The 53,345-nt window shown below is 61.6% G+C and carries 69 protein-coding genes (1 of these 69 running past the window's edge); 6 read left to right on the top strand and 63 right to left on the bottom strand.

The genetic code is table 11. From position 1 onward, the window contains the following. Together ACIPL0_RS28295 and ACIPL0_RS28290 are read right to left on the bottom strand one after the other, a co-directional pair. A protein-coding gene (locus ACIPL0_RS28295) for a hypothetical protein (protein WP_400731709.1) crosses the window boundary here: on the bottom strand, positions 1–378 show its 5' end (the start). It extends 2,718 nt beyond the left edge of the window; only the first 378 of its 3,096 coding nucleotides appear in the window; the start codon lies at positions 376–378; the stop codon falls past the left edge of the window. Continuing rightward, a complete protein-coding gene (locus ACIPL0_RS28290; protein WP_400731708.1) occupies positions 371–2,695 on the bottom strand; it encodes an LPD1 domain-containing protein in 2,325 nt (774 codons plus the stop codon). Before ACIPL0_RS28290 ends, ACIPL0_RS28295 begins: the two co-directional genes overlap by 8 nt. A gap of 129 nt (positions 2,696–2,824) precedes the next feature. Between ACIPL0_RS28290 and ACIPL0_RS28285 the strand changes: the two genes are divergently transcribed. Beyond that, positions 2,825–3,193 carry a hypothetical protein gene (locus ACIPL0_RS28285; protein WP_400601725.1) on the top strand — a complete coding sequence of 123 codons (369 nt, stop codon included), beginning with the start codon at positions 2,825–2,827 and terminating at the stop codon, positions 3,191–3,193. Positions 3,194–3,237: 44 nt separating this feature from the next. On the opposite strand, the gene ACIPL0_RS28280 is transcribed toward ACIPL0_RS28285, so the two are convergent. Both ACIPL0_RS28280 and ACIPL0_RS28275 read right to left on the bottom strand, forming a co-directional pair. After that, on the bottom strand, positions 3,238–3,462 hold the full coding sequence (locus ACIPL0_RS28280) for a hypothetical protein (RefSeq protein WP_400731706.1): 225 nt from the start codon (positions 3,460–3,462) through the stop codon (positions 3,238–3,240). 12 nt (positions 3,463–3,474) lie between these two features. Continuing rightward, positions 3,475–3,879 carry a hypothetical protein gene (locus ACIPL0_RS28275; RefSeq protein WP_400731705.1) on the bottom strand — a complete coding sequence of 135 codons (405 nt, stop codon included), beginning with the start codon at positions 3,877–3,879 and terminating at the stop codon, positions 3,475–3,477. 302 nt (positions 3,880–4,181) lie between these two features. Here ACIPL0_RS28275 and ACIPL0_RS28270 point away from each other — a divergent pair, with 302 nt between their 5' ends. Both ACIPL0_RS28270 and ACIPL0_RS28265 read left to right on the top strand, forming a co-directional pair. Beyond that, positions 4,182–4,847 (top strand): P-loop NTPase, encoded by a 666-nt coding sequence (locus tag ACIPL0_RS28270; RefSeq protein ID WP_400731703.1) that lies wholly within the window; start codon positions 4,182–4,184, stop codon positions 4,845–4,847. Further along, complete coding sequence (locus tag ACIPL0_RS28265; protein WP_400731701.1) at positions 4,835–5,209, top strand: hypothetical protein; 375 nt, start codon at positions 4,835–4,837, stop codon at positions 5,207–5,209. The genes ACIPL0_RS28270 and ACIPL0_RS28265 overlap by 13 nt, the downstream gene beginning before the upstream one ends. A gap of 203 nt (positions 5,210–5,412) precedes the next feature. On the opposite strand, the gene ACIPL0_RS28260 is transcribed toward ACIPL0_RS28265, so the two are convergent. The 4 genes from ACIPL0_RS28260 to ACIPL0_RS28245 all read right to left on the bottom strand — a co-directional run bounded on the left by ACIPL0_RS28260 (position 5,413) and on the right by ACIPL0_RS28245 (position 10,711). Next, positions 5,413–5,871: a thermonuclease family protein gene (locus ACIPL0_RS28260; protein ID WP_400731700.1), complete on the bottom strand. Its 459-nt coding sequence runs from the start codon at positions 5,869–5,871 to the stop codon at positions 5,413–5,415. 14 nt (positions 5,872–5,885) lie between these two features. Next, entirely contained in the window at positions 5,886–9,806 is a 3,921-nt protein-coding gene (locus ACIPL0_RS28255) for a hypothetical protein (protein ID WP_400731699.1), read from the bottom strand. A 144-nt stretch (positions 9,807–9,950) separates the two neighbouring features. Then, positions 9,951–10,247 (bottom strand): hypothetical protein, encoded by a 297-nt coding sequence (locus tag ACIPL0_RS28250; protein ID WP_400731698.1) that lies wholly within the window; start codon positions 10,245–10,247, stop codon positions 9,951–9,953. 239 nt (positions 10,248–10,486) lie between these two features. Further along, entirely contained in the window at positions 10,487–10,711 is a 225-nt protein-coding gene (locus tag ACIPL0_RS28245; RefSeq protein ID WP_400731697.1) for a hypothetical protein, read from the bottom strand. Positions 10,712–10,822: 111 nt separating this feature from the next. On the opposite strand from ACIPL0_RS28245, the gene ACIPL0_RS28240 reads away from it, so the two are divergent. Beyond that, a complete protein-coding gene (locus ACIPL0_RS28240; protein WP_400601707.1) occupies positions 10,823–11,269 on the top strand; it encodes a hypothetical protein in 447 nt (148 codons plus the stop codon). A gap of 105 nt (positions 11,270–11,374) precedes the next feature. On the opposite strand, the gene ACIPL0_RS28235 is transcribed toward ACIPL0_RS28240, so the two are convergent. The 11 genes from ACIPL0_RS28235 to ACIPL0_RS28185 all read right to left on the bottom strand — a co-directional run bounded on the left by ACIPL0_RS28235 (position 11,375) and on the right by ACIPL0_RS28185 (position 18,540). Next, positions 11,375–11,776 (bottom strand): ASCH domain-containing protein, encoded by a 402-nt coding sequence (locus tag ACIPL0_RS28235; RefSeq protein ID WP_400731696.1) that lies wholly within the window; start codon positions 11,774–11,776, stop codon positions 11,375–11,377. Then, positions 11,773–12,012: a hypothetical protein gene (locus tag ACIPL0_RS28230; RefSeq protein ID WP_400731694.1), complete on the bottom strand. Its 240-nt coding sequence runs from the start codon at positions 12,010–12,012 to the stop codon at positions 11,773–11,775. The genes ACIPL0_RS28235 and ACIPL0_RS28230 overlap by 4 nt, the downstream gene beginning before the upstream one ends. Continuing rightward, the gene (locus tag ACIPL0_RS28225) at positions 12,009–13,757 is read right to left on the bottom strand and encodes an SNF2-related protein (RefSeq protein WP_400731693.1); all 1,749 of its coding nucleotides are present in this window, start codon (positions 13,755–13,757) and stop codon (positions 12,009–12,011) included. The genes ACIPL0_RS28230 and ACIPL0_RS28225 overlap by 4 nt, the downstream gene beginning before the upstream one ends. Beyond that, a complete protein-coding gene (locus ACIPL0_RS28220) occupies positions 13,754–14,131 on the bottom strand; it encodes a hypothetical protein (protein ID WP_400731691.1) in 378 nt (125 codons plus the stop codon). Before ACIPL0_RS28220 ends, ACIPL0_RS28225 begins: the two co-directional genes overlap by 4 nt. Then, positions 14,124–14,438 carry a hypothetical protein gene (locus tag ACIPL0_RS28215; protein ID WP_400731689.1) on the bottom strand — a complete coding sequence of 105 codons (315 nt, stop codon included), beginning with the start codon at positions 14,436–14,438 and terminating at the stop codon, positions 14,124–14,126. Before ACIPL0_RS28215 ends, ACIPL0_RS28220 begins: the two co-directional genes overlap by 8 nt. A gap of 9 nt (positions 14,439–14,447) precedes the next feature. Then, complete coding sequence (locus tag ACIPL0_RS28210) at positions 14,448–14,738, bottom strand: hypothetical protein (RefSeq protein WP_400731687.1); 291 nt, start codon at positions 14,736–14,738, stop codon at positions 14,448–14,450. 128 nt (positions 14,739–14,866) lie between these two features. Then, positions 14,867–15,337, bottom strand: a complete 471-nt coding sequence (locus ACIPL0_RS28205; RefSeq protein WP_400731686.1) for a hypothetical protein — start codon at positions 15,335–15,337, stop codon at positions 14,867–14,869. After that, entirely contained in the window at positions 15,334–16,206 is an 873-nt protein-coding gene (locus ACIPL0_RS28200) for a hypothetical protein (protein WP_400731685.1), read from the bottom strand. Before ACIPL0_RS28200 ends, ACIPL0_RS28205 begins: the two co-directional genes overlap by 4 nt. Next, complete coding sequence (locus ACIPL0_RS28195; protein WP_400731683.1) at positions 16,203–16,619, bottom strand: hypothetical protein; 417 nt, start codon at positions 16,617–16,619, stop codon at positions 16,203–16,205. Before ACIPL0_RS28195 ends, ACIPL0_RS28200 begins: the two co-directional genes overlap by 4 nt. Continuing rightward, the gene (locus ACIPL0_RS28190) at positions 16,616–17,206 is read right to left on the bottom strand and encodes a hypothetical protein (RefSeq protein WP_400731682.1); all 591 of its coding nucleotides are present in this window, start codon (positions 17,204–17,206) and stop codon (positions 16,616–16,618) included. The genes ACIPL0_RS28195 and ACIPL0_RS28190 overlap by 4 nt, the downstream gene beginning before the upstream one ends. 89 nt (positions 17,207–17,295) lie before the next feature. Beyond that, entirely contained in the window at positions 17,296–18,540 is a 1,245-nt protein-coding gene (locus ACIPL0_RS28185) for a hypothetical protein (RefSeq protein WP_400731681.1), read from the bottom strand. Positions 18,541–19,853: 1,313 nt separating this feature from the next. On the opposite strand from ACIPL0_RS28185, the gene ACIPL0_RS28180 reads away from it, so the two are divergent. Then, positions 19,854–20,426 (top strand): helix-turn-helix domain-containing protein, encoded by a 573-nt coding sequence (locus tag ACIPL0_RS28180; RefSeq protein ID WP_400731679.1) that lies wholly within the window; start codon positions 19,854–19,856, stop codon positions 20,424–20,426. 57 nt (positions 20,427–20,483) lie between these two features. On the opposite strand, the gene ACIPL0_RS28175 is transcribed toward ACIPL0_RS28180, so the two are convergent. The 42 genes from ACIPL0_RS28175 to ACIPL0_RS27970 form a co-directional block, all read right to left on the bottom strand. Further along, a complete protein-coding gene (locus ACIPL0_RS28175; RefSeq protein WP_400731678.1) occupies positions 20,484–21,005 on the bottom strand; it encodes a hypothetical protein in 522 nt (173 codons plus the stop codon). Continuing rightward, complete coding sequence (locus ACIPL0_RS28170) at positions 20,995–21,894, bottom strand: hypothetical protein (protein WP_400731676.1); 900 nt, start codon at positions 21,892–21,894, stop codon at positions 20,995–20,997. Before ACIPL0_RS28170 ends, ACIPL0_RS28175 begins: the two co-directional genes overlap by 11 nt. Next, a complete protein-coding gene (locus ACIPL0_RS28165) occupies positions 21,875–22,639 on the bottom strand; it encodes a hypothetical protein (RefSeq protein WP_400731675.1) in 765 nt (254 codons plus the stop codon). Before ACIPL0_RS28165 ends, ACIPL0_RS28170 begins: the two co-directional genes overlap by 20 nt. Positions 22,640–22,698: 59 nt before the next feature. Next, positions 22,699–23,253, bottom strand: a complete 555-nt coding sequence (locus ACIPL0_RS28160) for a hypothetical protein (RefSeq protein WP_400731674.1) — start codon at positions 23,251–23,253, stop codon at positions 22,699–22,701. A gap of 50 nt (positions 23,254–23,303) precedes the next feature. After that, positions 23,304–25,730 carry a hypothetical protein gene (locus ACIPL0_RS28155; protein WP_400731673.1) on the bottom strand — a complete coding sequence of 809 codons (2,427 nt, stop codon included), beginning with the start codon at positions 25,728–25,730 and terminating at the stop codon, positions 23,304–23,306. Positions 25,731–25,783: 53 nt separating this feature from the next. Further along, entirely contained in the window at positions 25,784–26,605 is an 822-nt protein-coding gene (locus tag ACIPL0_RS28150; RefSeq protein WP_400731672.1) for a hypothetical protein, read from the bottom strand. Continuing rightward, entirely contained in the window at positions 26,605–27,876 is a 1,272-nt protein-coding gene (locus ACIPL0_RS28145; protein WP_400731670.1) for a hypothetical protein, read from the bottom strand. Before ACIPL0_RS28145 ends, ACIPL0_RS28150 begins: the two co-directional genes overlap by 1 nt. A 103-nt stretch (positions 27,877–27,979) precedes the next feature. Continuing rightward, entirely contained in the window at positions 27,980–28,297 is a 318-nt protein-coding gene (locus tag ACIPL0_RS28140) for a hypothetical protein (RefSeq protein WP_400731669.1), read from the bottom strand. Between the two features lie 71 nt (positions 28,298–28,368). Further along, entirely contained in the window at positions 28,369–31,050 is a 2,682-nt protein-coding gene (locus tag ACIPL0_RS28135; RefSeq protein WP_400731667.1) for a glycoside hydrolase family 19 protein, read from the bottom strand. Between the two features lie 3 nt (positions 31,051–31,053). Beyond that, positions 31,054–31,968, bottom strand: coding sequence for a hypothetical protein (locus tag ACIPL0_RS28130; RefSeq protein WP_400601656.1), 915 nt, complete (start codon positions 31,966–31,968; stop codon positions 31,054–31,056). Further along, positions 31,961–33,601, bottom strand: a complete 1,641-nt coding sequence (locus ACIPL0_RS28125; protein ID WP_400731666.1) for a hypothetical protein — start codon at positions 33,599–33,601, stop codon at positions 31,961–31,963. The genes ACIPL0_RS28130 and ACIPL0_RS28125 overlap by 8 nt, the downstream gene beginning before the upstream one ends. Before the next feature lie 81 nt (positions 33,602–33,682). Then, on the bottom strand, positions 33,683–33,955 hold the full coding sequence (locus tag ACIPL0_RS28120; RefSeq protein WP_400731664.1) for a hypothetical protein: 273 nt from the start codon (positions 33,953–33,955) through the stop codon (positions 33,683–33,685). Between the two features lie 90 nt (positions 33,956–34,045). After that, complete coding sequence (locus ACIPL0_RS28115) at positions 34,046–34,591, bottom strand: hypothetical protein (protein WP_400731663.1); 546 nt, start codon at positions 34,589–34,591, stop codon at positions 34,046–34,048. A gap of 4 nt (positions 34,592–34,595) precedes the next feature. Beyond that, on the bottom strand, positions 34,596–35,717 hold the full coding sequence (locus ACIPL0_RS28110; protein ID WP_400731661.1) for a hypothetical protein: 1,122 nt from the start codon (positions 35,715–35,717) through the stop codon (positions 34,596–34,598). Further along, on the bottom strand, positions 35,717–36,013 hold the full coding sequence (locus ACIPL0_RS28105; RefSeq protein WP_400731660.1) for a hypothetical protein: 297 nt from the start codon (positions 36,011–36,013) through the stop codon (positions 35,717–35,719). The genes ACIPL0_RS28110 and ACIPL0_RS28105 overlap by 1 nt, the downstream gene beginning before the upstream one ends. Then, positions 36,010–36,444 (bottom strand): hypothetical protein, encoded by a 435-nt coding sequence (locus ACIPL0_RS28100; protein ID WP_400731659.1) that lies wholly within the window; start codon positions 36,442–36,444, stop codon positions 36,010–36,012. Before ACIPL0_RS28100 ends, ACIPL0_RS28105 begins: the two co-directional genes overlap by 4 nt. Before the next feature lie 128 nt (positions 36,445–36,572). Then, positions 36,573–37,379 carry a hypothetical protein gene (locus tag ACIPL0_RS28095; RefSeq protein WP_400731658.1) on the bottom strand — a complete coding sequence of 269 codons (807 nt, stop codon included), beginning with the start codon at positions 37,377–37,379 and terminating at the stop codon, positions 36,573–36,575. After that, positions 37,376–37,765 (bottom strand): hypothetical protein, encoded by a 390-nt coding sequence (locus ACIPL0_RS28090; protein WP_400731657.1) that lies wholly within the window; start codon positions 37,763–37,765, stop codon positions 37,376–37,378. Before ACIPL0_RS28090 ends, ACIPL0_RS28095 begins: the two co-directional genes overlap by 4 nt. Positions 37,766–37,887: 122 nt before the next feature. Further along, positions 37,888–39,438, bottom strand: a complete 1,551-nt coding sequence (locus tag ACIPL0_RS28085; RefSeq protein ID WP_400731656.1) for a hypothetical protein — start codon at positions 39,436–39,438, stop codon at positions 37,888–37,890. Between the two features lie 54 nt (positions 39,439–39,492). Then, a complete protein-coding gene (locus ACIPL0_RS28080; RefSeq protein WP_400731655.1) occupies positions 39,493–40,131 on the bottom strand; it encodes a hypothetical protein in 639 nt (212 codons plus the stop codon). Continuing rightward, positions 40,128–40,721, bottom strand: a complete 594-nt coding sequence (locus ACIPL0_RS28075; RefSeq protein ID WP_400731654.1) for a hypothetical protein — start codon at positions 40,719–40,721, stop codon at positions 40,128–40,130. Before ACIPL0_RS28075 ends, ACIPL0_RS28080 begins: the two co-directional genes overlap by 4 nt. After that, positions 40,721–40,954, bottom strand: coding sequence for a hypothetical protein (locus ACIPL0_RS28070; protein WP_400731653.1), 234 nt, complete (start codon positions 40,952–40,954; stop codon positions 40,721–40,723). Before ACIPL0_RS28070 ends, ACIPL0_RS28075 begins: the two co-directional genes overlap by 1 nt. Next, a complete protein-coding gene (locus tag ACIPL0_RS28065) occupies positions 40,951–41,427 on the bottom strand; it encodes a hypothetical protein (protein WP_400731652.1) in 477 nt (158 codons plus the stop codon). The genes ACIPL0_RS28070 and ACIPL0_RS28065 overlap by 4 nt, the downstream gene beginning before the upstream one ends. A gap of 196 nt (positions 41,428–41,623) precedes the next feature. Then, a complete protein-coding gene (locus tag ACIPL0_RS28060; RefSeq protein WP_400731651.1) occupies positions 41,624–42,976 on the bottom strand; it encodes a hypothetical protein in 1,353 nt (450 codons plus the stop codon). After that, entirely contained in the window at positions 42,976–43,266 is a 291-nt protein-coding gene (locus ACIPL0_RS28055; RefSeq protein ID WP_400601628.1) for a hypothetical protein, read from the bottom strand. The genes ACIPL0_RS28060 and ACIPL0_RS28055 overlap by 1 nt, the downstream gene beginning before the upstream one ends. Further along, on the bottom strand, positions 43,263–44,336 hold the full coding sequence (locus ACIPL0_RS28050; RefSeq protein WP_400731650.1) for a terminase small subunit: 1,074 nt from the start codon (positions 44,334–44,336) through the stop codon (positions 43,263–43,265). Before ACIPL0_RS28050 ends, ACIPL0_RS28055 begins: the two co-directional genes overlap by 4 nt. A 389-nt stretch (positions 44,337–44,725) precedes the next feature. After that, positions 44,726–45,481 (bottom strand): helix-turn-helix domain-containing protein, encoded by a 756-nt coding sequence (locus tag ACIPL0_RS28045; RefSeq protein WP_400601624.1) that lies wholly within the window; start codon positions 45,479–45,481, stop codon positions 44,726–44,728. Positions 45,482–45,800: 319 nt separating this feature from the next. Next, the gene (locus ACIPL0_RS28040; protein ID WP_400601622.1) at positions 45,801–46,103 is read right to left on the bottom strand and encodes a hypothetical protein; all 303 of its coding nucleotides are present in this window, start codon (positions 46,101–46,103) and stop codon (positions 45,801–45,803) included. Further along, complete coding sequence (locus ACIPL0_RS28035) at positions 46,103–46,615, bottom strand: hypothetical protein (protein WP_400731649.1); 513 nt, start codon at positions 46,613–46,615, stop codon at positions 46,103–46,105. The genes ACIPL0_RS28040 and ACIPL0_RS28035 overlap by 1 nt, the downstream gene beginning before the upstream one ends. Beyond that, positions 46,612–47,319: a metallophosphoesterase gene (locus tag ACIPL0_RS28030; protein ID WP_400731648.1), complete on the bottom strand. Its 708-nt coding sequence runs from the start codon at positions 47,317–47,319 to the stop codon at positions 46,612–46,614. The genes ACIPL0_RS28035 and ACIPL0_RS28030 overlap by 4 nt, the downstream gene beginning before the upstream one ends. Continuing rightward, positions 47,316–47,528 (bottom strand): hypothetical protein, encoded by a 213-nt coding sequence (locus ACIPL0_RS28025; RefSeq protein ID WP_400731647.1) that lies wholly within the window; start codon positions 47,526–47,528, stop codon positions 47,316–47,318. The genes ACIPL0_RS28030 and ACIPL0_RS28025 overlap by 4 nt, the downstream gene beginning before the upstream one ends. A 133-nt stretch (positions 47,529–47,661) precedes the next feature. Further along, positions 47,662–48,444, bottom strand: a complete 783-nt coding sequence (locus tag ACIPL0_RS28020) for a hypothetical protein (protein ID WP_400731646.1) — start codon at positions 48,442–48,444, stop codon at positions 47,662–47,664. Between the two features lie 150 nt (positions 48,445–48,594). After that, positions 48,595–48,840, bottom strand: coding sequence for a hypothetical protein (locus ACIPL0_RS28015; protein ID WP_400731645.1), 246 nt, complete (start codon positions 48,838–48,840; stop codon positions 48,595–48,597). Positions 48,841–48,985: 145 nt separating this feature from the next. Then, positions 48,986–49,453, bottom strand: coding sequence for a hypothetical protein (locus tag ACIPL0_RS28010; RefSeq protein ID WP_400731644.1), 468 nt, complete (start codon positions 49,451–49,453; stop codon positions 48,986–48,988). A 29-nt stretch (positions 49,454–49,482) separates the two neighbouring features. Next, complete coding sequence (locus ACIPL0_RS28005; RefSeq protein ID WP_400601608.1) at positions 49,483–49,731, bottom strand: hypothetical protein; 249 nt, start codon at positions 49,729–49,731, stop codon at positions 49,483–49,485. Between the two features lie 20 nt (positions 49,732–49,751). Beyond that, entirely contained in the window at positions 49,752–49,997 is a 246-nt protein-coding gene (locus ACIPL0_RS28000) for a hypothetical protein (protein WP_400731643.1), read from the bottom strand. 14 nt (positions 49,998–50,011) lie between these two features. Further along, on the bottom strand, positions 50,012–50,239 hold the full coding sequence (locus tag ACIPL0_RS27995) for a hypothetical protein (RefSeq protein WP_400731642.1): 228 nt from the start codon (positions 50,237–50,239) through the stop codon (positions 50,012–50,014). A gap of 17 nt (positions 50,240–50,256) precedes the next feature. Beyond that, positions 50,257–50,517 (bottom strand): hypothetical protein, encoded by a 261-nt coding sequence (locus ACIPL0_RS27990; RefSeq protein ID WP_400731641.1) that lies wholly within the window; start codon positions 50,515–50,517, stop codon positions 50,257–50,259. A gap of 20 nt (positions 50,518–50,537) precedes the next feature. Beyond that, a complete protein-coding gene (locus ACIPL0_RS27985; RefSeq protein WP_400731640.1) occupies positions 50,538–50,807 on the bottom strand; it encodes a hypothetical protein in 270 nt (89 codons plus the stop codon). A 24-nt stretch (positions 50,808–50,831) separates the two neighbouring features. Continuing rightward, complete coding sequence (locus tag ACIPL0_RS27980) at positions 50,832–51,089, bottom strand: hypothetical protein (protein ID WP_400731639.1); 258 nt, start codon at positions 51,087–51,089, stop codon at positions 50,832–50,834. Positions 51,090–51,222: 133 nt separating this feature from the next. Then, positions 51,223–51,726, bottom strand: coding sequence for a hypothetical protein (locus tag ACIPL0_RS27975; RefSeq protein ID WP_400731638.1), 504 nt, complete (start codon positions 51,724–51,726; stop codon positions 51,223–51,225). Positions 51,727–51,786: 60 nt separating this feature from the next. After that, positions 51,787–51,924, bottom strand: a complete 138-nt coding sequence (locus ACIPL0_RS27970; protein ID WP_400601816.1) for a hypothetical protein — start codon at positions 51,922–51,924, stop codon at positions 51,787–51,789. 138 nt (positions 51,925–52,062) lie between these two features. Between ACIPL0_RS27970 and ACIPL0_RS27965 the strand changes: the two genes are divergently transcribed. Next, a complete protein-coding gene (locus tag ACIPL0_RS27965) occupies positions 52,063–52,356 on the top strand; it encodes a hypothetical protein (RefSeq protein ID WP_400731637.1) in 294 nt (97 codons plus the stop codon). 213 nt (positions 52,357–52,569) lie between these two features. On the opposite strand, the gene ACIPL0_RS27960 is transcribed toward ACIPL0_RS27965, so the two are convergent. Further along, complete coding sequence (locus tag ACIPL0_RS27960; protein ID WP_400731636.1) at positions 52,570–52,908, bottom strand: hypothetical protein; 339 nt, start codon at positions 52,906–52,908, stop codon at positions 52,570–52,572. 10 nt (positions 52,909–52,918) lie between these two features. Next, positions 52,919–53,164, bottom strand: coding sequence for a hypothetical protein (locus ACIPL0_RS27955; protein WP_400731635.1), 246 nt, complete (start codon positions 53,162–53,164; stop codon positions 52,919–52,921). Between the last annotated feature and the right edge of the window lie 181 nt (positions 53,165–53,345).

The following is a 53,345-nucleotide window of genomic DNA, read 5'->3' as shown; positions in this document are numbered from 1 at the left end:
GGTACCGGTCTCCAGAATCTCCCGAATGTGCTCGATCAGTCGCGCCTTCAGGATGTCGCCTTTCATGCCCATCTTGGCCTTGCGCCAGCCCACGCCGTTGATCAGCACAGGGCCAACCACCGACTGAATCACCTGATCCTTGAGCACGCTCTGGTAGTAGGCCCGCGCCTTTTCAAAGGCCGCCTGCCCTTCATCCAAAGCGGCTTCCTGCACCTCCCCCAGCAGGGCACGAACCGTGCGTTTCCGGGCGACGATGCGCTCACGGTCGAACGGGGTAAGCGTGGTGTCGGCCAGCTGCTCATCGATCCGCAACAGCTCCTTGCCCAGGTTCATGCGATCGACAGGCGACAGCACGCCGTGTTGGTTCAGGTCAGTCATGGTTTACCCCAAAAATCGAATCCAGCAGCGCGGTGTTGGCCAGCGCTTTTTCAAAGGTCTTGTCGTCGCGCAGCGTCTTGAACAGGGCGTCAAAGGCGGCGTTGATACGGTCGCGCTCCTCCCCTTCCGGGTACGGCTTGAACGGCTGGCCAAGGTCGGGGAAGTAGTGGTGGCGGTTGTCAGCCAGGCAGCTGAGGTAATCGTTCTGGCGGCCCATGGCGGCCAGCTTGTCTTCCAGATAGGACTGGAACGCGCGGGCGGCCATTTCGGTGGCCGATGACCAGTATTCGCCGCCCTTGCTACCGTCCAGCTGCTTGGCCTCGGCCATGTAGCGGGAAACGCCCCTGCCAGTGTTCAGTTCCACTTCGGTGCTGTCGGCTGGCGAGAAGTACGCGGCGGCGAAGGTGCGCCAGGTCTTTTTCATCTTCTTCGCCCGGTCGCCGGGCATGCCGCCAAAGTAGGCGTCCACCACCAGTACGGCGGCCTGTGCGTTACCGGCGGCCTTGATGCGCCGGGCGATGTCGTTGGTGGGGTTGTCGAGGTTCAGGCGGGCGTTTGCCAGCGTGTTTGGGCTGAACTTGATGGTTTCCGGCAGGCGGGTATCGCCGTCGCTCAAGGCGCGCTTGAGACCGGCGAAGGCGTCACGCACGGGGCCTTCGGGCACCAGCTCGGGATCATGCGAGCCGTATTCGGTCGCGCTGCCCGCTTCACCGCGCAGCAGGCCGGGCAAGATGTTGTCCAGGGCGTGCCAGTTCTCGTGGCCAATGCTGCCGCCGCCGTTCATCTTGGTGATGTTGATCGCCCGGCGTACCGGCTCGTAGTGCGCCGCTGCGGCACCCTTGCCGCCCTTGCCACGGGCGCCGAACGCCAACCCCAGGCGCCCGCCAAAGCCCAGCACGCTCTCAGGCAGGCCCACCACGTCGGCCATATCCATCATGGCGCCCGCCGACTGCTCGACGTGCCACTTGGAGCTGTCCTTATCGTCCAGTACCCAGTTGCCGGACTGCACCGCGCGCAGGCCGCACAGCTGCTGCAGGTCGCGGGTGGAATTGACAGTGATCGGGCGCCCACCCTTGCGGTCGAACTTGTCGACCACCTTCAGGGCGAAGGTCTGGCGCTTCTTGGTCGGCGTTTTCGGCGCGCCTTGGATCACTGCGCCGCTTTTCTTGTCGGCCCACTCCCATTCCTTCGGCTCGCCGGAAAGCGCGTTGGAAACGTGCTTGGCGAACGATTCAGAGCCCATCCGGCTGCGGAACATCAGCGATTTGACGAACCGGTCGCCCAGGGACGTCCACGCGCGGTTGATCGGCAGCGCCAGATTGCGCGCCTTGGCGGCACCGAGTATCTCGCCGCGCTCCTGATACACCGCCTGGCGGGTGTCCCGCAGGCCGGACAGCAACGGCTTGTTTTGGTCGAGCATGTCGCGCCAGGCCTGCGCGGCGGCGCGATCGGCGGCAGCAGCGTCCTGCACGGCCTGTTCGTGCTGGGGCTCGACCTTCCAGCCACGGGCCAGACGGTTGTCGAAGTCACGCTTTGCCTTGGAATGCGCCCCGGACGCCGCATACATGGCGTTCTGCGCGTTGAGCTGGGCGGTCTCCAGCGCGGCAATCTGCGCGCCCAGGTTCTTGACCTGATCCTGCAGCGCCACATAGCGCGCCGTTTCGTCGGCGTCGAGCTGGGAGCCCATCACCTCGTCACGGATCTCGTCCAGGGTGGCGACCACCTCCTTGGGCGTCTGACAACGCTCAAGGCGCGTACGCAGCGTTTCGATGCCCTGCACGTATGCACGTCGGGCCTGCGGACTGTCCTCGCTCGGTTCCTTGTCCAGCGAGCTGTAAACGCGGTCCATCAGGTACGCCGCTGCCGGGTCGGTGCCGCTCTCGCGCAATTCGGCCCAATCCACCACGCCGAACAGGTTGGATTTGACCACCAGCGCCCGCGCCTCGCGGGGGTTCTGCTCGATCGCGGCAAAGTCGATATCGGAGCCGCGCAACATACGCCCTTCCGACCGCGCCTTGCGGATAGCCCCTGCGGCTTCCTCTTTGCGGCTTCCAGGGATGTAGCCGACATCGGCGTACCGATAGTTGTCGCTGTTGGGATCGTCGCTTAAACCGTCGTCAGCGGCGTTTTCAGCTGCTGCTTCGGCGTCCATCTGCGGGACGGGTAGCGCCGGGGCGCCCAGTTGCTTGCGAATGTTCAAGGCTTCGGCGCTGACGCGGGCCTTGTCGAGCGGGGACAGTGCCCCGCCACTCAGCTGCGCCCGCAGGGACAGCAAGCGCGCACTCAGTCGCGCTTTCTCGATAGGTGGGATCTGCATAGAGGTGCGGCCTGATCAATTTCAGGACGGTATTTTCGGGCGCCAGCAAAAGGCCACTGAGCGGCGCTTTGCTCATATCTGTCGGCGTCGTGCTACGATCACCCCCATGTGACAGTGAGGAGTACTCCCATGCGGATACTTGAAGAGATTTTGGTGGATTACCTGACCCAGTGGGATCGCAATTATCTCGGCGATGTGGTGTACCCGATCCTCAAGGAATTGGCTGGCGATGCTCGCTTCGACGAAATCACGCTGGTGATGCAGTCGTTCAAGAAACAGTACGGCCTGGCCTTGTCCAGCGTGGAGACCCGCGTGGCGCCGATCATCCTCAACCACTACATCTACCCGGTCGCCGGGATCGATGAATACACCATCCATGACCGTTGGGGCTCTGAGAACATGGCCGCCACGATCAACCGCGCCGTCTTGCGCGAAGGCCTGCTGGCCATGACCGTAGAGCGCGTCGTCGAGCAGCTGAGGCAGAAAAAATCAGCATGAAAAAAGGGCGCCATCGGCGCCCTTTTTTGTGGCTGACTCCTGAATCACCGGTGGCGGCGCAGCCATTGCCCCACCTTCCCCGCGAAGCGCTTGATGCCTTCCCAGATAAACACCAGCACGAACAACAGAAACAGCCCCACGAACACCAGAATGGTGATCCTGACCGGCAGCGGCGCGCCGTCGAAGTGGTAACCCACCACCACGACCTGCCAGACCAGAGTCACAACCCCCGCAGTGACAGCTAACCACGCCACGATACGACCCCACATGGCCACCCCCAGTCAGGCAATCATCGGCGCAAAGTGCGGCTTGCCTTCCACGTCAGCGATCACGCCAGACGCATACAGCAGTGTCCCGACGCGACGGGATGCTTCCCCTTGGGTCATGGCCGTGATGGCGCTCAGATCAGCCTCACCGGCCACCGGCAGCGCCGTTTTGTAATACGCCTCCCAGGCCTTGGACAGAGCGCCCCGGATGTCGGATTGCGTGGAGCCCGCAAAGCGCCGACGGAACACTCCACCGGCGATATCGAAGGTGTGCAGATGCTTGTAACCGACTTGAGCGCCCGCCCCATCACGGCAGCGGATACAGGTGCAGGCACCCTCTGTAAATGCGCCCATCAGCGACTTGTCGAATGCACGCACAGGCGCGAGAAATAGGCGCTTGTCTTCCTCAAATAGATCCACGATTCACCTTCCTTAATTTTCGCGGCATTGCTGCAGCTGAATTCCCCGCCAGCCCAGTCGCAGTGCGGATATGATTATAAATTTACTTACGTTACGCACTTTGCGCAACGTATATCACTTATGCACTTTCTCTACCTTGCGCATAGTGTTTACCTTGCGCAATGCGAACACTTTGCTTACCTTACGCACGGCCAGTATGGCGAGCAAAATGCGCAACCTACTGGCCGTACTGATAGAGCACACACTACTGACGGTGTGGTGCATACTGAAAATACTTACTTTGGCTAACGTAGGGGTTACCGATGATTATTCTTGTAGCAGGCGAGAAGGGCGGGGCAGGAAAAAGCTGCGTAGCGCAGAACCTGTCGGTCTTCATTAAACGTGAGGGCGGCGACATCGCCTTGGTGGACGCAGACCCGCAGGGCACCAGCTACGAATGGGCGGCAGAGCGCGAAGCGAACCTGAAAGACACCAACCCGGCAGGCATCATTCCGCGCCTGAAGGCCCACGGAAACATCCGCGAGTGGCTTATTGAACAGTCAAAGCGCTATGGTCATTTGATCGTCGACACCGGCGGTGCTGACTCCGAAGCTCTGCGATCGGCGATGACCGTAGCTGACCTCATGATCGCGCCGTTTCGTCCTAAACGCCGCGACCTGAAGACACTGCCAACTGTCGAAGATCTGGTGAAGCTGGCCACCGCCGTCAATCCTAAGCTGCAAGTTCGCGCGCTGATCACTCAGTGCCCGTCGCTTCCAAGCCAGGTTGTGCGCATTCTGGATGCCAAAGAAGCCTGCCGGACGTTCGGCCTCCAGACCCTGGACGCCGTAACTATGGCCCGAAACATCTACGACGACGCCGACGAAAACGGCTCTAGCGTTCTTGAGAGCGATCAAGATCCGAAGGCAATCGAAGAAATCCTAAGTATCGCAAACGAATTATGGGGAGGTTACAAATGGCGGGCCTGAAAGGGTTAGACCGAAGCGGTGCCGAGGCGCGTTCACGACTTACGGATGAAGCTGCAGAGGAGTTTATCCGTGCAGCTCCACTGAGCGCACCTAAACCAGCTGAGCCAGCACCAGCCCCTGCGCAGAAGAAAAAGGCCAAGGTGGCGGCGAAGTCCAAGCGGGTAAACTTCTCGCTAGATGACAAGATCGACAAGCAAATCGATAAGGTTTCGCTCTGGCCGCGCAGCTTCAAAGCCACCCGTAGTGACGTTGTTCGCGCAGGCATTCAGGCGCTCATGGCGATGCCACGAAATGAGGCAATAGAGCTTCTACGCAGCGTCACCGGCGCCGAAGCGGATACACAAGATACGCACGACGAATAACGTCTACACAGTGTGTACGTTGCGCAACGTAAGTAAAATGCGCAATGTACACACCTTCAACACCTTCAACACCTTCAACACCTTCAACACCTTCAACACCTTCAACACCTTCAACACCTTCAACAGGCTGCGCACGTTACGCAGAATGCGCAAGTGCAGTAGTCCGGGCGTAAAAAAGCCCGCACGCGGCGGGCTTCTGTCTGTCAGCCAGGTAAACACCACCCGACTTTCTTCTCACCGTGGTACGGCACCGCCAGCCCCTCGCCGATCAGCACCGCGGCCACGTTCTGGTCGCCAACCCATACCTCTGCCAGCAGGCGGAAATACTTGTCGCGGTCCAAGTTGCGCAGCTCGATCGGCTGACCACTGTCCAGCAGCGACAGCAGCTCAGTGCGCGCCAGCATCGCCTGGCGCTCTTCGTTGGCCTTCGCCGCCGGGTCGGCGCAGTGGCTGTGCCGCTCGGGCGTATCCATGCCATTGACCCGCACGCCCAGGCGCTGGCCGAACACGCCCGGCCACTCCTGCACGCTGATGGTGATTGTGTCGCCGTCGTATACGTCGACGATCTGGTCACGGCGCAGTGGCATGCTGCCGTAGGCGCCGAAAGCCCACTGCGGCAGCGCCACGATGCCCAACATCACGCCCAAGGCAGCTGCTTTCACGACTACCCCCCGCATCACACGGCCTCCGCAGTGGCTTTCAGGGCGTACTGACTGAAGGCTTGGGCCGCGTCCTCAAACAGCCCGCCCAGCTCCTCGCCAAACTCGGCGTAGGCGCGTTCAAACTCCTTGACCAGCGCGTCGGCGTCACTGAAGTCGGCAGTGCCGTCAATCACACTGTCCAGAAAGGCCTTGGCTTGCTGCATGGCGGTGTCCTTGTCGTCTTCGGGTTGCGGGGGCTCTGCTGCCGGTTCCGGCGCTGCTGGGGGCTGCTGCGGGCTGAACAGGTCGTTCTGCTCGATCGCAAACACGCCCTCCCCGTATTCCTTCTCCAGCTGTGCGTTGGCGGCGCTCACGATGTCGGTGAAGCTGGCGGGCTCATCGTCGAACAGGCCTGCGGTCTGCTTGCGGCGTGCCTCGCTCTCGACGAACTGCGCCATGGCCTTGAACGCGGTCCCCAAGCGCTTGGCGCTGCGGTTGTTCTTGTTGATGAACATGGCCATGGCCGCCACTGCCGGGTCGACATCGCCGAACATGTCGCCTTGGCGCAGGAACTCATCCAGCGGCATGCCGCTTTCCTTGGCCTTGCGCAGGGTGTTGGTAGCCGCAATGATCGCGTTGACCGCTTCCTGATCCAGCGACAGCTCCAGGGAGTCGGTCACACGCTCGCCCGCATCCTCGGTACCGATGCGGTCCAGTTCCTTGGCACGCATGAAGTCCGGCGCCGCCATGTTCAGGGCGCTGACGATGTTGGCGGTTTCCGGCTTGCTGACGTCGGCGGTCAGTTCCAGCAGGCGGTCATCGGAATACGCACCGGCAAACAGCGCGGCCTGTACGCGGCTGATCAGGCTGGCGGTCGGCTGGCCGTCGCTGGTCAGGTATTGCGCCGCTTCGGTGTCGCCCAGGCTCTGCAGGAAGGCGTTGATGAAATCGCGGTTCGCCGCGTTGGTCAGGTCGCCATCGGCAAGCTTGGCCATCATGGCGCTGTCCAGGCGCTTGGCATCGCTGCGCGCCTTCTCGGTGGCGGTCATGGCCAGCTTGTCGTCCTGATTCGCTTCTACGGCGAATTCTGCGCGGTTCACGTCGCTAACCCGCACGCGCACCAGCACCGGCGCTTTCATGCTTTCGATCTTCGCCGCGCTGACTTCAAAGTAGTCGGCGTTCTCAATCAGCCATTCCCGGTATTCGTCGGCCTTGCCAATGCGGTACGCCTCACGGATGGCCATGGCGCGCCCGTTGCCAGATTCGACCACTCGGTCGGGGCCCACGATCGGGGCGCCGGTGTCGGCACGCGTGGTGCGCCCCAGGCTGTCCGGGTCCAGATCGCGGGCGGTCTTCTGCACCCACGCCTGCGACGTCGCCCGTGCGCGATCGCGCGGCTGCAGCTCGCTCGGGTAGTCCGGGTTAGGGGTGCCGTCCGATTCGTGGCTGATGATCAGGTTGCGCGCCTCAATGACCTTGAAGCCGGTCACCACCTTGAGGCCTTTGGCGGTCTTGACGGTGCCCATGCGGCCATCGGGGGTGATGTTGCCGGTGTCGTCGTCTTCGGGCTCGATATCGGGCTCAGTGGTCGGCGGTTCGGCCACTGCCGCTGGCGCGGGCTCCGCTGCACGCAGACCGAAACCATCGGTCTTGGCCTTGGCCGCGCGCACCAGGTCACGCCCGACACTGGCCAGAATCTCGTCCTTGGTGCCGCTGGCGCCCAGGCTGAAACCGGCCTTCAACACCACTTCACGCAATGCGTCGACGTCGGTTATCGCATCCAGCACGCCCAGCGCCCCCATGGCGTTACCGGCTTTCAGGGCATCGGTCAGCTTTTCCAGATCGGTGCGGTTGTCGCGCAGCGCCGGGTCATCGCCCAGCATGTCTGGCTGCGATTCACCGGTGGCGGCTTGATGGATGGCGCGGGCGGCAGCCTCGGGGGTGGCCTGCGCTTCGTACTGCGCATCGGCGATCGCTTGCTGCCCTTCCAGCACGCCCGCCGCATCGCCGTAATCAGCCTGCAGCAGGTCCGCCAGCGCCGTGGTGGTCTGCTCAAGCCAGTCGTCTTTCGACAGGGGCGGAATGGCCGCCTCGCTCGCTTCAGGGCCGCGATAGCCCGCATCCCACAGCTGTTTCGCCATGCTGGCGATGTCACTGGACAGGTTGCCGTAGAACGCATCGCCCGGCGCCATGGCGGCGAGTCGTGTGCGGGCCGACGCCAGCATTTCCAGCAAGCGCGCGATCTTCTCAGCTTCCGCGTCGTCGGCGCCGTTGCCGAAGTCCTGATTTTCTTCGCCTGCGGTCTTCTGCGCTTCCAGGTTGCGCAGCTGCTCGGACACCTCCTCAAGGTAGGCTGTAGCGTTGCGGGTGTTGAGGATGCCGCCGCTGTCGATCGCGGCCATGGTCTCGGCGATCACCATCGTCAGCGATTCGATGGCGTTAGCCTTGGTGCCGCCCTTGCCCATCACCGCCCGGCCCGTCTTCTTGCCGGTCTGCACCGCCTCAAGATCGGCCCGGTACCCGCTCAGCTGCTCGGCCAGCTGCGCCACGGTCAGGCCCTGCGCATCGCCGCTGTTCACCCGCGCTATGAACTCTTCGTGGGTTGGCGGCGTGCCGCCCAGGGCTTTCAGCTGCTCGTTTACGCCGTCAGCCTGCGCCAGGAACTGTTCGGCGAACGTCGACGCCTTGGCCACGATCTCGGCGGTACCGGCCTGCACACCCTCGGTACCGGCTGCCGGTTCGGTCGGCGCCGGTATAGCCGCTTCCTTCGCCCGCAGGTCGGCCAGCTCCTGATCCAGACTCTGCAGCTCGCTGGTTTTCGCCTGAATCTGCGTTTTCAGGTCTTCGATCTTTGCTGCGCTCTCGGCGCTGGCACCTGCGGCCTTGAGGAACTTGGCGCTGTTCTTCTCCACCAGCGCCATGATGCGGCGAGACACCTGGCGCGGGTTGATGTCCTGGCCACGTTCCGGCGCCACAACCAGCGTAATGTCCTTCTTGTTCAGCACCCACTTCCAGCTGATCAGCTCGTCGGCGGGCGTCAGCTTGTTCGGCGTGCTGTCCGGGTTGTGGAAGAACACCGACACGCTCTGGCCGTCGCTCATGGTGAACAGCATGGCCACTTGCGTGGTGCCTCGGTTCTTGAATGGCTGGCTGACCTCGACCGCATCGGCCTTCACGGACGCACCAGCGGCCTGCATCACGCGCAGCAGCTGGTTGGCCTTGCGCTGGAACTGCGCGTACTCGATCACCATGGCGTCGAGCATGGTGCCGTCGTTCAGGAACTCGGTGACGTCCGCCAGGGTGGCACTGTCCAGCAACAGCTTGTCGGCGTCCTCACGGCGCAGGCCATACATCACGTCACCCAACGTCATACCCACGGGCAGATTGTCGTCGCCCCAGGCCACCACGGCGCCGGTCATAGGTTTTACCTCATCGTCGATTAAGTCGGTGGCCTCAAGGGGCCGGGAAAGGTCGCCGGATTTGAGCCAGGCTTTGAATTGCTTGATGGTGCAGACGACATAGCTGCCCATGCCCTGCCAGCCACGCTCATAGCTGTTGCGGTAGGCATTCAGCGCCGTTTCGATGTCGTGGAAGCCCAGCACAGCCTTGTGTTCGTCAAAGGAGCGATCCCGCTTCACCTGATTGACGACCACCACCAGCGGGCTTTCCGGCACCGGGCCCACATACACGTCGAACGCATCGCCGTCGGCGCCGTTTACGCCGTTGATGTAGCCGTAGTTCGCCATGCACACGATCGACCAGGGCTTGCCGTCCTCCTTGCCGGTGCGCGGGGTAAACATGGGGGTTTCGATGGTGATGGACAGACCATGCTGGCGCATGCTGCCCTTCTTGTAGTTGCCCGCGCGCACCTGCTCGGCGGTCGGCGTGGTCTTTGACCCAAGGCCGAACGCGCCACTGTGCGCGGCGCTGGTCAACTTCGCGTAGGGATCTGACATTTATCGGGGGCTCCGCTGGAAAGCCTCACGATATCCCGGCCAAAACGGCGTTCCGGGCGCCGGTTTTCACGTCAACCGGGCACAAAAAAGGCGCCGGGAAAGGCGCCTCTGCGGGGGTGTCGAGCCCAGGCTCGACAGGGGCATTTAGCCGCGTCGTATGCTCGGCTCGGGCGCCTGATCGATCAGGCTGCGCAACACAATGCTGTTGTTGAGCTTCAGGTCGAACGCGCACTGGCGCACCTTCTTGCGCTGCGGCTCCGTCAGCCAGAACAGCGTCCGCTCATGCGGCACCGCGTCATTGAACGGCTGCTTGCTGGCGGGCAGCTGAGCTGGGGTCGCGGCATCGATCAAACCACTGACAATCACAGATTGCGACAGCCCCTGTTCGTACGCCAGCAAGCGCACCTTTTCGAGCTGTGCGGCAGGCAGATAGAAGGCCATGCGCTGCTTGCCGGAGTTGCTTGGCTGCGAGCTTTCGGCGCTGTCGATCGGCGAATCTGCGGGCATTGATGCCTCCTGCGTGGGGATGGGTTTTGTTTGAAATCATGATATCGCATGATACACGACACAATGTCACAACCACGCAATTGTGTCTCCCCTGACCCGGAATCGCGATCGAATATCGTACGGGGACAAAATAAAAAGCCCCGGCGAACCGAGGCTTATCAAACCACACGCCCCTATAGGGCTACGAGACGTTCACCGGGCACCAGCGGCGGCGCCGGGCAGTGCATGTCTGCACGCTTGGGCCAGATGTGCTGTGCCTCCATCTGACAGTAGAAGTCCAGATTCGCTTGGGCCTGCTCGTAATCGCTCTTGCCTACCCAGCCATAAGCCGCCATCAGCCCGGCCACCAGCAAACCCACCACAAACTGCTTGGGCACCCGCCCGATAATCGCTCGCATAAATTCTCCCTTTCCGTTGTGTCGTAACCTTCGACGGGAGAAACATTATAATTTTATTGTTTTTCGTGCAATACCAAACAATAGCGTTTTTGTGTTTTATGAGGATTTTACATGAAAATCATGGCATCGATCTCTGGCTACGCTGGCGAACCTGTCACCCTGCTGGCGTTCCTGGACCCGGCCAACGGCATTCTGGCCATCGCCAAAAAGGCGCCCACCTTTCGCGACAAGGCTGACGAAGGCTATGCGTTCATCACGAACCGGCGCACGGAGTCCTATGACTGCCTGTTCACGGAAGAGCACATGGCCGACGCCATCCGGGCCTATCTGATGGGCGAAGGCAGCGAGACGATCAAGGTCGGCGACTCGGCGGCGCGGTACAAACCACGGATTGAGACAGACGGGGTGACGGACACCGGTCAGAAGTACCGGCTGCACCCAGGTCTAAGCAACGGGGAAGTGGCCGTGCTGGCGCTGGCTCATTTCCAGCAGCGCCAGGGGGCGATCAGCAACGCATCGGATGCGATGGATGAAATGTACGACCTGTTTATGATCTGACAGGCACGACGGGACGGGGCATCAGCTGCCGATCGGCGGGACGGCAGCGGTAGCAGGTGCATTTGCCGATGCGTTGGCCGGTGCCCCGGCAGTAGGTGGGAACGTTCATGCGGTTTCCTTGGATAGCTGGACCAGCTGCTCGTTGGGGATCTCGAAAAACCCCAGCTGACCCTTGATGCGGATGAATGGGAGGGCAAGCGGCTCGCGCAATACGAGCGCCTTTTGCCCCATGTACCAGGGCGATTGACTGGTGTCCTGACTGTCGGCCAGCACCACAGAGCCAATCACGCCCCCGCGCAGCAGCTGATCCGCCGGGGGAACTGTCACGCCGAGGCTGCTGGCGAACTCGGCAGCCTCGGCGTATTCGTCTTTGGTCATGCCCTGTGCGGCATGCACGAGAAAGCGCCCCCGGAACTTCGGGTGCCACTTCCACGAGCGGTTCTCGACGTCTTTGCCACCGTGGACAATCAGCCAGGCCCATGGCTGGCGAATGCTCAGCGCCTTCATTTCACGGCCTCCCGCGCGGCCAGCTGCTCGTTCAGCAGGGCGACCGTCTTCGGGTGGGCAAACAGGCACCCGCCCACGTTCATGAACACTCGGTGCTGAGTGATCGTGAACCGCTGATCACGGTTCCACATGACGCGATGCGCCCACTTACGCTCCTTACGGTGCGACTCAATGAATTCGGGCACGGCAAGTTCAGCAACTACGCGCATTCCGTTGTAAATAGAGGCGTTGGTCATACAAGCTCCAGCTGTTTACGGATGGGTGACACAGGCGCCGCCGCAGGCAACACCACGTTGTTGTCCTTGAGATATTTCTCGGCGAGCGATCGCAGGTGGTTTTCACCGACGTCCAGGCGCTGGATCAGATCGTCATCGGGGTTGCGCACGCCTTCGATCTGCTCGCGCTTGACGCCCAGCACGTCGGAAACGATCGGGTCGCTGCCTTCGTCGGACAGGAGGAAGTAGGCCATTACCGGGTCTTGCTGGCCGTCACGGTGAATGCGGCCTATGCACTGCTCATGCACGCCCGGCGACCAATCCAGCTCGCCAAACACCACCGTGCTGCACACATGCTGCAGGCCATCGATACCGGCGCCAGCGCGCAGGCTGATCAGCATCACGCGGCTGTCACCGTTGATGAACGCCTCTTTGGCCGCCTGCTTCTGCGTGGGGGATTCGCTGCCGGTGTACATGACCGGGTTGAACTCGGCCAACTTCTCTTTCCAGATTTCGTACACGTCGCGGTGCCAGCCGAACAGCAGCACGCGCTGTTCCGTCTCCAGCAGCAGCCTGACGAACTCGGCGACATAGGGCGCCTTGGCCACGCCGGTCGCATGACGCACCAGCACGTCCAGATCGCCTGCGGCCTTCATCTTCTCGCCCCGGTGGCGCTCATTGGCGGCCATGATGGTTCTGGCCAGCGCCACTGCATCGCCGGTGATGCGCTCCATCACCTTTGCGTCATACTCGATCTCGTGCGGGATCTTCGACAGCTCGGGCAGCTCGCGGCCCACCTCACGGCGAGTGCGGCGCAGCATGATGCCTTCACGGCGCAGGTATTCGCCGAATACAGTGGCATCGCGCAACCGGGGCTTGCTGTCACTGTCGCGGTTGCACCATTCGCGCAGGAACTCATCCCAGCCGCCTAGGGCGTCAGGCATCAGCACGTTGACGACGTGATAGAACTCGCCGCCGTAGTTGTAGATCGGGGTCGCGGTCAGGCCCATGCGCAGCCGCGCCTGCGAGGCCAGATGGCGGCAGGCGTTGTAAATTTCGCTGTCCGGGTTGCGCAGCTGTTGGCACTCCTCAAACACCGCGTACTGCACGATCTCGCCCAGCACGTCCGCCCACCCGCGCAACTTGTGGTAGCTGACCAGAATGACGTCCGGCAGCGTGTCCCACAGGTCGCGCTTGCGCTGGGTGGGCTGTTTGATCAGCGGGTAAGGCTGCCCCTTGTTGATGTGGTGAACACGCAGGTTTGGCGCGAACTCGGCCAGCTTCTCGGGCCAGTGGTTCGGCAGCGCCGCCGGGTACACGACGACAGCGGGCAGGTTCGCCGGAATCGCCATGGGGCAGATGCCAGTGACGGTCTTGCCCAAGCCCAGATCGTCGGCCAGCAGCAGGCCGCCCCTGATGTCCACCTGCGCCGCTGCGATGCGCTGGTACTCGCGCGCAGGCTTGGCCAGCTCAAACGGCGGAATGACCGTACGCCCGGCCAGCAGGTCAGCCAGGCTCGTTTCCATCTGTATGTGCTCGCTGGCCAGACGTTGCAGCTCGCTGGCCACCTCTGCCGTCATGCTCATCGGGTAGCGCTGCAGGAACCACTCCAGTTCCCGGCTGTTCTCCGCACTGGCCAGCAGCTGGATCACCTCGCCCGCCCCTTGGGGCACACGCGGAAACACACGCTTGAGCCGCGTACGCACCTGCGCTTCGCAATCGATAAACCAGCGCCGACCGTCAAACAGCACCTTTCCATAGCTCATAGGGATTGCCTTGCCAGTCGGATCATCTGAAAGGGTTTGTCCTGCCATCCGGGCTGCTCGGTCAGAGGCTGCGCCGCCCAACGCGGAGTGCCCGCCAGGATCACGCCGGTGACGTGCGGCAGGTTGATGTAGCGGCTTACCTGGCGCAGCGCCTCGGACATTGCGCCGTCGACCTTGACCTCGATCACAAGGCCATCAATCCAGAAATCGGCGCGGTTCTTTGCATCCAGCACGCGTTCACGCTGGTGCTCGATACCGTGACGCTCCAGCACCGCGGCTATGCGCTCATGCAGCTGGATCTCACTGCCGAACCGGTAGGAGTAGCGCGCCAGATGGTTCGCCACGGCGTTGAGGATCAGTCGCGGGTCAGACATTGGCGGCGGCCTCAATCGTCAAGGTCGAATCGTTCCAGTCGGTGACAATCCGCCCAAACGAGACGCCGCCATGGACAGCAAGCGAAATGCCGTGTTGGCATGACGTGCAGTGCAGCACGTTTGCCTTGATCGCCAGTTGCTCGCCGGTGGCCTCAGCGCCGCATCCCCGGCAGGGCCGCATCAGCGCGAACATCAGCTGCACCTTCTCCTCCGACGTCGGCAGCGCATTGGCGGCGATGTCGACCGCCCGGTGAAAGTCCGCGTCGTTGTCGTAGCTGCCACGGTCCAGCTTGTACTTCTTGCGCATGACGTCCCCTTACGGATAGGTCCAGTCGTAACGACCGACCAGCACCAGACCGTTTTCGGTGATGTATTCCATGTCGCCGTCAGGGCGCTGGATGTGGCTTGTCCGGTGGACCTTCATCACGCGGTCGTCGACCTTGATCAGCAGCGGGCACCCCACCGGCGGCAACGATCGCCCGGCGCCAGGGTTGAAATGCAGGCTTTCCAGCTGCTTCTTTTTCGCCTTCGCACGTCTCCTGAAGGCCCATACCTGGATCACAAACAGGGTCGCGATAGCAGCACCATACCGCTCAAGCTCAGTCATAAGTCATCCCCGGACAAATATGCGCAGAGAATACCAGTAAATCGCTATTGTTATGAATGGCTCATTTGAGGGGCGCAGGCACAAAAAAGGCGCCGATCGGCGCCTTGAGAAGGGTTATTGCTGGGGATTCACTCTGCGACGGTGTGCGCCAGCTGTGCGCGCAGCTTGTCGCGTGCTGCTGTCGCCTCCAGTGCGGCCTTGTGGTAGTTCGCGGCCTCGTCGACCATCTGACCGGCCAGAATCTCAAAGTGCTCTACAGGCGTGTACGGGGAGCGCACGACGTCGATCGTGATCGGGCAATCGATACGCTCGGCAGCCATCACTTGCTCATAACGCGCCAACGTGGTTTCAGCGATATGCACCGCATGTTCACGGGACATGGCGGGCCAGACCTCGCCAACGCTTGGGACAAATACCGCCCACAGTTCGACCGCTGGCGCCGACGTCGCAAGACGCAGTTCGCCCACCTGGCTGTGCTGAGGGTCACGCGCTTCCAGTTCATTCAGCAGCGTTTCAACGACGATGCGCGGCAGCTCGACCATTTCCGGTGCTGGTGCGGGAGCACCGTGCAGGGGTTCCATTACCTGTTCCACGTTCATGCCTTTTGACGTTCCAATGTGTTTACGATGTCCTGCAGGTCGGCCAGCGCATGCAAGCGCACCAGCACCATACGGCCCGTTTCGATGTCATCGCGGACCGGTGGCCGGTGCGCTTGTTCGGTGTGATTCAGCACTTTCTGCGCGGCCTCGGTGAGGTGTACGACCGTGGCGATTTCGCCCCCTAACACCCCGATGTAATGCCGGGTGCGCTCGACCTCTTCCGCGATTTCCTGCGCATGCAGCTCTGCGTTGGCCAGCAGCATGCGGTTATGGCTTTCAAGCGCCCGCAGGCGCTCATCCGGCACGATCGTGTGGGCTCTGGTCTCGCCTTTCAGCAGCGCCAGCAGCGACCGCGCCGCATCCAGGTAGCCTTCATCGCCATTGACCAGATGCTGCAGGACGTCGCGCAGCGCCCCCACCTGCAGGCGCAGCTCCGTGCGCTCTGCGGTGATGCGGTCGACCAGCTGGCCCGACAGGCTCGCCAAGCTATCGACGCCCCAATTGACTTTCGCCAGCAGCTGCGCGGCGGTGAGGGTTTCAGCGTTGTACCCGCCAGCGCTCAGACGGAATGCCAGCTCGCGCAGGCCGTCGTCGAATGCCTCGTTTTCAGTACGCAGCCGGTCGCGCTCGCTCAGCCATGCCAGTTGAGCATCACGCAACGTATCCAATTCGACAGACTGGTCCATAACCTCAGTCCAGGCCGTGGGCAGCTTTCTAAGCGCATCCAGCTCCGCAAACATGGCTTGCACAGCTTCTGGCGTGACCTCTTCGTCGAAGTCGGCCAGACGTTCACCGTACACCTTGTCGCCTTGGTCTTTGGCCGCATCAACGGCCAGCGCCAGCGCTCTGAGGTGTTCAAAGCTGCTCATAGCAGGCCCCTCATAGCCGCTTTGCGCAGGGCTCTGGCATCGTGCAGCGCGTTGTGGGGATATTCGCTTGGCTCGGGCGCGTAGGTGCAGAGCGTCATCGTCAGAGGCGGCAAGGCCATGCACTCGCCGGGCGCGGTGATCAGCAGCGCGCAGAAGTGCGCCAGGTCTTCCGGCCAGTCGGCGATCACTTCAATCTCATTGAACTGGCACAGGTACCGACGCATCGCCATTTGCAGCGCTGGGCGATCAATTGAGTCGAAGGCCAGCTTGGGTATGACGTTCTCAGCCACCCACGGCGTGGGGGCGGTGCATTCCAGCACGGCGTAGAAAGGCCGCTCGTGCTCATCCACCATGCCAATCGAAATCAATTCGCCGCCGAATCCGTTGAACTCCGTGTCAAGCCAGATTCTCATGATTGGGCCTCTGCCGGGCGCGCCGAACGGACAAAAACGTTCTTGTGCGTGCTGGTGCCGTCCACTGCCATAGACGTGACAAAGTAGAAATTGCGGTGGCGGTTGTAGACGACCTCCTCCCGATCGGTACCGGCGTTGAGCACCATGCGCGCTTTCACACTCATCGGCGTGCCGCCCACGGTGAAGCTCAGAAAATCGCCTTCCTGGATCTGACCGGGGCCGGTGAGTGGCGCCCACCCGGAGGCTTGCAGCTGCTCGGCGGCGGCCAGGGCCTGCACCAATCGCGGGTGCAGCTCCAGCACGTCGGAATCCAGCGCCAGCACCTCATTGCGCGGATCGAACACGGTGTGCAGGCCGGTCGCCGCGCGGCCTACGCTGCCGGTGCTGGTGACGGCCAGCAGGTGGCGCATCACCCGCTGGCACTGGGCGCGATCTTCAACGTCGAAGGCCTCGCCGACCTCCTCCACGCACAGCTCATCGGGCAGACGCCCGTAGCCAATCGCCTCCAGGGTGTAAACGACCTGATCGACGCTGCGCAAATCTTCCTCGCTGGCTTTGGCCACCAGCATCCAGCCAATTTTTCCCATTGCCTAATCCCCGTACAAATACACGAGCATTAAACAATATTTTTATAACTTTTACTAAGCCTTTCCGGCAGCGAAACCGGCGCCTCGGGTCACTCCACGAACGGCTCACCGTACGCATCCAACCCGTTGTCGTTGAGGTACTGGCGCCCTGGCTCGCTGACGAAGTAGATTCCCGCGGCGACGTCGACCATCGACAGCGCCACCAGCGTGGCCAGCGCATCCTGATCGGCGATTTCATCCTCTGACGCGGCGTCCGCCTTGGCGATCGCCACCAGCTGCGCCAGCGCGGCGTCATCCATCTGGCGGGCAGCAGCGCTGTCGAGCATGGCAATGGCGGCGCGGTAGGACGCAGCCATACGCATTTCGTGTCGGGCCTGCTCGATGTTGCCCGCTTCCAGGTTCAACGGGCAGTTGGTCTCCACGATGTCCAACGCCACTTGCAGAGCACCCTTCGCGCCATCAGTCGACGCGCTATCCAGCACCACACCGGTCGCCGCACCCAGCTCGCGAGCCGCAACATAGGCGCTCGCAAAAAAAAGTACGCGTTCCTGTGTGGATTCTGCAGCACTTGTGGGCACATCCGGTGCCAGATTGGGCGTAGGAACGCGTACATTTGCCGCGTCGAGCATGGCCACCACCGACCGGCCCTTATCGTTGAGCACGTTATCGCCCTTGTCGGTGTAGCGATCGATCAGCCCCAGCTCAAGCAAGCCATCCCGCCCCTGCTTACTGATCAGGTCGCCGTCTTCCACCGCCTGCCCATCAGCCTGCGCCAGCTGCTCAAGTACTTCCCGACTGACGCTATCCAGCTCGGACAGTTCGGTGTCCACGCTATCGGTCATCGCACCGGCCCCAAGCTTCGATCGCAGCTCGGCAATAGTGGCCTTGCGCTCGCTGATCTGGTTGTCGAGTTCGGTCAGCTGCTGTCCCAGGGCGTCGGCGATCTTGGGCTTTGGCGTGGTCATGGCCTTGGGCAGCGCCACAGCCTTACGCGCCTGCGCCTTCTGGAACGCGGCCTGATTCTTCTGGGCAAGGTTCGCGATCTCGATCACCGCCTTTTCGGTGTCCGTGTGTTCCTTGAGTGGTTGCGCAGAATTGTTGAGCAACACCTGGTAGATATCGCCCGTGCCATTCACACGCAGCGTCACCATCTGCCCGCTGACCAACGTCAGATAGGCCTCACGGTAAGTCGTGTCGGAGGAGCGTTTGGGTTTCTGGTTGAATTCGGTCGCGGCTACGGGTTGTCCCGCACGCCCCATCAATTGCGCCACCTTGCTCAATGCTTTTTCAGCACCGGCAGGCGTAGAGAAGTCCAGGGAGTTGGTTTGTGCCATGGGGCGAGCCTCGGAAAGTGTCGACAATCCCAGCATCCTAAAGGCGAAAAGCGCGCGGAAAATGTGGCGCTTTGCGCCGCAACACCTGCCGCTTGCCTGTCTCCTCGCTGCGCTCGAAGACAGGCAAGCCCTCCCGGCCCCGTAAAGGTTTCGAGTGGTCCGCCTTGCTACTCACTTTCGGAAGAATCGGCGAGATTCCTGCCCCCATTGCCCGCTGAGTAGACACTTCATAGGCCTGCTGCGCTGCCGAACCTTACCCTGCTGGGCGGTCCCCTCGGCGTTTTTAACGTGGTGCCGGTCTAAATCCCCTTACCCACTGACAGCGCCCCCAGGTTGCGATTCTGGGAAGGCGTGAAGCGCGTCGCACGGTCGGCCATGTGCAATGTTTCCCCATTTGGCCGCACAGTCGCAAAGACAGGTAACAAACGCTTGATTTCCAAACCTGTCGATCGCACACGATTACGTCTTTTCGCAGGCAGCCGAGTACGCTCGGCGCGCATGAAAAAAGCGCGACTGCTCGATGAGTTGAGGGGACGGACCTGTAGACAAGCGCGCTGAATAGCGCGAAAATTGGGTCTACAGAGTCGAGTCTTCCCGCCGCCAAGCTAGGATTCTCCCTCGACTCCAGGCTAAGGGAGTTTGCACCTCCGCATTAGCCCTTCAGGGCCCGCTAACAGCGGGCCTTGTCGTATCTGGGCCGCAGGATAAACCTGTATTACATTTCTGTGCCATAGTGGCTATTCGTACAGCCTGTACGGATTGACAGCCATTTTTAAAGCATCCCCGGACATACATCACGGCTGAAAGCCTTGCAGAATGGGCTTCGCCGACAAACGGTTGTCCGCTCCCACAGCCCCTTTTTTCTCATGCCAAAAATATTTTTCAGGCCGTGTCGAAGCCGGTCGATGGCGGGTGACTAGCGCAGGCGCAGCCCAGTCTGTCAGCCGTCAGCGACTGGCCGCTGCCGCAGGCGACTTTTGGCCGACCCAACGCGGTGTGTCAGTAGATCATTAGACAGCAGGACATTTGATCCCTTGTAAATCGCGGCCTCCAGGGCGTCAGGTAGCTCAGTAGGATGAGCTACCCCTAGCTCACGCTATTGAGCTACTTATTTTGAGCTACCCCTGGCTCACATCTGCACGCTAACGATCAGATTTGAGCTACCCCCGGCTCAGCCGTGAGCCACTTACAGCTCAGATTTGAACTACCCCTAGCTCACCGCTGCACGCTAACAATCACCATTGACCGCTAAAGCGCATCGCCGCACACTGTCGATCACAAGTGCAGGTTAGTACGCACATCAGGGTCGCAGCATGTCAGAAATCACCAAATTCAACGTCCCAGAAACCCGAGGCACTTGGGTTCAGACGGAGCGGGCCGCTCACGAACAGTGGGCCCAGCTTGGTCGCGAGAACTCGCGGGCGGCGATGCTGCTGCACATTCTGATCGCCAACATGGACGAACGCGGCGCCCTGATCGCCAGCCAGTCTACCCTGGCCGAACTGTGCAAATGCTCGCTGGCCACCATCAAGCGGGCGGTCTCTGACCTGGCTGCTGGCAACTGGATTCAGACCGTCAATATCGGCTCAGGCCGGGGCAGCACGCTGGCATATGTCGTGAATTCCCGCGTTGCGTGGGCTGACAAGCGAGAGAACCTGAAGTACGCGACGTTCAACGCCCGCGTACTGGTCAACGAGCGGGATAACCCTGAATTGGGTACCGAACCGCTCAAGCAGGTGCCTACACTCGGCCCCGGCGATATCCAGTCCCCGCACGGTCCCGGCCTGCCACCGCCGAATCAGGGCGAGATTGAACAAACCCTGCCAGACCTGCCCGCGCTTAGGTCTGGCGCCAACCCGGAAAACGATCAGCTCGATCTGATTTGATCCATACCGCACACGGTTGTGAGATATCGCACAGGGATGAACGCACTGTGTTCACCGCTATTGCGGTGGACTGACCGGCTTGCCGTCTCCCTGCTCGACGTGAGTGTGCTTCTGAGCGCTGATTCCGTCGCTGGTCATGTCTCCACCCGTCTGAGTTACCGGACCTTCAATCGTATGCGCACCCGCGATCGCTTTGATGGCAGCGGCAGTTAACCTGAACGACGTCCCGTCCACAATTAGGTTAATCGACTCGCCAGCATTGATCGTAAAATTCTTGTCTGCGTTCAGTTCAAAGTTGTCGTGGTTCCAGCGCCGGGTTCCCACCTCGTTACCCTCATTGATCGCCCGCTGGCCGATGATGATCGGGTAACGCGGATCGCCCCCACGGAAGTCGAGCCAGATGGGCGTCCCCTCCACCAGGCGTATTTCGGTATTGGGCGAGTGATCCCCCAGCGGGTAATTCAGTTCGGCAATGGGCAGCTCGCTGGCGCCGTCGGTGTGCGGCGGAAACGACACCCGCACTTCGCGCCGATCGCGGTCGACCTTGCCGATAAAACCCGGTGTCCATCTATCCAGCATTGACCAGTCTCCCCAGCCACAAGCGGCTGTAGCTCTCCATTGCGCCGGTCTTCTGCACGGCGGCGTGTGCGGCGGTGATCACCACCAGATTCTCCCCGCCCACCGTCAGCACGTTACCTGCCTGAATCTGCTGGCACTGCTGAGAGTCGATGGTCTTGGTGCGGACCAGCACGCTGGATGCGTTGCGCAGCTGGCGCGCATCCCCGCGCGGCATGAAGTTGATTACGCGGGCATCGCCCATCTGCCCGGCCACGATCGCGCCGGTATCGTTGACGCTGTAGAAACTGGGGATGCTCATCAGCTCCAGAAACTCGCTGTCGATCTTGGCCGCGGAGTCCACCTGCCCGATGTCGTCGACCGGCTTTTGCTTGGCCAGGTCGGTCAGGCGCATGACTTCCAGCCTGCTGTTGATCAGCACCAGCGCGGCGCCCTCCTCCTGCAGCACCGTCGCCACCTGATAGCTGGGCTTGCTACCGCGCAGACAGGTGAACCGGGGCACCTTGAAGTCGGAGCCGATGCGCAGGTACGCCCCACAACTGCGCAGTGCATCGGAGAACGACGCATCACGCAGCACCACCGCCTGCGCCAGCTGCTCGGCCAGCGGTGCGCAGCTGGCCAGCAACGCGGTCACGCCCATGGCCTGCTGCTGGCTCTTGCCCTGCACCTCGCCCAGGGGCGGCATCTTGTGGGTTTTGACGATCTTGTATTCAAGGTTCTCGCGCCCGCTCCACACGCTTACACCGCGTTTCAGCTTGTCTTCCACGCCGGGGATCAGCTTGACCGTGAATTCCAGATTGCGCGGTACCGGCGTCAGGTCGGAGCGGTTCACCCAGCGAATCACCACGTCGGTGGGCAGCTGGTTGCCGTTCTCACTCAGTAATACGTTCATGCCCGCTCACCATGTGGTCGAAGTCGGCGCCAATGCTCGGTTTGTTGTGAACCTTGCTGGTGACCGGAAAGCCTGGCGGGATGTTCGCGGTACCGTCGTTCGGTTCGCCCTCGGCTGGTCCGCGCAGGATCGGCACCACGCACTTGAGCGCGATGTCGGCGGCGACGATCTTGAGGTTTTTCAGGTCGGTCTTGACGCTCATCCAGTCGATGCGCTTGGTCTCCAGCTGCATGGCTGCCGGGATCTCGTACTGGCCGAAGGTGTACTTCGCGGTCATGTAGCGGTGATGCGGTTCCTGCATGTACGCGCTCAGCTGCGCCGCGATCGACTTGGCCGTGTCGGCGTCATTGGCCACCACCACAACCTGAATGCGCCGGTCGTGCATGTCCTGCCGGTGCTCGTACCACGACCCGCCTTCCAGGATCTGCACCATTTCAAAACCGGTGTGGTGGCCGCCCCAGTCGGCGCCGGTTCCCAAAAAGTCGTCATCGGTGGCCAGCAGCACGATCGGCAGCTTGCTGGTGGCGCCAGGCGGGCCGTTTTCGTTCTTGCGGTACTGCGCCAGCATCTTCTCCACTTCGTCGAGCATGCGCGACGGCGCCCACTGCATGGCTTGCGCGGGGCGTCGGGAGGCGAATTCCTTGATGGCGGCGGTGTCGGCGTACAGCTGCTGGAACCACTCCAGCATGTAGTAACCGAAGGCCACTTTTTGCTGAATGAAACTGCCGTTGAGTTGTTCTGGCATAAAACCCTCGTGACAGGCACCAGATAGCGCCTGCCGATCGATCCTGAGAAATGCCGCGTTTATGCGGCTTCGGGCATGGTCAATACAGGCAGCTCATCAAGCAGCTCCTTGATCAACGGCTGATCGCGCTGCCCGGACAGCACCGCATCCAGTTGCTGGTAGACGTATTGCCAGACCAGCGAGCGCCAGGCGCGCAACGCCTTGCCGTCATTCTGGAACTTGGCCACTGCCGGTTCCTCTGCATAACTCACCGCCGTCGCGATACTGTCGTAACCGGCAGCTTGGGCAGCAAAATCAAGCTTGTTCTGCACCGCCTGTTCAAACACCGATTTGATACCGGCCAGGGCCTTCGCAGCCATATCCTGTGCTTCTTGTTCACGAGCACTGTTGTACTGTGCCTCGGTAACTTCTTCGATCACGCCGGGCACATCGATTTCTGAATCGTCCGGGCATGTCCCGTAGTAAAACGGAATGGAAGTCGGAAACAACGACTCCAGCACGAAACCATATTCAAGTCCTGCAACGGCTGGGTCTACCGGTCCATTACTTGCAGGGGCATTGGAGACGGAAATTTTTGTCACGCTGTCTACGTTCGTGTATTTCAAATAGCGCATGCTTGCTCCTTTCGATCGCTAATCAATATTTAGCAACCGCAACAATCCGATTAGATTTTGACCATGCGAACAGCACGGACAGACATCTGGCTGCCGTTACCTTCAGATTTGTACCATGCAACTAAAGTCCCATTGGTCATATGCTGGCAATACTGATAGTTGGTGCTGTACTGAGTAGAACTCCAATATGTTCGACCTGCACCAATAGACTCGGCACCGCTGCCTTTGAATGCCGCCAATGGCGTTTGCACCGGGTCGGTTGCCGTATAGTTTCCTGTAGGTGGGTCAGCATATATGTTAGCTACCCCATCATAGTTTTGGTTGCCTTGCGTGTTGGCATCGGTCGTAGGCTTGAAGTTGTGGTAAAGCATTTCCAGTTGAAATTTGGAAGGAAGGTGCCAATCGGTAAATCCACCGATAGTAAGGTTTTTACAAAACTTCGCGGCGGGGTGAGTGTTTTCACCAGCAGCGATCATTGCCGCAGTATTTGCAGCGCCATCGTACAAACTTTCCGTGCCAGGAATAGCTCCGTTAGTACTGCTTTGAGCCATCAAGTAGCTGGTAGAACCACCCGATGCAGGCGCAACAACCAGCGCCCATTTAGTGCCATCGGGGAACTTCATACGACCAACGTAGTAACCGCCACCAAATGGCGTTCCGGGCACTGTTGGGATTACAGACACGGTAACGGACTTGGAAAGCGGAGCGCTGCGACCGCCCAACGAGTCAACCGCGACGAAATTGACTGTTACCGGAGTGTCTACCGAAACGTTCGGCGCGGTAAACGTCACCACTTCGTCTGCCGCAATCCCAGACGTTTTGCTGAAGGTAAGCGCGGCACCACCCGATTGCTCAATGCTGTAGGTGATTGTTGCTCCATCCGAGGCGGTAGAGCCGTTGACCGATACGCTGTTCCCTGTGGTCCCTTGGTAAACCGTCGTCGGCGCGGTTGCTGCCGCTGGAACGGTTGGCGCCGCGTGGTTGGACACCGTGATGCTCTTGAGTACCGTGCTCGATTTATTACCCGCGTTGTCGATTGCGTACACATTGACCTTGTAGGCCGTTCCCACACTACCGGTCACCGTAACGTTCTTGCTGGCGCTTCCGCTGGCTGCTGCCACGGTCGAAGACGTACCGTCCGGTAGAACGAACACGAAGCTGGCAATCGTGCCGCCAGATAGCAAGCTGCTCGCTGTAGCCGTCAACGTCACCACGGTACCTGCTGTCACGCTGGACCCGCCGGACACAACAGGGGCCGTCACTACCCGTGCTTGGGAGTTTGCCAGCGCATCCAGATCTGCTTTGCTCACGCCGTCGGTGATGCCGTAACCCGCCAGGGTTGTCGGTACGTTGGACCCGGCAACGTCGGTCAAGACCCAAGCATCAAGGTTTGCCAAGTAACGCACCGTGCAAATCGAACCGGCAGTGATCTTCCCCGCAACAAGCTTGCCGTAACGTAGGTCAAGGATAGGTTTCGCCAGCACGTTGTTCGGCGAGAAGGTACTTTCTCCGGTGTTGGCGTTCTTGGCCAGAAACACCAGCTCCATGCCGTCAATCAGCGACGTCACTGCGGGCAGGTAGGTGCCCAGATAGGCGTTCGCCGCACCGGTATCCTTGGAATAGGTCGCAGCCACGCCGATCGACGTGCTACCTGACGAACCGCCGCCGATGCCGCCACCGGAAATCTGAAAGCCATCGCCGTCAAACGTCAATTCGTACATGGCGCTGGGACGGATGTCGCCCGCTTCAAGCTCCATCAGGCCGTTGCTGCCGGATTTCTGGACGGCGACAGCGGCCAGACCTTCGATCGATGCCGTGACCGGCCCCGTGTTCGCTTGTACAGCGGTGAACTGGAAACGCTGACCGGCAGCGTAGGCAGGCAACAGCGATTCGGGTGCTTCAAGCGTCAGCACCAGTCCATTGGGCGTGCCGTCAGCAAGGCCGAGCCAGTTCAAGGCGCCGAAGTCCTTGGCCACGTCAGAGCGAAGCAGGTACTGCGCGTGGGCAAACGGGTCGCCTTCGTGCGCCGCAAGAGCCGCCAGCGCCACGCTTTCGTTAGGGTCGATGTCGATATTGATACTGTTCGCCGGTACCTGGGCAAAGCTCAGATCGTTGAAAAGCACGTAGGTCGTGCCATCGGTTTTATACGACGCAACGGAACCGTCTGCCTTCGACCAGACAAACACCAGGATGTCGTTCGACCAAAAACCGATCTCGCCCACCGGCACTTCGCCGACGTCTTCGCGCCATGCAACGCTCATGCGCAGCTGATAGGGCGTTGGCTTGCTGCCGCCAGCCAGCGGGATCTTGCTTCCCACGGGCATTTTGAGAGCAACCTCGGTGCCGTCCGGGTCGTAATGAGCCTTACCAAACGATGCGTGAGTGATTTTCAGCTCAATCCCGGTTCGGTCTGCGTTGAATGCTGCCGCCTGACCGGCGAGCGTCAACGTGGGATTGATGATTACGGGATCTGCCATAACGACACCTGAGCGGTTGATTTATGGCAGAAGGGTAAGGGCGCCCAGACGCCCTACTTTTGGTAGGTTTGCATGTCTACGCGGGGGATATGACCGAATACCAGGGTCGCCGCACCGGGTCGGCTGGAATAGCCAACTTTGGTCTGCGTGCTGACTTGAGTGTCGCGAAGCACCTGCTCACCACTACCCTTGACGACGTTCACGCCCTCACCGCTGCCCACCGCCACCATGCCGCCGCCCACAGTCGTTTCCGCGATAACCTCGCGCTGGTGATACAGCGACTGGCCGACAGCGCGCATGATCTGGACGCCCCATCCCACAAACACTGTATTGATCACGGTGGTGATCTTCTTGGCCAGGCGCACGTCCAGCACGAACTTGGCCGCTACAGCGGTCTTGGCGGCGTCCACGATGCGGGTGGGCAGAATTTGCGTGTCGATATCGACCTGCAGGCGACTTGTCAGCACATAGTCGTCTACGTCCTCACCGCGCGCGATGATCTCGGGTTCGGAAATCGCCTCACTCGGATAGTCGCCGTCCGGCAAGATCAACAGCTGATTGATGTAGAAGTTATCGCCGAACAGCGCCCGCAGGTACATTTCCAGAAACGCGGTACCGGCCTGGGGGTTCAGGTATTTCCAGGCATTGAACAGATACCGGGTGTTGTCGTCTGGCGTGTTGTTCATCAGCGCCAGCCCGTCATCGCTCAGACTGCGGCTCAAGAACGAATATGGCCCCAGATGGGGCATGCCGTAGACGTTGGCCTCACGCACCGCCCCCTGAATATTCTCCTCAAACAGCCGCAGGAACATAGCCTTGAATTGCGCCTCAAGGTCGTCGTATTCGGCACTGCGTTGTAGCGGGATCAGATCCATTACTTGGCCCCCACCGTCAGCACGGTAAGGCTTTGCTCAGTCACGTAACGGAAGTGCTCAGGCAGCAGATCCGTATCAGTGCCGATGCTGTTGATCGTGATGTCTGCGACACGCTGGGTCAGCTCTGGCACGTTTTTCTTGAACAGGTCGTACAGATCCTTATTCAGAATCTTCGCCTCCCCGCGCTTGGCCCATGCGGAGCTTCTGCCATAGTTCTGCAGCACCTGCGACACCACAGCCTGTCTGACAGCTGCCGCGTCCACGGTCGACGGCACGGTCAACGTCAGCGACATAGACAATTCGACCTCCACCACCGGCACAAAGCGCAGGCGGTAGCTGTTATCGGCCTTCTTGATGATGGCGGTGATCTGGTCTTGCAGCGCCTGCTGTACTGTCCCCTCCTTGAGCACAGCGACGAACAGCCGGTTTACGTTGAGGATGTCCGGCCCGCGCACCTCCTCCTCTCGCGCCTCGTTCCAGATGCTGAGGAACGTCACCGGGCTGATCTTCTTGCGTACCAGATAGTCGAAGTTGGACAGAAAAACCGCGTTTTCGCTGTAGATGCCTGGGTAGGAGCACACCTCGCGCATCGTGTTGATGTCCATCGGTGCCGCGCCGGTCTGCTCCACGCTGGCCAGGCTCATCACCACATTTTCAGTGGCCACTGAATATTCAAAGGTGAAGCCCATCCCCAACGTCGGACTGATATCGCCCTCGGTGTCGTAGATCGACAGCGTGATCTGCTGGCCAATCACCGGCTGCGTACCCGCCAGCCCATTCACGCCGAATTGAATGCTCAGCACCTGATTTTCATCAGTGCGGATGTGATAGATCAGCTCCCCGGCCATCACGTTGCAGAATTCCGGCGTGTACTCCCAGCCCGCCACCGCGATCTCGGCGATGTAGCCCACAGCTGGCGCGGCCAGATCGATGGTGTAGAACGGCATGTTCTGCGTGACCGTGTGTGTCAACGTGCGCAGTTCCACCTGTCGAGCGGTAATGGTCCGCGACTCCGACGGCATGATGTTGGTGGCGCCCACCGACACGATCCACATACGCCCGCTTTGGTCCTGCAGCACCCGACCGGCCAGAATGCTGACGACCGTAGTGCCCACGTTTTGCACGTTGATAGAGGCGATGCAGGGGGTGCCCACAGGAAGCACGCCCTTGACCGATGCGTCTGCCAGCACGGTGACGTCGCGAGCCTTGAGAAAGGTTTCACCCGTGGTGACTTCAACCTGATTGCTGACATCGGCCAGCATGGCGGCCATCGACGCAAGGCCCTGCGTGATCAGCGGGTCACCAATCTGGTACCGCTTGGCCAGGGTCTGAAAGTCGCTGATCTCGTTGACCGCCGACTGAATGAATTCGTCCTTAGTAATTGCCACGCGACACCTCGGCAAGATCGGAAATGCTCAGGGTTTGCCCGGCCACTTCGATGTAGATGTTTTTGATGTCTACGCCCTCACTGGTGACGTACAGGTTGATGGTCCCAGACGGCAGCGCGGCGAGTACGGGAATGTCCTCGCGCATCTTGGCCAGGAAGGCGTCAGCGATCGGAGAACTGAGGGGTTTCTGCAGCATGTCCTCCAGCGGGTTGCCGTAGGTCGTGCCGTAGTAGCTGTTCGGCTTGGTATTGAGCCAGTGCGCAATCATGCGAAACAGCAGGTCGGTGTTCAGGGTTTCGGCCATGACGGGCGCTCAGAGTGCTTTGCGTCCATGTTGGCAAACAAAACCGCCGCCACCGGGCGACGGTTTGCAGGTCACATACGCATCATCCCCAGACCGCCCGCCGAGGCGTGTGCAATGCCGCGATCCTCGACGCCCTGCGACAGCGGCATTTCCACGCTGACCGTGGTCGCTGGCGCCGATGCGTTGCCCGGCGGCGGCGTCTTGGCTTCCACCACGGACGGGATTTTGGCCTGACTGGCATCCGCCGCGGCTGGCGCGTAACTGCTCAGCGTCGGCGCTGCCAGGGTGGCCGGGATGCTCGACGTGGCCACCGCCGCCGGGCGCGGTGCGGTCGGCGCCAGCACGCCGATCGGCGTCACGCCCTGGGCGCTGGCGACGTTCTTCGGCGCCGACATCGTGGCCATGGTGCTGGCCACCGCCGTGTTGACGCCCGCAGGCGCGGCCACCTTCATTTCGTCCGCCCGGCGGGTCGGGGTCAGGTCGCCAGCCTTTGCCTGGGCCAGATAGGCGTCATACTTGCCGTTGACGTCATCAATGCCGTTCAGCCCGCCGTTGATGCGCTTGCGGGCGCCGGTCATGTCGCCTGCGCTGGCCAGCTTGTCGGCGCCGGAACTCTTCCAGTTGGCGACCGCGATTTTCGCCGAGTAGCGCGGGTCGGACGCCAGATCCGGGTTGTTCACCAGGTCGATACCTAGCTTCTTGCCCATGGCTTCGTACTGCGCCCGGCCCGTCAGCTGCGTGTCGCCACGCCCACGGAATTTGTACCCGTCGCCCGGATCGACGTTGCCCATGCGCCCGCCATAGACCTTGTTGGCGATCGCTTCGGGGTTTCCGGCGTCGGCGCGGGCGGATTCGGCGTCCTTGTAGTACTTGGGGAACACCTCCTGCAGGCGCTTGGCGCTGTAGTTCAGGTTCTCTTCTTTCTTGGTGAACCCGCCGCTCTCGTGATCCATGTTGGCCATCAACGCGGCCTTGGATTTTTCGTCGGTAATACCGCCCTCATCCATGGCCTTGACCAGCTCGGCCTTGCGCGCGTCAGAACCGCCCCCGCCCAGCTTGCCGCCGGTGGCTTTGTACAGCAGGTTCGACCCGGCGTCCTTTGCGCTGTCGACCTTGCCGCCTACATAGTCCTTGGCGGTCTGGATCTTGTCGGCAGCGGTGTCTTTCCAGCCCGCCACCTTGTCGGTGACGCTCTTCCAGGTGTCGCGCGCCCAGTCGGCCATGCCCTGAATGGCGCCGGAACCCACCGTGACCAGCTTGTCCCAGCCCTCTTTCATGAACCCGAACGCGGTATCGGCAGCCTTACCGGCCTTGTCCGCCAGCCCGCTAAACGTGTCGGTGATGGCGCCGGTCACGGTGTCGAAATTGACCGTCGACAGCCATTTGCCCACCGCCTGGCCCAGCTGATCGCCCAGCAGGCCACCTGCGAGCGCGCCAGCGGGACCGCCCAGCATGCCCAGCGCCCCGCCCAGCAGGCCGCCAATGCCGCCGCCGACGTTGCCCCACTTGTTTTTCTTGTTCTCCTCCTTGGACAGGTTCGGGTCATCATCGGCCATCGCATCGCTGGCCAGCATGGCGCCGCCGAACAGCGCACCAATGATCGGCAGCTTGCGCAACAGGCCCTTGCCCAGCTTCGCCAGCCCACCGCCTGCGCTCTTGAGCGCCCCTTTCACCCCGCCCGACTTCGCAGCGCCAGGCCTGCCCGGTGCATCGCCGACGGTGCCGTTGATACCGCCTGCCTGCGCCCCCGCCGTGCGCGCCCGGCGGCCACCTTCAGCGACCGGCAGACCGTTGCCCTGCGCCCCGGAACGACTGCCACCGCGCGCCGCCCGGCCAGCACGCCCGCCACGGCCCGGCAGAAGGCTGCCAGCGGCCTTTAGCGCACTGCCCAGCCCCAACATACGGCCCAAGGCCTTGAATGGCGCCAGAATCGCCGACACGAGCCCCAGCAGCATGCCCAGCAGGCCGCCCGGTCCACCGCCCTTGGGTTTGTTCGCATCCTGCTGCCCACGCCAGATACGGCGCAACCAACTGACGTTCTCCCGGTGCTCTTTGGTCTGCTTGGCCTCCTTGTCGCGACCGAACAGGCGCCCCAGCGGTTTGAACAGCGCCAGCGCGGGCGACAGGATGTTGCTGACCTCCTTGGCAGCCTGAATGGTCGGGTCCACGTTGTCGACGTCGGCGGTCAACCGGTTGCTGGCATCGCGCACCGCGTCGGCGATCGAACTGCCAATGGCCTTGGCCGTGCTGGCGCCACCACCCTCAGCGCTGTCGGCGGCGCTGTAGCCGTTCGGCGAGCCCTTGGAACCGTCGCCACGGGTGAATCGCCCGGACGCATCGCGGGTGCCTGGCTGGCGCGGGCTGGCGGGCGCCTGATCGGTCATGCCCGGCAGTCGACGGGAGCCGGACCGGTTCGCGCCAGCACCAGCACCAGCACCAGCACCGGCGGGAGACGTCGACGACGTGCGATCGGCAGAACTGCCCGGCGAGCGCGGTTGTGCCGGTGACGGGTCATTGGCCGCCCGGCGGGTGCTCGACACACTGCGCGTACCCGCCACGTCCGGCGGCGCCGGTTGCGCGGGCGGGCGGGCCCGGCGCGATTGGCTCAGCTGGCCCAGGTGCTGCGCGATCTTGCTGGTGTTGCTCTCAATCTGGCGCAGCAGCTTCACTTCCTGCGCCAGCTGCTCGATCTCGGCGGCTACGCTCTCGCCGCGCAGAAAGCCGGACGCCGGATCGTGGTCAAGGGACGCCATGGCTTAGTACCCTCGCACGACGGAGCCAACCACGCTCATTACGGATTTGACGCTGCTGGTGATCGCGTCTCGCTTGGTTTTCTCGGCCTCGTCTTCCTTCGGCGCGGGTTCGTCGAGCGGCGGCAGTTCGGTCTCCATGAAACGCTTGGCCGAATCCAGCAGGTCGCCGCCGCGATCCATGGCAATGCCGCGTTCCATCACCAACGGCGCGCTGTCGAGCATGCTGGTCTCGACCCCCGCCTTGCGCAGGCGCTCCAGCAGCTTCGCGTTGTGCTCAAGCAGTTCGTCGTTGAGCCTGCATTGGTCGACGTAACGGGTGCTGATGTCAGCCGCGAAGGCGTCCGACTCCTTGATCATCATGTCAACCGAGTCCAGCAGCGCGGCGTTCTCGGCCAGGAAAGTGTCAGCCTGGCTGAAGGCACCGGCGCCTACGCTGTCCAGCATCACCGTATAGCCGCGATTGCTGTCGTAGTTGGGGGCACTGACCACATCCATGCCGAAATAGCCCAGCGGCACGCGCACGCCGTTTTCCTCGGGGGCGTGGATAGCCGAACTGAAACCGTAGGCTTTGCTCTCCCACAGGCGCTGTGCGACCCGGCCAGACGCGGTATCCATGAATTCCTGCTCGTGCTGGATCTCGCCGGTGGGCAGGCACTTGATGAAGATGGTCCGCACCGCTGGTTCCAGGGTGACTTGCTTGCCGTCGACAAACACGGTTTCCGGCGTGTTCAGGCCGAATTTCTCGCGGAACTGGTGGCCGACGTAGCCCTTGATATCGCCCTTGCGCACCGCTTCCTGCATGGCCGGGCCGTTGAACAGCCGCATGGCCGCGTCAATGTCGATCTTGCGCGGCTGGCCGGTGAACTTGCGCCCGGTGTCGTTGAGGTTGTAACTGATCACGCCCGTGCGCTTACCCATTGTCCTGCTCCTCTTCCTCTTCGTTGCCGCCCGCTGTCGGGATCAGATTCATGTCGTTGCCGTCTTCGCCGCCGCCAAAGCCCGGTTGCGCCGGTGGCTTGGCATTGGCCAGGCCCTTGGCGAACTGCTCGGCAAGGTCGGTATCCAGCTCGCAGACCTTGCCCAGCAGCAGCGCGTTTTCCTCTTGCGGCATGCCCACGTCGCGCATCTGCGCCAGCAGCTGGATCATCACGGCGCCTTTGTTCATGGCGCGCTCAGCGCTGGCCTGCTTTTCCGCTTCCAGGGCGGCAATCGAGCCGTAGAAATTGATCGTGTAAGGGCGTTCCGCGTCCGGCCAGCAGAAGCCGTACTTGGCCAGCATGTGGCGGTCGATGGTGTCGTTGACCATGCGGGTGTAGGCGGTGCGCAGGATGCGGGCGCGTTCGGCGCCGGTGGCGCTGGTGCGGTTGGTGCCGCCATCGCCCAGGGACGCCGAAATCAGGTCAGCGAAGCCCAGCTGCGAAATGTCGGAACCGAGGGTGCCCGCCAGCTTCTTGGCATGAAACAGCACATCGTCGACGGTCAGGTTTTGCCCGGTGGCGCCCGACTGCAGGCTGCTCACCTGGGTCAGCATCTTTTGACCCCAGGTCGGCATCAGGTTGAACATGCGCGACGTGGAGTAGACGCCCTCGGCCACCTGGCGCTCTGCCCGCTCTTTCATGGCGGTCAGCAGCTTTTTGGTGTTCTCGACGATCTTTTTCTGTTGGTCTTTGGTGGTGTCCGACAGGTCCAGCGCCAGCAGCACCTCCTCTTTCGAGCTGGCAATACGCTGGCCGGTCAGCCCGCGCACTGCCGCATACAGGTTGTCGAAATCCTGCTCGGCAGCCTCCATCAGCGAGCCGCCCACCGGCGACGCCACGGGAATCATGCGGTTGATGTTGGTCTCTTCCAGATTGATCTTCTGGGCGTTCTCCATGACCTTCATCTGGGGCAGGATCAGCATGCGCGGCATCTTCAGGCGCACGACGTCCAAGTGACTCAGCTTCACGCCGCCGATCTTCTCGCCGTAACTCACCTGGTAGCCGACGGTCTTGCCCAGCTCCTCGTAAGGCTGCACCAGTGGCGAAAACAGGTGTTCGTGATCGAAGGCGACAATGCCCTTCTTCGGCACGGTGTAGATGCGGGCGTACGCGTCACCAAACCCGGAGGCGCTGAAGCACATGGAGTGCGCGCTGTCGTTCAGCATCTTGATGACCGGCGCCAGCTCATCGACCATTTTCTTGTCGGCGCTGCTGATCTTGGGCTTAGGCTCCATGAACAGCGTTTCACCGGTGGTCTCGTGCCCGCCCAGCGCCATCTGGACGTTGCTGCGCAGGGCCGTGCTGATCAGGCCCTCTTGCATCATGAAGTGGTACTTCATGTAAATCTGGGCGCGGGTGCGCAGCGGCTTGCCCGAGCTACCCATCATCATTTCAATGCCGACGTAATCGGCGTCGAAGCTCGGCACGCTGGCCATGCGGCTCTCGGCCTGCTGGACGGCCTGCGCGGGGGTCATGTCGGAGAGCTGGCCACCCATGATCAGGTCGGTGGCCTTGCGGGCGCCGCTGGCAAGTCGCGCCATCAGGCCCGTATTGTGGTCATTCGGGATAGCCATTCACGGTACACACAGAGGCTGAAATTAACCGCCAGCGTACCGTCGCCCCCGACGGTCAATCGGGGGCGGTTTGCCTGCTTATCAGTGTTCAGTCACGCGCAGGTTATGTGCAGCGGTCAACGAGAACGTGACCTTTTTGGCCTCATCCAACGCCACCAGATGGGCAGCAATCGCGCCCTTTGACTTGTTCCGGTTTGCTCGGGACAACTGGTCGACCAGCTGCAGCCACGGGCCGATCGAATCGAAGAACGGATGGCGCATGGCGAGCGTGCGGCAATGCTCTTCCAGGGTGTTCGTGTCCTGGGTCGCCCATTTGGCAAACGACCCTATTACCTCACTATTGGTTGGCAGCATGACTCACCTCGGTGTACAGCGTGATAGGGATACAGCGCCCCTATCATGACCGGCTGGCGAGCTGCCGACCAGTAATGGCCGCCCGCCCAGCTACTGCACACCGCCCGGTGCCGGGTTCGCCGGTTGCTGCTCGTTGAGCGCTTCGCTCACCTCCTCATCACCACGCGGGTTCAGCAGGTATTTGCGCGTGTACGGCGGGATGTTCACGTTGCCGGTGACGTCGACGATCTCGAAATTGACGATCACGCCATCGCCCATCAGCAGCGCCACCAGCATGCGCTTGGCAGGCTCCACGTACCCCTCCGCGCCCGGCTCGATCAGCGTGGCGATCGACGCCTCAATGTCGCCCTCGGGGTAGTCCAGACGGCTGCTGTCGTCGGACGTGTTACCCAGCGGCGCGGTGAAGCCCTGGGAGAACACCACCTTACCTTCGCCGACCTCGACCCACTCGTATTGGGTTTCGTCTTCATCGCTCATGACGCCCAGCGGGCCGATGGTCGGGTACCCGTCGTAGGTTTCGTCGTCGCTGGTGCGGGTGACGTGCTTTTCAAACAGCACGCACGCAATGGCGTTGGGGTCGCGAAGCGTGCGCTGGCGGTTGGCGCGTTCGATCTGGATGGCGACGTTGTTCAGCATGCTGTTATTCCTCTGCCACGGCGCTCATCACGCGGGCGATCTGCTTGGCGGTGTATCCCTGCGCTTTCATCGCTTCCATCAGCGCAGTGTGCTGCATGGGGGATGCGGGTTTGTTCACCTTGTCGGCCTTCTGCGTGCGCAGCTTGGCATTGGCGGCGCGCAACGCGGCGCGATCGGTGGCGGATGCCTTGCGGGCGGCCTGCTGGCGCTGGTACGACGGCTGCGCCTGGCGCAAGGCCTTCGACTCTTCCGTGGAGCGAATCACGGTGCCGCGCTTGGCCTTGGCGCGCTCCTTGGTCAGTTGCTCGATGAACGCCTGCTGTTCGGCCACCGTCACCGGCGTCTGCTTGTTGCTGAGTGTCCGGCGCCCGGTTTCGATCATCCGCTTGGCGAACAGGTTGAAGGTCGCGCCCGCATTGATGGTCGCCATGACGCGAATGACGTGCTTGCAGGCGATACCCATCAGCTTAGGGTTACGGATGCGCGGGAAACCGTCCTCGGGTCGCCCGTAGTTGAAGTTGCCGATGCTGGCGATGTAGCGATACCAGAACGTGTGCCTGCCACAATCACAGTCGAATCGCAGCTTACCGGCCACCATGCGCCGGGCGGCCTCCAGCGCGGTGTTACCGTCCGCCAGCACCTTGTCGTAGTCCAGGAACTGCACCATGACGGTGTGCCGCGATACGTTTGATTTGGCGCTGGCGTTGGTTACCAGCTGCACGACGCCGCCCCGATTGCTGACCGGGATAACGGTGTGGATCTGCTTGCTGGCCAGCTGCCGGTCGACCGGCGCCGACAGGTTGATCACCTGCTTGGCCAGAATCCCGCCAGCGGCACCTGGTACCGGCACGTTACCCTTGCGCTGGCCGTGCAGGCGCTGGGTGTCATGCACCGCCGCGCGGAACGCCAGCAGGTCATCCATCGTGACCGGGCGAAAGTCACCGCCCAGGGTGGTGAATAGGCCGCGTTTGGGGTCGTACAGGCCCGCCATGTCGTCGGCGGACAGAATCTTGGCCTGATCGTCGATCCGCTGCCTGCGGTCGGCCTCAAAGCGCTTGCGTGCCTCGGCGCTGACTTTGCTGGCCGGGACAACAAGCGGGTGGCGCTCGCCCTTCTTGGCCGCCATCAGCGCACCGACCGAACGGCAGTGGTGATACCGGCCTTCTGTTTGAGGTACTGCAGGTGCTCTTTGGTGGGCAGCACCACGTCCTGCTCTTTCAGCTCGGAATCCACCGTGGACAGCCCGGCAGCGGCCATCACCGCCAGCACCTCGGTGGCATCGCCATACACGCGCAGCGCCAGCATAGGCAGGTGAAAGCGCTCACTGGGATAGCTGCGCACCACCTGGCGGCGCGACGAGTGCGACGGCTCAGTCAGGGCGAACTTGCGCACCTCCATGTAAAACCGGGCCTCGGGAATCATCGCGCGCGGGCCTTCAGCAGGCCCAGCAAGCCATCCGGTGGCGGGCTCTCATTCGCCGTCATGCGGTTAACTTGCCGCCAATACATGCGCCCGCGAACCACAACCGGCGTTTGGGCAGGATCTTGCGCCCACTCGACGGATGATGATGGCTCGCTGAATGACAGACCCGCCAGGTGGTACAGCACGCGGCCATGACTGTCGGCGACCTTGGCGGTTAGCTCTTGGGGGGATGCCTCAAAGAAACGATGCGCAAGACCGCTTACTGTCTCGTACATGGCAAATTCACCGCTACCACTGCCCGGAAACGGCAATGGAAACTTGAATATCAGCAGGGCCAGGCCCTCATGCCCGTCAATGATCAGGCTCAGGTCATTTACAAGAGTTGGGATTTTTTTGCGCTCTTTGATAAGTGCCGGGTTGTCAGCAGACATAATCAGGGCTCCGTGCGGGTAAGGCGCCATTCTCACCGTGGGAATACACCGCCTCGGACAGCACTTTGCGCGCCCCAGAAACGACAAACCCCGCTCAGGCGGGGTCATGTTCGGTCTACGGTCAGCGGTTACGGGTAGTAGGTTCGCTCAAGCACCTGGCTCAGTTCGCGCTCAACGTACGCCAGAATCATCGCCATGATGTCGCGGCCCAGGTTGATGTCCGGGCGCACCACCTCCAGCGGACCGCCGTTGTAAGGCTTGATCTCGGCGTCACGCGCTTGGTCGGCCAGAATCTTCAGCTCCGGGTGCTGCACACAGCCGGTTTCCAGCGCCCGCCGGTACCGCGCCAGCCCCACCGCCACGTTGTTGCCGAACTTCTCACGCGGGCCGGTACACAGCTCTTTCCACATGACGTGCGAATCAGTGAACCGCAGGGAGTGCGGCACGCTGCGCATCATCTTGTAGGCGATGGCTGAGTCGTTGACGATCATCCGGGGCGCCCCCAGCGCTGTCGCGTACTTCACCAGCTTGTCGATGAATTCCCGCTCACGGCACGGCCCACGCAGGTCGATGGAGACGTGCAGGGTGCGCTCCGACAGCAAGACCACACGGCGCTGCTGCCCGGCATGCGGCTCGGCGACGATGAAGTGGTACATGTGAATGTGAAAGTTGTCGCTGTCGACCACCAGCAGGTGCTCATACGGCTCCCCCGCCGCGATCGGCCCGCCGGACGCCAGCGCCTTGTCCACCAGTCCCGCGACCTCGCTGGGCTTGAGTGACGATCCTGTGGGGCGCTGGCGCTTGCGATTCAGATGGTCGTGATACGCCGGGTTGTGCTTGATGCTGGTCTGCTGGCGCGGGCCACGCTCGGCGCGCCACTGGGAGAACGTCTGCAGGCCGTTACGGCTCTTGGATGGCGCGTTACTCAAGCTCATGCCGCCACCGCCATCGACGCGAAGCCGTGCTGTGCGACGTGGTTGTGGTACGCGTAATAGAACGCCGACTTGTACTTGCGGGAGATACCGAATTCACGCCCGCCCACGGTGCAAAAGTGCTCGGCGTGCTTGTTGCCCGGCTCATGCCGAACCATCACCCGGTCAACCACTTCGATGCGCAGCAGAATGCCGCGGTGCGCACGGATCAGGCCGGTTACGCCTTTCTCGATCATCTGCAGCGTGACGTCACTGAACAGGCGCCATTCCTTGCCGTTGGCGTCCATGGCATGCACCTGCTTGTCGCCCGACCAGAACGCAACAAACTCGGTTGCATCAACGCGCTGGACCTTGATGCCGTGGGAATGGGCGTAGCGGCGTAGCTTCATGTCGAATCCTTTTCATCCCCGTACGTGATTTTGTGCTTTGCTGGTCGATTTATCGCCGGAAACACGGGGTTTGTATCCTGCAAATCGCTCACATATGCACTAATAAACAATAAAATATATGTTTATGCAACGTCGGCAAACATGTCCTCGGCCTTTTTGAGGGTCGATTGCGCCCGCGACGTCTGCACGTAGGCGATTTCGTCGTTACAGGCGACGTAGTTCACGTCCTCCAGGAACGTCATCGAAATGGTGTCGAACAGGTCAGGCGATGGCAGGCCGTCGGCGGCCATGGTGGCTTTGCTCTCGATGCGGTACCGGCCTTTGTCGTCGAGGTCGAACGGCAGGCGCGAGCCCTGGTCGATGAGGTCGCGCTGGTAACGCGGCGACAGCTTGACCACGTTGTCCTTGATCGCCTCGGCGGCATGCACGGTGCATTGCGCGCGCTGGTTGATGAACCGCTTGCGGTATTCGTTGGAATGCGGGGCGGCGCCCCACTGCACGCCCTGAATGATCATGCTGCCCTCTTGCAGCTCCTCCAGGCGCTTCATGAACTGCACGCCCATGGCGGTGATGTCGATCACCACGGTGACGTTAGGGAACTGCATCGCGTAGTCGCGCAGCTTGACCGCCAGCGGCGTCCAGTCCTCGCTGGCGCTGTAGATCGGGATGTCGACCACTTCGACCTTGCGCCGCCGCTCGCGGGCCATCCGATCGCCCTTGCCGCTGACGCGCATGTGGGTGGCCACCGTCTTGTCGCGCCCCACGCCCGCCGCGACGTCGACGACGATGACGTGCCCCCACTCCTCGCCCGGCAGAATCGGGCTGTCGGCGGCAATGGCGCGTTCCAGCATGGCCGTCGACAGCAGGTATTTGCTGAGGTTGGTGGGGAACATGCCGAGTACCTTGATTTGATACTCGGGCTCCATCTTGCCGCCGTACTGCAGCCGCTTTTCCTTGATGAACTTGAGGCTGACAATCGGGCTCTCTTCGGAGTTGAACACCAGCGGCGTCCACGCCCCGCCCCTGTACTTTGAATGCCGGTGATGGGTTTCCCAGAAAAATCCGGTCGAGCGCGTCGGCTGGCTGGCCATGACGAAGCGGTTGCGCTCATCGGTCAGTGCGCCACCGATCACGCCAAAGTTTTCATCCGGGATACCGGACGCTTCGTCCGCCAGCCACAGCAGGTATTCACCGTGGGTACCGGCCAGGTTCTCAGGCGAGCCGCGCGGCGCGGTACGGGTGGTGACATACCAGGTGGCGCTGTTGCCGACGACATAGACCTTCTCGGCCTGAATGACGACGTAATCGGCGATCCATGCGTGCGGCCCTTTGCGGATCTCCGCCAGCATGGTGGTGATTTCCTTCCACACACCCTCACGCACCGTCTTGAGCTTCGGCGCGGTCACGTAGGTGTTGGAATTGAGGTAGCACAGCAGGTGCCACAGACAGATCACGCCAAAGGAGCGAGTTTTGCCGGTACCGTGGCCAGACGATACCGACACCCGGCAACCATAGATTGAGGTCTCGTCGAACAGCTCTTTTTGTTGCGGTGTGACGTCCATCCCGCACGCTTCAACTGCGAACCCGAACAGGTCGAAGGCGTAGCGCTCAACAAATGGCAGCCAGCGCGCGTCGGTTTCGAGCCGCAGTTTTTTGGGCTTCGGCTTGGCCATGCAATCCCTAAACACAAATGGGCCGGATCAGCGGCCCACGAACTCTAATGCGGCTTACTCGCCGTTCTGGGGAGGGGTTTGCACCTTGGTGACGGTCTCCAGCAGGCGCCCACATTCCAAGGTCAGCGCACCGCGAATCACGGCATGACAGACGTCGCTGACTTCGTGGGCGTCGTGGATGATCCACAGCAGGTATCGCCCCCACGTACCGGCCAAGGCCTCGGGTTGCGCAGCGCGGGCAATCCGATGGGTGATGAACCACGTAGCTCGGCGATCCCGGACGTACAGCGTGTCTTGGGTAACGACAACATGGTCGGCGATCCAGCCATGGGGACCGTTGGCGATGTTCTCCAGCATGCGGCGCAGTGCTGGCGCCAGCAGCTCGGCCCATTTGCGGCGACTGGTGACGGCGATATACGTGTTGGATTCATGAAAGGTCAGCAGCTGCCACAGGGCAACGATGGCCACCGTGTCGGGCGCCTGCGCCAGCTGCTTCACGTCTCGATCCGGCGGCACACTCTCGTGCAACTCGGAGCGTGTGCCCAAGCGCTCAATACGCGTGAACGCGATCGCCTGCTTCAGCAGCACGTCATGTCCGCAGACGTGGGTGGCGAAGGCGTCCAGATTGAAGGCGTAGCGCTTCACGAAGTCATAGAATCTGCGGTCGCTGACCAGAGCGGGCCTTTTGATCACTGCGCGCCCTCGGCGCAGATGCGCTCATGCTCGGCCAGCAGCAGCGCGGCGGCTTTCTCGATCGCGCGCAGGCGGTCTTCCCGCTTCATGGGCACGCTTGGCCACGGCCAGAATGCGTCGATCAGGGTCTGATTCGATTCGGGATGCTGCAGCCGGTAGGCGGTGGCCGCCTTCAGCAGCTCATCATTCTGGTAACGCTGATCAAGCGCCGGGTGATAGCCCTTCACCCACTTCTGTCGCTCCCGTTCGGCCAGAATCGCGTCGGCGCTGGCGCTGGCCACCGGCATCGCGGGCCACAGCGCCAGCGGCTGCTCCCAGCCCTGCGCGGCCTTCTGCGCCCACTCACTCGGCGTCAGGGTGGTGTAGGGGCGGACCGGGGAAATGCCCTGATCCTTGCCCCGGCGGCGCGTCAGCCAGGCGGTCGGACGCTTGCAGGCGTTGCGCGACTGCGCCACCGATTCCCACACCTGAAACGTGCGTTGCGTGTGCGGGTTGCGGTATTCGCCCTTGTCGGCGTTATAGGCCATGTCGGTGATACCGGCCTTGCGGCATTCACGCTCAAAGTATTCGCGGGTGTAGAACAGGGTCATTACGCGGCCTCCGATCGGTCGGCAAATGGCTGGCGCTGGGGTTGCGGGACATGCACGGGGAGGTCGTCGACGGCGGCGCCAGCGCCTTCAAACGTCCAGCGCTCAAGCGGGAAATGCTCGACCCTGGCTTTTTCGGTATGGCCGCGACCATCACGCACCCACAGGTCACGCCCCAGCTCAAGCATGACGTGCAGCACTTCGCCGCTGTCGTTGTTCACGATGGCCACGGTCATGGTGCTGGCCCCCACTTCGGGTTGTGCGTCGTTACCTTGGTGAATGCACGGGTGAAGCGGAATTGCTCGATGATGCGGCGAAAGTTCGGTTCGATCCGCTCAAACACAGTGGTGCCGTCAGACGTCATCGCCTGCCACAGCATTGCAGCGCCCACCGGACGGTTTTCCACCACGTACGTGGCCAGACCGCGCAGCAGGTGCTGTTCCGGTCGAGTGCCGCGAAACCCCGGCAGCAGTCGCTCACGCCCACGCACAGCCGTATCCAACGCGATTTCGGCGGCGCCAGCCCAGGCGGGCACGAAACACACACCACCCTTGCTCATGATCTCCAGCCGCGCCTGGCGCTGATCATCGCCAAAGACAACGAGCCCGCACGCGGCCAGCTCTTTCAGGATCAAGTTTGCGGTGGCCAGCCGGTTGCGCTGGCGATCGCCCTGCGTGCGGGCGACAGGTTTGACGTTCAGGTATTGCATGGTGGCCTCTCAGATTTTCAGCCGCAGCTGTGCGCGGTCGCATTCGTTCTCGCCGTGCGGCAGCTTGTGGGCCTTTGCCTCACAGTTGCGGCGCTTGCAGTCGCGGCAGTAGGTGTAGGAAGGGGTGTTGCGGGGGCGGCGCCAGATGACGCGCTCGCCCTCACAAAACACGCATCGGAGTCTGTCCGATGACAATTCATCCCCGGACATCAGCAGGCCTGTTTTTAACCATCAACTCCGCGTACTCCCACCGGCGAACAGTGAAGGCGGCAAGATCCTCGCCAACTCCTAACTGCAGCGGGCAGTTGATGGCGAAGTCGTCGCGTAGGTCGGTCAGGAACTGGTCGACCTTGCCGGTAGGCGCGGCAGGCGCTGGCGCCAACGCTGCTGGTTTAACCGCCGCCGGGGCCTTCGCCTGCGGCGGCAGGGCGTTGAAGTCGATACCGCGCAGGAATGCCAGGCTGATCGCCTCGAAACGCTCGGGCACCGCCAGCTTGTAGTCGCACAGCTCTTGCGTGGAAGCGATCCGGTACCGGCCTTCCTCATTGAGATGGAACGGGATCTGCGACCCCAATGACGCCATATCGTCGAACTCGCCCACCAACTCCAGATTACCGGCCTTCATCGCGTTGGCCGCATCGACAAAGCACTGCGCCCGCTGGTTGACGAACCGCTTGTTCGCGCCGTCTTCTTTAGTGGCCGCGTTGCCCAGTAGAGCCCCGAAAACCTTCACCGTGGGCATGTCCATGCTGCCAAGCTGCTGGTACAGCTGGTAGGCCATACCCTTGGCGTCCACCAGCACGGTGCAGGCGGGCAGCTCGCGGGCGGTTGCACAGATGAACTGCGCCAGGTAGGCGATATCTTCACTGTCAGACACCAACGGGAAGTCGATCACCTCCACCAGGCGTTCACGGGGATTGCTGCCAATTACACGCATCAGCGCTGCAACGGTTCGGCCATTCATTCCGGCGCCAGCCCGCACGCCAATGACGTAATGCCCCACATCGTCAGCCAGCTGGCGACGGTTTGGACCGATCGCCTTGCGAATGTCCTGCTCTGTCAGCAGCAGCGAATTGCCGTAGGGGATGCTCAGCGGCAACCTGGCCAGTGGCTTAACTTCGCCCAGGGCGTCTACCGGCGCCGGTGGCGCAATCACAACGGGTTCCGGCATCAATTTCGGCTCCTGCACACGCTGATTGACCACCACTTGCAGCACCTTCGGTTGTGGCGGGCGTACGGCGTCCTTGACGGCGGCAGCCACCGGCGAGGCCAGGAAACGGTCAATGTACGGGCGCAGGCGCTCGTGGGTGCGGGCATAGCGGGCGTTGCGGCCCACGCCCTCACACACGGACACCGGCGTGGTGCCCCGGTAGGTGTTGGGCACGTCCGCCCAGAACAAGATGCCCGAACGGGAGTGTGCGACCGTCGCAGGCGTAACCTTGATGCCCTGGGTCTTCAGCCACTCGCGGAACCCGTTGACGTTGCTGGCCTGCAGCAGGTCAGTGTCGTGTTTCATTCCGTTTGCCTTGGTCTTAACAGCGCTCTGCATCACTCAACTCCTGCTGTGCGGGCCTGAAATGGCCTCAGATTCTCGGTACGCCCCCGCGCCTTGCGCTTGGGCTTGCGTTCAATCACCGGCTTGAGCCAGAGCTGCCCCGTTTTGAACAGGAACAGCTCCCACAGGCCCAGCTTCATGTTCGTTTTCCCGTTCTCATACAGGCGCCATGACTCGCGGCTGACGTAGATCAGGTCGCTGGCCGCGGTCTCGCTCAGTTCCGCGTTGTGGCGCGCCTTGCGAATGTTCTCGGGGGTCGGTTGCCGATCGGCAGTCAGATTCATGCGTCACCGCCTTCGTCATCCAGAGCGGCAATCTCTGCCGCACGCGTGGTCATGGCCTCACGCTGCATGTTGGTCTTGGCCAGGCCTGCGGCGTAGGCAGCGTCCAGCGCTGCAGCGTCGACTGGCGCCGTCGGCGGTACCGCTGGCTCGATGTTCATGTTGAACAGGCGGCCCAGCAGCTCCAGGAATGGGCGCTGGTCGGATATCTTCACTTCAAGCCCGTCTTTCGTTTGCTTGACGCCGCCGTACAGCGCCAGCGCGCCCGGCGACAGGTGACGGGTGTCCTTGAGCACTAACATGCCGATGCCCACGCCGTGGCACTCCGGGCAATTCTCATGGGGGTCGCGAGTGGCGTCGTAGCCCACGCCGCCCAGCTCATCGAATTCCGGTAGTCGCCGCTTCTCGCGCTTGGCCTCGGCCACCGCTTCGGCGTGCGCCTCCTTGCGATCGTCCATCTGACGCGGGGTCATCTGGTATCTGTGCTCAATGCCATGGCAGTACCGGCAACACTTGTAGACGTATTCCACCAGCTCGCGGGGGTCGGCCATGGCGGCGCCGTACACCTTTTCGATCACCCGGTTGGTGATCTCCTCCGTCTTGGCGAACAGCTCGGCGCGCTTCGCCTGCGTGTAGGGGTGTTCCTTAACCTTCTTTAACAGCCTGCTCGCCGCCGCTGCTGCCACGGCGTCTGACTTGCATTTGTAGCCTGCATCCAGATACGCCTGAGTGGCATTTTGCGTGACCAGCCAGATATCGACGAACTTCGCCTGGCGCGCGTCCAGGTCGTGGAGACTCCCGGCCTGCAAGGCTTCCAGTTCTTTCTTCTTGAGGGCGACGGTTTTGCGCAAACGGGTATTGCCCGCTGCTTTGCGGGTGCGGGCTGGCTTCGCTTCTGGGGTTGTTACGGGGTCTGCAACAGTGGCCTTTTTGGCCCGTGCAGGGGCTTTTTTCGATGCCGTGGCTGGCTTGGTTTTTGCCACACGGCCATTGATTACCTTAACCGGCGCGGAGTCAGCGGGTGTACGACCCTTGCCGCGCGATTTGTCCGGGGATTGACTGTCATCGGACATTTGCGGATCTGCCTCTACCTTCTTCCGTGCCACTCTCTAAGCCCTTAATGCAAAGCAACTTGGCTATCAGCCACCTAGGATCTGCAACTTTCTGCGTGTCTGGCGCAAAAAAACCCGCAACAGCGGGCCTATCTTGTGTGGACTAGCCCGCCGAAGCGGGCTTCCCAAACACCGTACAGGGGACGCCACGGTTAGCGCTGCAATGACGTCGATGTCACTTCCCCGATTTGACCGTTATCCAAACATCGAATGCCTGATGAACACTCCCCTGTCAGAGAGGGCCCAAAAGCTCGGAAAGCGTGTGAAACAGCCCCCTCACCCAGCACCTAGCGCACGACAGCCCGGCATGGCCACCCCAAGGCCGGGTGGCTGGCTTGTAGCCGGAACAATCAGCTGAACAAGGCGTGTTGCACTGCCGTGGTCACCTGCTGAACCGTGAGTACAGGATGCTCGTAATCGGCCAGGGCTTTTTCGTGCTGTTTGCACAGAATTCGCGACTTTACCGACAGCTCCAACTCACCGATCGCCCGCACGAGCTTACCGCCCCCGCGCAGGCTGTCGAATACGTCACCGTGGTGCTTTTGAATGACCGTGAGCGCGTCGGCCAGCTCGATGGCGGAATCTGCCACCCTGCCCAACAGCACGCGGTCCAAACTGGCGCTCTCAATGGAAATGGCGGTCACTTCCGAGAGCTTTTGAAGGTATTGCTGATTGATGCCGGTCAGGACCGTGGTCAGAACGCCGGTGATCAGCGCCTGATTGCCATCCTCGGGCGCCAGCCCCAGATCGTCGGTGCGCCCCAGCAGAAAGTCGATGGTGACCTGATACATGTCAGCCAGGACCAGCAGGTTCTTGAGACTGGGGACGCGCTTTCCGTTTTCAAACAGGCTGATCATGGTCAGGTTGGCGTGGCCAAGGCGGCGGGCGACGTCCAGTTGCTTCATACCGGCGGCGTGGCGAGCGCGTGTCAGGCGTTCACTGACGATGACCATCAGCGCCCCCAGCTCTTCCTTCTCGCGCTCAGTTGGGCCCAAGCCCGCCCCGCACTCGTCATCACTGAAGAGCGCCAGGCTTTCAGGTGCGAAATCGACCTGCGGCCCGCCTACCAGCTCGCCTTCGACAACTTTATCCCCGGACACAACCACTTTAACGCTACCCCTTGACCTGCCCTGTCATTGGCGGCCATTAGATTGCATCCCCGTACCGTCCGCAACCCCGAAACGTCAAAAAAGTTCCCACAAATCGGCGCATTTTTTGCCAACTTTCTGTGCTGACAATTTCTCGCCGCCAGAAATTACATACTTTTTATCAGCTAAATCGCAGATTTACCCTGTCAGATTGGATCGCATCGCCGTCTGTCTGATATCACCATGACATTGAACCCTGATCGCGATTCCTCACCGTTTGTGAGCGGTGTCACACGCCGCGCGCCCCTGCGCGTGTAAGCCAAAGCCTACAAAAGCCTTATTGCTCAAGGTCTTCCGGCGTGTCATGGGTCTGCGCCAGCGCTTCTTTCTGCTGTCGGTGAAGGTCGATCATCCTGGCTTTCAGCGCCTCGCAGCGGGTAGCGTCCACCGACTCAACCCGTGCGATGAATGCCCGGCGGGACTCTACGGACTGATTCAGCAGCGCATGCGCCTGATAGTCGACCGCCAGCGCAGAACCGTCGAAACAATAGCGATTTGTTGGTGCGTAGCAGCCCCGGCAGCTGGCCAAGTGATTGATGTAGCGCTGATGGGCGTCGTACGTCTGCGGGTCCAGTTGCATCAGAACTCCTCGACCTTCCAGCCCGGCGCCCCGCCCTCGCCTTTGTCACCCTTCTTGATGGCGATGAACTTGAACACCGGGAACAGCTCAGCCGCGACCTTGATCTTGACCCGCGCGTCGTCTTCCCAGAACCCTTTCACCTCATGCACTTCAAGGTGCCCGCTGGCCACCTGCACAAGGAAGTCCGGGCGGTAGGTGGTTTTCGGCGCCAGATCCAGCGCGAACGGTTCGAACTTGAACCACAGCACCTCACCGGCCATACGCAGCAGATCCAGGTGCTGGGCGTAGGCCTCCTCGGTCTTGTTCATCTTGCCCTTTTCCATGCGCCCCAACGCCTGCATCGCAGCCTTGCCGCCAGACGCCTTGGGTGCTGCTGGTGGCTTTACGCCCGCCATGCGCAGGTGTTCGGGTACCTCCGCGGCCTTCTTGCTGGCGCCACCGCCCAGGGCTCGACGGGTCATCGTCGACGGCAGCTTGGCCAGATCCTCTTCGGACAACCAACGTTTGGTCACTGAGCCACCCCGGCCTGCAGCAGCTTGCATTCGGTGATGTTCAGGAACGAGAACACGCCCCGGCGCCAACCCATGGTGTCCAGGTACAGGGTATTACCCAGCACGACCGGACCATGCTCAAGGGGCTGGTGCCCTACCACAACCCAGTCAACGCCCTGCACCTTGTCGCGGTCATCCAGCTCATACCGGCGCCGACTCCACATCGCGGTATTGGTCAGCAGCTTCTGCTCCTTGCGGCTCAACGAGGGGTCATCCAGATCGCGCAGGAAGTCGCCCCAGTCTGGGCGCGGGCACTCCGCATGCACGATGCCGAATGTCACGCCGGTCGCGGTGGCCACCTCGATCGCAATGGGCAGCTCTTTGAACTGCACCTGATGTTCCAGCTGCTCGGCCTTGTTCATCCCCGAGAACCACAGGCCGCCGTTTTCCAGCCAGTTGCCGGTATCGCAGGTGTCGAACCGGCACACGTAGTCATCATGGTTACCGCGTACCGGGTGGAACCATGGCTTGGCCAGCCACTCAATGGCCAGATGGCTCTCAGGCCCACGGTCGACCAGATCACCGCACTGGAACAGCCGATCACACGCCGGATCAAACCCAATGGCATCAAGCGCCAGCTGCAGCCGGGTGAAGTGCCCATGCACGTCGCCGGTCACGAAGTCACGCCCTACGGTGTTCGGCTCAAAGCGTTTGACCTTGCTCATGCCGACACACGCTCTACAGCGCCATCACAGCACCGGCACTTACGCACGGACGCACAGGCACGCAGCCACACCATGTATTCACGCTGCACCTGCGGATCTTTGTATTCGTCCAGGTCGCGCCCCATAGGCCCCTTCTTGCGCTCAAACGGCCCCTCGTGGTCACACTCGAAATCACTGCGGGCTTCAGCAGCCACATCCAACACGCTCACGTCATGGTCTCCTTGCATTCGATCGGGCAGCAGGCATTCCCCCTGACCGGCGCCCACCAATTTACGGGCGCGCACGAAGGCCCCGCCCGCAGGGTTTGCGGGTGTTGTCGTGGGTCAGGGATGGATTACGGGGTCAGGCTTGCAGTAGCGCGGGTTCTTCTGGGCGATCACGCAGACGGCGCAGGTACAGCTCTGCCACGTCCATGGGGAACAGGGACACTTCACCGGCGTTCACAGCCTCATCCGGTATCCACTCCTCTGTCTCACGGCTCATGCGGAACCAGCCTGTCTTCGGGAAGTACCCGTAAAACGACAGGGTGTCGGTCGCTGGGCACAGCAGGAAGTGCGTGGCCATCGACACGGCGTCCATCACCTTGCGCAGCTCAGGAAGATGGCTCATGTGCAATTCGCCCGGCAGTGCGTGGCCGTTGAACTCTATCGGCTGCTCCAGCCCCAGCGTCTCGTTGCGCTCACAGTGGAATGCCAGCGATCGGACAGGACCGGCTTCATCGTTCACCGCGAAGGCAGCATGCCCCCACAGGCGACGGGCTCGTGGCTCTCGTGCTTCTGGCACCTTGCTGACTCTCACCCGGTGTCGTGGCATCAGGTTCGGACTGATCGACGCCAGATGGCCAGCTGCAGCGCTTCCAGACGGGGCATTTGTAGGCACGGGCGCACTACCGGTACCCAACAGCTCGGCACGCTCACATAGCGGCACGAATCGATTGCCAGTCGCCGACACGCTCCCCACCGAACGCCCTTTGGCCTGCTCATCCAGCACGTACTCCACCAGCGCCAGCCCGCGCGCCAGCAGCAGGTTCAATTTCTGGTGGCCGCAGCGCTTGAGCAACGCCTGGACGCGGCTGAAGCTGTCGGGGTTCACGCTGAATACGATCTCGTGGGCTTGGCTGGTCATGGGTGCCTCTGTGTGTGCCGTTGAACTAACGACATAATGACACAACATCACAACGACACAATAGCGTTTTTATGTTTTATATCAGCACCAGCCCGGTCGCCGGGCACAAAAAAGCCCGCACGCGGCGGGCCTGTATCGGGCAGTCATGATCTAAAGCTGCCCTGCATCCTCAGCTTCGGCGTCCTTAAGCAGCTGCCGGACACCTCCCAGCAATTCACCGATCGCCTGCGAATAGGCTTCGTTGGCCTTCTCAAAGCGGGCAATCACCTTCTCCTGCTCCTTGCGTGGCCGGTTGAACACGTCGTGCATCGCGGCGGTCGCTTCCTTGCGCACAATCTCAGCCTCATCCACAGGGGACACAAAGCGCCGCAGTACCACGGTGTCTATCTTGGCCATGTCGGGTTACTCCTGCTTCCACTTGCCATATGCCTGGTCGACCAGCTCTATGGGTGCTGGCCACCGTCCTCATCTGTTCTGGTCACCCCCCCCCCGGCAGTCCGAGGGGGTCAATTTTACATAGCACCCGTTATGGGTAGTCGGCCTACTCGCCCTGGGCGGGCTTCCATTCCAGCCGCTCACCCATCAACTTGGCCGCCGCCAGCTTGGCCCCGCGCACGGTCTGGTAGCGCCGGGGCAACTCCAGAAACGCCGGGCTGCCGTTGCGCCGCAGATTGCAGGTCAGGGTAAACGCCAGGTCGGTGCGGTTGCCGACCTCAATGCGCAGCTCGTCGCTGTCGACCTGGGCGGTAAACAGGGGGCGGTCGATAGTGGCTGGGATCAGGTAGCGTTCATAGATCGCGCCGGGCTCTTTGGCCGACGCCACCTGGGCGTGCGGCTTGCCCGACCGCTCGGCAGTCCAGGCGCGGCGGTGGGTCTGCTCGATCAGCTCCAGCAGGGCCAGCTCGTCGGCATCGCGATGGCCAGGATCCGCGACCGCGTTCATCTGCTCGCTGAGAATGTATAGCTGCCGCCGGGTCAGCTCTAGGCGGTAGGTCTTTTCAGTCGCCATCTATCGGGGTTCCTTTCGGTTGTGGCGGATCACGCCAAGGCGGCGCGCAGCTTGGCCATGTAGTCGCGCAAGCTTGGGGCGTACTCATAGTCGCGGCCCTGCGAATCCAGCTCGTCCAGCAAATCCGTCGCCGCCTGCTCAATCAGGCAGAAGCGAGCGCGCTCGGCGTCGGCCTGCTGTTCCGCCTCATAGCAGTCCTCACACAGATTCGCTGCGATCTGATCGGGCGTCTCGCAGTAGCCGCCGCAGTTGTTGTGGAATTGGCATTCATTGGCCATCGGTGGGGTTCCTTTTTCGGTTACTGGCCATGGTTCAGTTCAAACAGGTCTTGCACAGATGCCCGCGCGGCTCTCACCTTCGGCAGCAGCCACTCTGAGGCTTTCGCCACACTGGTAATATTGGCTGAGGCATAATCACCCAACAGGTCGTGGTCGCGTGCGGGCTTGCGCTTCTGGCGAGTGTCATCTAGGAAACGCTCCAGATCCTGCAACACGTTCGCGACCTCGATTATCTTGGCGTCAATGACGGCCTTTTCGGTAGACATAGGACGGGTTCCTTTCAGTTGCCGTGATTGATAACAGCAAGATGCAGCGCCTCGACCAACTGACTGGCCGCCTCTTCATAGGCTTTTTCGGACACCTTATCGCGGGCCAGAAAGTCGCTCAGCTGAAGATCCTGCTCGGCGCGACTCAAGGCGTGCCATTGATCGTCAGAGGCCGCCAAGTCGACCTTGGCCTGTTTCGCGGCGTGCAATAGTGGGATCAGAGGTTCTACGTCGATCAGCATTTTTAGGCTCCTTTCGATTATTCGAATTCTATATCCAGCTCTTCGCAGCACTGGCTGCACAGTCCGCCGCCGTTCTCTTCGCTGTATTGCAGTTCACATACCTCATGCCACCAATTGCACTGCACACACAGCTCGGTTTCCACCTCAAGCAAATCGGCTTCCAGCTGGCTTTCGTCCAGGTCGCCCAGCTCCAAGGCTGTTATGGCCTCGCAAATCTGCTTGCACGTCCCCCGAAGGTATTCGCCAACCTGCTCCAACTGCTTACGTTCAATGACCATCGTGAGGTGGTTCCTTTCCGTTATTCGGTCTTTGTCGGAGGATCAAGCTCGTTGGCGTGAGACAGCACCGCACGCGCCCAATCCTCATCAAACCCCACATGCGTACGCGCGCCAGCCACTTGGTTGCGCAGATATTCCGCTGTCGCTTTCGGATCGAAAGTGCCGTTTGCCTTGGCGCGAGCGACCTGCTCAGCGAACGTCGGCATAGGGACAAAATCATCCGACTGGCCCGGACGCCAGCCGGTATCGTCACGCACCACGGGCTTGTTGGGGTCAATGGTGATTCGCATTGCGGGTTCCTTTCAGGCGCCTTGCTAGGCCGAAACTTCGTTGTCCAGAGGGACGCTGTTCACATCAAAGCGATCCGACATCCAGTAATCCGGGGCGGGGTGTTCTGCTACCCAGCGCGAATGCTGTATCTCCCAATCAGCATCACTCATGACGCCATGCGGTCGCAGTTCGTTATGCTTCTGGATCTTGACCAAAAACGCGCGCGCTGCCTCCAGCGTTGTAAAGGCGCGGACAGGCTCACTACCCTCATGGTCCAATTGAGCCTCTACCAAGTAAATCATCGAACGAGGTTCCTTTTTACTCGGTGGCCGCAGCCGCTATGGAACAGGCCCCGCATATTCGCGCGTACTTGGGTCACTTGCATGGTGGAGCCTCCCGCATGTGTGCGAATTGTTTACAGGTCTTGGCTACGCCTCAATCCAGCTCGCCACGCAGGGCCTTGGCCATAAGCTCGTTCATTTCGCGTTGTAGCGATCCCGCATCTGGGTTGCCGTTCTCCACAACCTTGTAGCTGCACTCGCCTTTGCCGGGAATGTAACTGCTGCCGTGAGCGGTGGACGTCTGAATCAGCTCGATCGCAGCCATCCACAATTCATTCCCGTGCTCGTGACTGGTCGCGGTGATGTCGATCGTAATGTTCGCGGTATACGGGCGGGTCTCAGTAGGTTCGGGTGCGGCCTGCTTGTACATTTTGGCAGCGCCCACAATTGCCCGAACCTTCACCAGCGCTTCGTGTATCAGGTGCGCTTCCAGCGGGGTTTGGGCCAACTGGTCTATCTGTGCCTGGCCAACACGCTCCAGGAAGGCGGTCAGGGCGGTAGCTTCGTCCTTATCCAGATCACGGCCAGCATGCGGCGTTGTGCTGCTCTCTGGCGGGATGATCGATGCTGTCAGCTTTAGGTGCGGTGCTTTGCTCATGTTGCGTTTCCTTGCAAATGTCCGTCATTACACATGGTGTAAAGCCGGTATCTCGGCGGGTCAGCCCCACCATGTTGTGACGCCGCCTGCATCTGCCAGCAGCGCCTTCACTTGTGCTTCCGTGGCAGGCTCGTCGGCGTTCACCGTCCAAGCACCGCTGTCGTACGTGATCCAATGCGGCCCGGCGATAAGGGTCATGGGAAAGTCCCGCCCATCAGCCCAGTGGTACGCCAAATGCGCCTTCGGCTCTGGCATGGGTGGCGTTGGTCCGGTCTGCTCGACCATTTTTAAACACCTCGCATATACTGGATATAAACACAGTATAGAGCCTATACCATGCGCTATCGCGACCTCATGCTCTACAACTTGCCGCCCTTCAAGCCGGTCACACAGGGTGAACTGCGCCAGCTCTGGGCCCAGTACCCTGACCCCGACATACGCCGCCTGATACTTGAGGCTGAGCGCTGCCACCGCGTGCTTGCCAGGGTCGACGACCTGTATAAGGGCATCCACCAGTCCTGGCGTGAGAGCGTCGGCGGTGGGCTGGCGGGCCTCCAGATGCTTCTGGACCTCACCACCCACGAGCGCATGCGCCTGGGCTACACCGTTACGCCGGAACCACAGTCCTGATCGGCTCGGGCAACAACTGCGGCAGCGCATCCGGGCTCCCGCAGCAGTTCCACGCCATCCGCGCCATATGTGCGAACTTGTAACCGGCGGTGATCGGCAGCACCGGGCACCGCACCTGCGAACAACTCACGTACCACCCTTCATCACAGTCCTGATCCAGCTTCGCCGGTGACTTGCACCACGGGCACGGGTTCAGGGGGTATTGCTTCACTCCTAACACAGCTGCGACAGCTCCGAATCAACAGAGCGCATGGCAGTCTGTATGCCGTTATAGCCTTCCCACCAGCTGCGGGCGTCTTCGGTGTCAGATGCGTACGGGCACTCGTTATCACCATTGAGACCGGCCATGACACCTTTGTCGCGCGGGTCAATGCTGTTTTCGCAGGCGTAGCACACGCCGACGCTGGTGACGCCGGTCGTGCCGCAAGACGGGCACTGTGTCTCAGCGTTGTCGCTGGCCTTCTGCTCGGCGTAGCAGCTGTCACACAGCCCATCGTCGCCTACGCGTTTAGCTTCAGTCTTGCAGCGGTCGCAATCACCTATGTAACTCATGGGTTCCGTCCTATTGGTTCAGTTCGCGGGTCAACAACTCTTCAAGGGCCCAGCCATACGCAGCGTCTGCCTGTTCCAGCATTTCGCGCAGGTCATCGTCGGTGATGTCGCCCTGCTCAAAGGCTTCTTTCGCCTTGGCCGCCATGTTCCCCGATCGGTCCTCGGGAGACGCCAGCAGCGCCTCCTTGTCATCCATGGCGGTCTGCCATTCGGCGAGGATCTGGGTGCGGCGGGCTTCAGCGTTCAGGGCGGTCATCTGCGGGACTCCGTTCGGTTGAACATCCATTGTTTACCACTGACGCCCCAGCAGCATCACAACTCCGCTGGGCGGCTATGTACGACATAATGTCACAACGCCAATCTATCGCAATAGCGTTTTTATGTTTCCAGAAAAGAAAACGCCCGCGCCGGAACCCCGGAACGGGCGTGTGTGCTTC

This window comes from Pseudomonas sp. NPDC090208 (genome assembly GCF_044746785.1).
Lineage (GTDB): Bacteria > Pseudomonadota > Gammaproteobacteria > Pseudomonadales > Pseudomonadaceae > Aquipseudomonas.
The sequence above is the reverse complement of the archived record's forward strand: the minus strand, read 5'-3'. Positions and strand labels throughout refer to the sequence as shown.

Bases quoted from the DNA above. Each gene is read 5' to 3' on its own strand.
- ACIPL0_RS28020 (WP_400731646.1), bottom strand. From the start codon at position 48,444: ATGACCAGCCAAGCCCACGAGATCGTATTCAGCGTGAACCCCGACAGC.
- ACIPL0_RS28220 (WP_400731691.1), bottom strand. From the start codon at position 14,131: ATGTCTGACCCGCGACTGATCCTCAACGCCGTGGCGAACCATCTGGCG.
- ACIPL0_RS28215 (WP_400731689.1), bottom strand. From the start codon at position 14,438: ATGCGCAAGAAGTACAAGCTGGACCGTGGCAGCTACGACAACGACGCG.
- ACIPL0_RS28285 (WP_400601725.1), top strand. From the start codon at position 2,825: ATGCGGATACTTGAAGAGATTTTGGTGGATTACCTGACCCAGTGGGAT.
- ACIPL0_RS28010 (WP_400731644.1), bottom strand. From the start codon at position 49,453: ATGGCGACTGAAAAGACCTACCGCCTAGAGCTGACCCGGCGGCAGCTA.
- ACIPL0_RS28230 (WP_400731694.1), bottom strand. From the start codon at position 12,012: ATGACCAACGCCTCTATTTACAACGGAATGCGCGTAGTTGCTGAACTT.
- ACIPL0_RS28075 (WP_400731654.1), bottom strand. From the start codon at position 40,721: ATGACCCTGTTCTACACCCGCGAATACTTTGAGCGTGAATGCCGCAAG.
- ACIPL0_RS28145 (WP_400731670.1), bottom strand. From the start codon at position 27,876: ATGGCCGCCATGCTGGCCGATGTCAGCAATCAGGTTGAAGTCACCACG.
- ACIPL0_RS28155 (WP_400731673.1), bottom strand. From the start codon at position 25,730: ATGGCAGATCCCGTAATCATCAATCCCACGTTGACGCTCGCCGGTCAG.
- ACIPL0_RS28065 (WP_400731652.1), bottom strand. From the start codon at position 41,427: ATGCAATACCTGAACGTCAAACCTGTCGCCCGCACGCAGGGCGATCGC.
- ACIPL0_RS28205 (WP_400731686.1), bottom strand. From the start codon at position 15,337: ATGAACGTGGAACAGGTAATGGAACCCCTGCACGGTGCTCCCGCACCA.
- ACIPL0_RS27995 (WP_400731642.1), bottom strand. From the start codon at position 50,239: ATGCTGATCGACGTAGAACCTCTGATCCCACTATTGCACGCCGCGAAA.
- ACIPL0_RS28085 (WP_400731656.1), bottom strand. From the start codon at position 39,438: ATGGCCAAGCCGAAGCCCAAAAAACTGCGGCTCGAAACCGACGCGCGC.
- ACIPL0_RS28245 (WP_400731697.1), bottom strand. From the start codon at position 10,711: ATGCGAGCGATTATCGGGCGGGTGCCCAAGCAGTTTGTGGTGGGTTTG.
- ACIPL0_RS28115 (WP_400731663.1), bottom strand. From the start codon at position 34,591: ATGCTGAACAACGTCGCCATCCAGATCGAACGCGCCAACCGCCAGCGC.
- ACIPL0_RS27965 (WP_400731637.1), top strand. From the start codon at position 52,063: ATGCGCTATCGCGACCTCATGCTCTACAACTTGCCGCCCTTCAAGCCG.
- ACIPL0_RS28160 (WP_400731674.1), bottom strand. From the start codon at position 23,253: ATGCGCTATTTGAAATACACGAACGTAGACAGCGTGACAAAAATTTCC.
- ACIPL0_RS28040 (WP_400601622.1), bottom strand. From the start codon at position 46,103: ATGCAACTGGACCCGCAGACGTACGACGCCCATCAGCGCTACATCAAT.
- ACIPL0_RS28270 (WP_400731703.1), top strand. From the start codon at position 4,182: ATGATTATTCTTGTAGCAGGCGAGAAGGGCGGGGCAGGAAAAAGCTGC.
- ACIPL0_RS28030 (WP_400731648.1), bottom strand. From the start codon at position 47,319: ATGAGCAAGGTCAAACGCTTTGAGCCGAACACCGTAGGGCGTGACTTC.
- ACIPL0_RS28185 (WP_400731681.1), bottom strand. From the start codon at position 18,540: ATGGCACAAACCAACTCCCTGGACTTCTCTACGCCTGCCGGTGCTGAA.
- ACIPL0_RS28140 (WP_400731669.1), bottom strand. From the start codon at position 28,297: ATGGCCGAAACCCTGAACACCGACCTGCTGTTTCGCATGATTGCGCAC.
- ACIPL0_RS28015 (WP_400731645.1), bottom strand. From the start codon at position 48,840: ATGGCCAAGATAGACACCGTGGTACTGCGGCGCTTTGTGTCCCCTGTG.
- ACIPL0_RS28170 (WP_400731676.1), bottom strand. From the start codon at position 21,894: ATGAACGTATTACTGAGTGAGAACGGCAACCAGCTGCCCACCGACGTG.
- ACIPL0_RS28255 (WP_400731699.1), bottom strand. From the start codon at position 9,806: ATGTCAGATCCCTACGCGAAGTTGACCAGCGCCGCGCACAGTGGCGCG.
- ACIPL0_RS28130 (WP_400601656.1), bottom strand. From the start codon at position 31,968: ATGGGTAAGCGCACGGGCGTGATCAGTTACAACCTCAACGACACCGGG.
- ACIPL0_RS27960 (WP_400731636.1), bottom strand. From the start codon at position 52,908: ATGAGTTACATAGGTGATTGCGACCGCTGCAAGACTGAAGCTAAACGC.
- ACIPL0_RS28095 (WP_400731658.1), bottom strand. From the start codon at position 37,379: ATGAGCTTGAGTAACGCGCCATCCAAGAGCCGTAACGGCCTGCAGACG.
- ACIPL0_RS28090 (WP_400731657.1), bottom strand. From the start codon at position 37,765: ATGAAGCTACGCCGCTACGCCCATTCCCACGGCATCAAGGTCCAGCGC.
- ACIPL0_RS28150 (WP_400731672.1), bottom strand. From the start codon at position 26,605: ATGGATCTGATCCCGCTACAACGCAGTGCCGAATACGACGACCTTGAG.
- ACIPL0_RS28105 (WP_400731660.1), bottom strand. From the start codon at position 36,013: ATGATTCCCGAGGCCCGGTTTTACATGGAGGTGCGCAAGTTCGCCCTG.
- ACIPL0_RS28280 (WP_400731706.1), bottom strand. From the start codon at position 3,462: ATGTGGGGTCGTATCGTGGCGTGGTTAGCTGTCACTGCGGGGGTTGTG.
- ACIPL0_RS27980 (WP_400731639.1), bottom strand. From the start codon at position 51,089: ATGATTTACTTGGTAGAGGCTCAATTGGACCATGAGGGTAGTGAGCCT.
- ACIPL0_RS28000 (WP_400731643.1), bottom strand. From the start codon at position 49,997: ATGTCTACCGAAAAGGCCGTCATTGACGCCAAGATAATCGAGGTCGCG.
- ACIPL0_RS28195 (WP_400731683.1), bottom strand. From the start codon at position 16,619: ATGAGAATCTGGCTTGACACGGAGTTCAACGGATTCGGCGGCGAATTG.
- ACIPL0_RS28005 (WP_400601608.1), bottom strand. From the start codon at position 49,731: ATGGCCAATGAATGCCAATTCCACAACAACTGCGGCGGCTACTGCGAG.
- ACIPL0_RS27955 (WP_400731635.1), bottom strand. From the start codon at position 53,164: ATGACCGCCCTGAACGCTGAAGCCCGCCGCACCCAGATCCTCGCCGAA.
- ACIPL0_RS28200 (WP_400731685.1), bottom strand. From the start codon at position 16,206: ATGAGCAGCTTTGAACACCTCAGAGCGCTGGCGCTGGCCGTTGATGCG.
- ACIPL0_RS28250 (WP_400731698.1), bottom strand. From the start codon at position 10,247: ATGGCCTTCTATCTGCCTGCCGCACAGCTCGAAAAGGTGCGCTTGCTG.
- ACIPL0_RS28110 (WP_400731661.1), bottom strand. From the start codon at position 35,717: ATGGCGGCCAAGAAGGGCGAGCGCCACCCGCTTGTTGTCCCGGCCAGC.
- ACIPL0_RS28180 (WP_400731679.1), top strand. From the start codon at position 19,854: ATGTCAGAAATCACCAAATTCAACGTCCCAGAAACCCGAGGCACTTGG.
- ACIPL0_RS28165 (WP_400731675.1), bottom strand. From the start codon at position 22,639: ATGCCAGAACAACTCAACGGCAGTTTCATTCAGCAAAAAGTGGCCTTC.
- ACIPL0_RS28060 (WP_400731651.1), bottom strand. From the start codon at position 42,976: ATGCAGAGCGCTGTTAAGACCAAGGCAAACGGAATGAAACACGACACT.
- ACIPL0_RS28190 (WP_400731682.1), bottom strand. From the start codon at position 17,206: ATGGGAAAAATTGGCTGGATGCTGGTGGCCAAAGCCAGCGAGGAAGAT.
- ACIPL0_RS28240 (WP_400601707.1), top strand. From the start codon at position 10,823: ATGAAAATCATGGCATCGATCTCTGGCTACGCTGGCGAACCTGTCACC.
- ACIPL0_RS28210 (WP_400731687.1), bottom strand. From the start codon at position 14,738: ATGACTGAGCTTGAGCGGTATGGTGCTGCTATCGCGACCCTGTTTGTG.
- ACIPL0_RS28225 (WP_400731693.1), bottom strand. From the start codon at position 13,757: ATGAGCTATGGAAAGGTGCTGTTTGACGGTCGGCGCTGGTTTATCGAT.
- ACIPL0_RS27990 (WP_400731641.1), bottom strand. From the start codon at position 50,517: ATGGTCATTGAACGTAAGCAGTTGGAGCAGGTTGGCGAATACCTTCGG.
- ACIPL0_RS28050 (WP_400731650.1), bottom strand. From the start codon at position 44,336: ATGTCCGATGACAGTCAATCCCCGGACAAATCGCGCGGCAAGGGTCGT.
- ACIPL0_RS28120 (WP_400731664.1), bottom strand. From the start codon at position 33,955: ATGCTGCCAACCAATAGTGAGGTAATAGGGTCGTTTGCCAAATGGGCG.
- ACIPL0_RS27970 (WP_400601816.1), bottom strand. From the start codon at position 51,924: ATGACCCTTATCGCCGGGCCGCATTGGATCACGTACGACAGCGGTGCT.
- ACIPL0_RS28135 (WP_400731667.1), bottom strand. From the start codon at position 31,050: ATGGCGTCCCTTGACCACGATCCGGCGTCCGGCTTTCTGCGCGGCGAG.
- ACIPL0_RS28125 (WP_400731666.1), bottom strand. From the start codon at position 33,601: ATGGCTATCCCGAATGACCACAATACGGGCCTGATGGCGCGACTTGCC.
- ACIPL0_RS28055 (WP_400601628.1), bottom strand. From the start codon at position 43,266: ATGAATCTGACTGCCGATCGGCAACCGACCCCCGAGAACATTCGCAAG.
- ACIPL0_RS27975 (WP_400731638.1), bottom strand. From the start codon at position 51,726: ATGAGCAAAGCACCGCACCTAAAGCTGACAGCATCGATCATCCCGCCA.
- ACIPL0_RS28290 (WP_400731708.1), bottom strand. From the start codon at position 2,695: ATGCAGATCCCACCTATCGAGAAAGCGCGACTGAGTGCGCGCTTGCTG.
- ACIPL0_RS28265 (WP_400731701.1), top strand. From the start codon at position 4,835: ATGGCGGGCCTGAAAGGGTTAGACCGAAGCGGTGCCGAGGCGCGTTCA.
- ACIPL0_RS28070 (WP_400731653.1), bottom strand. From the start codon at position 40,954: ATGACCGTGGCCATCGTGAACAACGACAGCGGCGAAGTGCTGCACGTC.
- ACIPL0_RS27985 (WP_400731640.1), bottom strand. From the start codon at position 50,807: ATGCGAATCACCATTGACCCCAACAAGCCCGTGGTGCGTGACGATACC.
- ACIPL0_RS28235 (WP_400731696.1), bottom strand. From the start codon at position 11,776: ATGAAGGCGCTGAGCATTCGCCAGCCATGGGCCTGGCTGATTGTCCAC.
- ACIPL0_RS28100 (WP_400731659.1), bottom strand. From the start codon at position 36,444: ATGTCTGCTGACAACCCGGCACTTATCAAAGAGCGCAAAAAAATCCCA.
- ACIPL0_RS28175 (WP_400731678.1), bottom strand. From the start codon at position 21,005: ATGCTGGATAGATGGACACCGGGTTTTATCGGCAAGGTCGACCGCGAT.